The organism is Moryella indoligenes (assembly GCF_030812885.1).
GTDB classification, from domain to species: domain Bacteria; phylum Bacillota; class Clostridia; order Lachnospirales; family Lachnospiraceae; genus Moryella; species Moryella indoligenes.
The window spans coordinates 115,344-173,014 of record NZ_JAUSTO010000005.1 but is presented as its reverse complement, the minus strand read 5'-3'; the positions used below and the strand labels follow the sequence as shown (position 1 = coordinate 173,014).

At 51.5% G+C, this 57,671-nt stretch carries 52 protein-coding genes, 2 tRNA genes and 2 pseudogenes (1 of these 56 only partly in view); 48 read left to right on the top strand and 8 right to left on the bottom strand.

Annotated features, from left to right (window positions below; genetic code table 11):
• Positions 1–11 precede the first annotated feature (11 nt).
• From J2S20_RS05680 to J2S20_RS05660, 5 genes are all read left to right on the top strand, one after another.
• The gene (locus J2S20_RS05680) at positions 12–1,025 is read left to right on the top strand and encodes a radical SAM protein (RefSeq protein ID WP_330692765.1); all 1,014 of its coding nucleotides are present in this window, start codon (positions 12–14) and stop codon (positions 1,023–1,025) included.
• A gap of 72 nt (positions 1,026–1,097) precedes the next feature.
• The gene (locus J2S20_RS05675) at positions 1,098–1,928 is read left to right on the top strand and encodes an inositol monophosphatase family protein (RefSeq protein WP_307254088.1); all 831 of its coding nucleotides are present in this window, start codon (positions 1,098–1,100) and stop codon (positions 1,926–1,928) included.
• Entirely contained in the window at positions 1,925–2,578 is a 654-nt protein-coding gene (gene yedF, locus J2S20_RS05670; RefSeq protein WP_307254086.1) for a sulfurtransferase-like selenium metabolism protein YedF, read from the top strand. Before J2S20_RS05675 ends, yedF begins: the two co-directional genes overlap by 4 nt.
• Before the next feature lie 13 nt (positions 2,579–2,591).
• Complete coding sequence (locus J2S20_RS05665; RefSeq protein ID WP_307254084.1) at positions 2,592–3,752, top strand: aminotransferase class V-fold PLP-dependent enzyme; 1,161 nt, start codon at positions 2,592–2,594, stop codon at positions 3,750–3,752.
• Positions 3,749–3,979, top strand: a complete 231-nt coding sequence (locus J2S20_RS05660) for a putative Se/S carrier protein (protein ID WP_307254082.1) — start codon at positions 3,749–3,751, stop codon at positions 3,977–3,979. Before J2S20_RS05665 ends, J2S20_RS05660 begins: the two co-directional genes overlap by 4 nt.
• Before the next feature lie 10 nt (positions 3,980–3,989).
• Here the strand turns inward: J2S20_RS05660 and J2S20_RS05655 are convergent, their stop codons facing one another.
• Positions 3,990–4,940 (bottom strand): LysR family transcriptional regulator, encoded by a 951-nt coding sequence (locus tag J2S20_RS05655; protein WP_307254080.1) that lies wholly within the window; start codon positions 4,938–4,940, stop codon positions 3,990–3,992.
• 98 nt (positions 4,941–5,038) lie between these two features.
• On the opposite strand from J2S20_RS05655, the gene J2S20_RS05650 reads away from it, so the two are divergent.
• The 7 genes from J2S20_RS05650 (at position 5,039) to J2S20_RS05620 (ending at position 11,760) form a co-directional block, all read left to right on the top strand.
• Positions 5,039–5,118, top strand: a tRNA-Leu gene (locus tag J2S20_RS05650).
• Between the two features lie 209 nt (positions 5,119–5,327).
• Positions 5,328–6,038: a GntR family transcriptional regulator gene (locus J2S20_RS05645; RefSeq protein ID WP_307254078.1), complete on the top strand. Its 711-nt coding sequence runs from the start codon at positions 5,328–5,330 to the stop codon at positions 6,036–6,038.
• Positions 6,039–6,108: 70 nt separating this feature from the next.
• A complete protein-coding gene (ggt, locus tag J2S20_RS05640) occupies positions 6,109–7,824 on the top strand; it encodes a gamma-glutamyltransferase (RefSeq protein ID WP_307254076.1) in 1,716 nt (571 codons plus the stop codon).
• 51 nt (positions 7,825–7,875) lie between these two features.
• On the top strand, positions 7,876–8,925 hold the full coding sequence (locus J2S20_RS05635) for a TRAP transporter substrate-binding protein (protein WP_307254073.1): 1,050 nt from the start codon (positions 7,876–7,878) through the stop codon (positions 8,923–8,925).
• Positions 8,926–9,001: 76 nt separating this feature from the next.
• Positions 9,002–9,529 carry a TRAP transporter small permease gene (locus J2S20_RS05630; RefSeq protein WP_307254070.1) on the top strand — a complete coding sequence of 176 codons (528 nt, stop codon included), beginning with the start codon at positions 9,002–9,004 and terminating at the stop codon, positions 9,527–9,529.
• Complete coding sequence (locus J2S20_RS05625; RefSeq protein ID WP_307254068.1) at positions 9,529–10,818, top strand: TRAP transporter large permease; 1,290 nt, start codon at positions 9,529–9,531, stop codon at positions 10,816–10,818. The genes J2S20_RS05630 and J2S20_RS05625 overlap by 1 nt, the downstream gene beginning before the upstream one ends.
• A 219-nt stretch (positions 10,819–11,037) precedes the next feature.
• A complete protein-coding gene (locus J2S20_RS05620) occupies positions 11,038–11,760 on the top strand; it encodes a hypothetical protein (RefSeq protein WP_307254067.1) in 723 nt (240 codons plus the stop codon).
• On the opposite strand, the gene J2S20_RS05615 is transcribed toward J2S20_RS05620, so the two are convergent.
• Complete coding sequence (locus tag J2S20_RS05615) at positions 11,743–13,158, bottom strand: MATE family efflux transporter (RefSeq protein WP_307254065.1); 1,416 nt, start codon at positions 13,156–13,158, stop codon at positions 11,743–11,745. The genes J2S20_RS05620 and J2S20_RS05615 overlap by 18 nt on opposite strands.
• A 1,114-nt stretch (positions 13,159–14,272) precedes the next feature.
• Between J2S20_RS05615 and ftsH (J2S20_RS05610) the strand changes: the two genes are divergently transcribed.
• Positions 14,273–16,168, top strand: coding sequence for an ATP-dependent zinc metalloprotease FtsH (gene ftsH, locus J2S20_RS05610; protein ID WP_106612515.1), 1,896 nt, complete (start codon positions 14,273–14,275; stop codon positions 16,166–16,168).
• Between the two features lie 73 nt (positions 16,169–16,241).
• On the opposite strand, the gene J2S20_RS05605 is transcribed toward ftsH (J2S20_RS05610), so the two are convergent.
• A complete protein-coding gene (locus tag J2S20_RS05605) occupies positions 16,242–17,714 on the bottom strand; it encodes a DUF1846 domain-containing protein (protein WP_106612514.1) in 1,473 nt (490 codons plus the stop codon).
• A 125-nt stretch (positions 17,715–17,839) separates the two neighbouring features.
• Here J2S20_RS05605 and J2S20_RS05600 point away from each other — a divergent pair, with 125 nt between their 5' ends.
• The 34 genes and pseudogenes from J2S20_RS05600 (at position 17,840) to J2S20_RS05435 (ending at position 50,248) form a co-directional block, all read left to right on the top strand.
• Positions 17,840–18,388, top strand: a complete 549-nt coding sequence (locus J2S20_RS05600; RefSeq protein WP_307254063.1) for a DUF1653 domain-containing protein — start codon at positions 17,840–17,842, stop codon at positions 18,386–18,388.
• Positions 18,389–18,391: 3 nt separating this feature from the next.
• The gene (gene uvrC, locus J2S20_RS05595; RefSeq protein ID WP_307254061.1) at positions 18,392–20,263 is read left to right on the top strand and encodes an excinuclease ABC subunit UvrC; all 1,872 of its coding nucleotides are present in this window, start codon (positions 18,392–18,394) and stop codon (positions 20,261–20,263) included.
• An 85-nt stretch (positions 20,264–20,348) separates the two neighbouring features.
• Positions 20,349–21,269 (top strand): annotated as a pseudogene (hprK, locus tag J2S20_RS05590) (HPr(Ser) kinase/phosphatase); the annotation flags it as partial.
• Between the two features lie 252 nt (positions 21,270–21,521).
• Positions 21,522–22,394, top strand: coding sequence for a UDP-N-acetylmuramate dehydrogenase (murB, locus tag J2S20_RS05585; RefSeq protein WP_106612511.1), 873 nt, complete (start codon positions 21,522–21,524; stop codon positions 22,392–22,394).
• Between the two features lie 54 nt (positions 22,395–22,448).
• Complete coding sequence (gene whiA / locus J2S20_RS05580) at positions 22,449–23,474, top strand: DNA-binding protein WhiA (protein WP_307254059.1); 1,026 nt, start codon at positions 22,449–22,451, stop codon at positions 23,472–23,474.
• Positions 23,440–23,691 (top strand): HPr family phosphocarrier protein, encoded by a 252-nt coding sequence (locus J2S20_RS05575; protein WP_106612509.1) that lies wholly within the window; start codon positions 23,440–23,442, stop codon positions 23,689–23,691. Before whiA ends, J2S20_RS05575 begins: the two co-directional genes overlap by 35 nt.
• A gap of 188 nt (positions 23,692–23,879) precedes the next feature.
• Positions 23,880–27,347, top strand: coding sequence for a DNA polymerase III subunit alpha (locus J2S20_RS05570; RefSeq protein WP_307254056.1), 3,468 nt, complete (start codon positions 23,880–23,882; stop codon positions 27,345–27,347).
• Positions 27,348–27,416: 69 nt separating this feature from the next.
• Entirely contained in the window at positions 27,417–28,391 is a 975-nt protein-coding gene (gene pfkA, locus J2S20_RS05565; RefSeq protein WP_307254054.1) for a 6-phosphofructokinase, read from the top strand.
• A gap of 193 nt (positions 28,392–28,584) precedes the next feature.
• Positions 28,585–28,944 carry a DUF6145 family protein gene (locus J2S20_RS05560; protein WP_307254052.1) on the top strand — a complete coding sequence of 120 codons (360 nt, stop codon included), beginning with the start codon at positions 28,585–28,587 and terminating at the stop codon, positions 28,942–28,944.
• On the top strand, positions 28,941–29,924 hold the full coding sequence (dusB, locus tag J2S20_RS05555) for a tRNA dihydrouridine synthase DusB (RefSeq protein ID WP_307254049.1): 984 nt from the start codon (positions 28,941–28,943) through the stop codon (positions 29,922–29,924). The genes J2S20_RS05560 and dusB overlap by 4 nt, the downstream gene beginning before the upstream one ends.
• A 129-nt stretch (positions 29,925–30,053) precedes the next feature.
• Positions 30,054–30,548, top strand: coding sequence for a transcription elongation factor GreA (greA, locus tag J2S20_RS05550; protein ID WP_307254046.1), 495 nt, complete (start codon positions 30,054–30,056; stop codon positions 30,546–30,548).
• Positions 30,541–32,523 (top strand): lysine--tRNA ligase, encoded by a 1,983-nt coding sequence (gene lysS, locus J2S20_RS05545; protein ID WP_307254044.1) that lies wholly within the window; start codon positions 30,541–30,543, stop codon positions 32,521–32,523. Before greA ends, lysS begins: the two co-directional genes overlap by 8 nt.
• Positions 32,524–32,855: 332 nt before the next feature.
• The gene (locus tag J2S20_RS05540) at positions 32,856–33,149 is read left to right on the top strand and encodes a DUF6462 family protein (RefSeq protein ID WP_106612504.1); all 294 of its coding nucleotides are present in this window, start codon (positions 32,856–32,858) and stop codon (positions 33,147–33,149) included.
• Positions 33,146–33,421, top strand: a complete 276-nt coding sequence (locus tag J2S20_RS05535; protein WP_106612503.1) for a DUF6462 family protein — start codon at positions 33,146–33,148, stop codon at positions 33,419–33,421. The genes J2S20_RS05540 and J2S20_RS05535 overlap by 4 nt, the downstream gene beginning before the upstream one ends.
• A 154-nt stretch (positions 33,422–33,575) precedes the next feature.
• Positions 33,576–33,779 carry a DUF6462 family protein gene (locus tag J2S20_RS12220; protein ID WP_106612541.1) on the top strand — a complete coding sequence of 68 codons (204 nt, stop codon included), beginning with the start codon at positions 33,576–33,578 and terminating at the stop codon, positions 33,777–33,779.
• A complete protein-coding gene (locus tag J2S20_RS05525; RefSeq protein ID WP_307254040.1) occupies positions 33,779–34,756 on the top strand; it encodes a ParB/RepB/Spo0J family partition protein in 978 nt (325 codons plus the stop codon). Before J2S20_RS12220 ends, J2S20_RS05525 begins: the two co-directional genes overlap by 1 nt.
• Before the next feature lie 233 nt (positions 34,757–34,989).
• Positions 34,990–35,304 carry a hypothetical protein gene (locus tag J2S20_RS05520; protein ID WP_106612501.1) on the top strand — a complete coding sequence of 105 codons (315 nt, stop codon included), beginning with the start codon at positions 34,990–34,992 and terminating at the stop codon, positions 35,302–35,304.
• A gap of 255 nt (positions 35,305–35,559) precedes the next feature.
• On the top strand, positions 35,560–36,834 hold the full coding sequence (locus J2S20_RS05515; RefSeq protein WP_307254035.1) for a DUF5688 family protein: 1,275 nt from the start codon (positions 35,560–35,562) through the stop codon (positions 36,832–36,834).
• Positions 36,831–37,010, top strand: a complete 180-nt coding sequence (locus J2S20_RS05510) for a hypothetical protein (RefSeq protein WP_106612499.1) — start codon at positions 36,831–36,833, stop codon at positions 37,008–37,010. Before J2S20_RS05515 ends, J2S20_RS05510 begins: the two co-directional genes overlap by 4 nt.
• A gap of 4 nt (positions 37,011–37,014) precedes the next feature.
• Entirely contained in the window at positions 37,015–37,923 is a 909-nt protein-coding gene (locus J2S20_RS05505) for a DUF6017 domain-containing protein (protein WP_106612498.1), read from the top strand.
• Positions 37,904–38,314 (top strand): hypothetical protein, encoded by a 411-nt coding sequence (locus J2S20_RS05500; protein WP_106612497.1) that lies wholly within the window; start codon positions 37,904–37,906, stop codon positions 38,312–38,314. The genes J2S20_RS05505 and J2S20_RS05500 overlap by 20 nt, the downstream gene beginning before the upstream one ends.
• Positions 38,315–38,325: 11 nt before the next feature.
• On the top strand, positions 38,326–38,658 hold the full coding sequence (locus tag J2S20_RS05495; protein WP_106612496.1) for a hypothetical protein: 333 nt from the start codon (positions 38,326–38,328) through the stop codon (positions 38,656–38,658).
• A 101-nt stretch (positions 38,659–38,759) separates the two neighbouring features.
• Entirely contained in the window at positions 38,760–39,284 is a 525-nt protein-coding gene (locus J2S20_RS05490) for a PcfB family protein (RefSeq protein WP_106612495.1), read from the top strand.
• Between the two features lie 60 nt (positions 39,285–39,344).
• Positions 39,345–39,893 (top strand): annotated as a pseudogene (locus J2S20_RS05485) (type IV secretory system conjugative DNA transfer family protein); the annotation flags it as partial.
• 53 nt (positions 39,894–39,946) lie between these two features.
• The gene (locus tag J2S20_RS05480) at positions 39,947–41,641 is read left to right on the top strand and encodes a recombinase family protein (protein WP_307254028.1); all 1,695 of its coding nucleotides are present in this window, start codon (positions 39,947–39,949) and stop codon (positions 41,639–41,641) included.
• A gap of 29 nt (positions 41,642–41,670) precedes the next feature.
• A complete protein-coding gene (locus tag J2S20_RS05475; RefSeq protein WP_091790903.1) occupies positions 41,671–42,312 on the top strand; it encodes a hypothetical protein in 642 nt (213 codons plus the stop codon).
• A 160-nt stretch (positions 42,313–42,472) separates the two neighbouring features.
• Entirely contained in the window at positions 42,473–42,793 is a 321-nt protein-coding gene (locus J2S20_RS05470; protein ID WP_165623948.1) for a DUF3847 domain-containing protein, read from the top strand.
• A 241-nt stretch (positions 42,794–43,034) separates the two neighbouring features.
• Positions 43,035–44,513 carry a MobQ family relaxase gene (mobQ, locus tag J2S20_RS05465; protein ID WP_307254022.1) on the top strand — a complete coding sequence of 493 codons (1,479 nt, stop codon included), beginning with the start codon at positions 43,035–43,037 and terminating at the stop codon, positions 44,511–44,513.
• A gap of 74 nt (positions 44,514–44,587) precedes the next feature.
• Positions 44,588–44,743, top strand: coding sequence for a hypothetical protein (locus J2S20_RS05460; RefSeq protein ID WP_307254020.1), 156 nt, complete (start codon positions 44,588–44,590; stop codon positions 44,741–44,743).
• The gene (locus J2S20_RS05455) at positions 44,730–45,209 is read left to right on the top strand and encodes a response regulator transcription factor (protein ID WP_307254018.1); all 480 of its coding nucleotides are present in this window, start codon (positions 44,730–44,732) and stop codon (positions 45,207–45,209) included. Before J2S20_RS05460 ends, J2S20_RS05455 begins: the two co-directional genes overlap by 14 nt.
• Before the next feature lie 131 nt (positions 45,210–45,340).
• Positions 45,341–46,552, top strand: a complete 1,212-nt coding sequence (locus J2S20_RS05450) for an ABC transporter substrate-binding protein (RefSeq protein ID WP_307254016.1) — start codon at positions 45,341–45,343, stop codon at positions 46,550–46,552.
• Between the two features lie 69 nt (positions 46,553–46,621).
• The gene (locus J2S20_RS05445; protein ID WP_307254013.1) at positions 46,622–48,421 is read left to right on the top strand and encodes an ABC transporter permease; all 1,800 of its coding nucleotides are present in this window, start codon (positions 46,622–46,624) and stop codon (positions 48,419–48,421) included.
• A gap of 1 nt (position 48,422) precedes the next feature.
• Entirely contained in the window at positions 48,423–49,538 is a 1,116-nt protein-coding gene (locus J2S20_RS05440) for an ABC transporter ATP-binding protein (protein ID WP_106611967.1), read from the top strand.
• Positions 49,535–50,248 (top strand): phosphatase, encoded by a 714-nt coding sequence (locus J2S20_RS05435; RefSeq protein ID WP_106611966.1) that lies wholly within the window; start codon positions 49,535–49,537, stop codon positions 50,246–50,248. The genes J2S20_RS05440 and J2S20_RS05435 overlap by 4 nt, the downstream gene beginning before the upstream one ends.
• 28 nt (positions 50,249–50,276) lie before the next feature.
• Here J2S20_RS05435 and ftsH (J2S20_RS05430) read toward each other — a convergent pair whose 3' ends face one another.
• From ftsH (J2S20_RS05430) to J2S20_RS05415, 4 genes are all read right to left on the bottom strand, one after another.
• Entirely contained in the window at positions 50,277–52,190 is a 1,914-nt protein-coding gene (gene ftsH, locus J2S20_RS05430) for an ATP-dependent zinc metalloprotease FtsH (protein WP_106611965.1), read from the bottom strand.
• A 318-nt stretch (positions 52,191–52,508) separates the two neighbouring features.
• Positions 52,509–52,582, bottom strand: a tRNA-Val gene (locus J2S20_RS05425).
• Between the two features lie 141 nt (positions 52,583–52,723).
• The gene (gene aroA, locus J2S20_RS05420; protein ID WP_307254009.1) at positions 52,724–54,016 is read right to left on the bottom strand and encodes a 3-phosphoshikimate 1-carboxyvinyltransferase; all 1,293 of its coding nucleotides are present in this window, start codon (positions 54,014–54,016) and stop codon (positions 52,724–52,726) included.
• Positions 54,017–54,029: 13 nt separating this feature from the next.
• Positions 54,030–55,124: a prephenate dehydrogenase/arogenate dehydrogenase family protein gene (locus J2S20_RS05415; protein WP_416388995.1), complete on the bottom strand. Its 1,095-nt coding sequence runs from the start codon at positions 55,122–55,124 to the stop codon at positions 54,030–54,032.
• Positions 55,125–55,368: 244 nt separating this feature from the next.
• On the opposite strand from J2S20_RS05415, the gene J2S20_RS05410 reads away from it, so the two are divergent.
• Positions 55,369–57,480, top strand: coding sequence for an elongation factor G (locus J2S20_RS05410; RefSeq protein WP_307254004.1), 2,112 nt, complete (start codon positions 55,369–55,371; stop codon positions 57,478–57,480).
• 115 nt (positions 57,481–57,595) lie between these two features.
• Here the strand turns inward: J2S20_RS05410 and J2S20_RS05405 are convergent, their stop codons facing one another.
• On the bottom strand, positions 57,596–57,671 hold the 3' end of the coding sequence (locus J2S20_RS05405; protein WP_106611961.1) for a PHP domain-containing protein. The gene runs 779 nt beyond the window's last position; 76 of the gene's 855 nt are visible here — the last part of the coding sequence; the start codon falls outside the window, past its right edge — the gene reads right to left on this strand; the stop codon is at positions 57,596–57,598.

The following is a 57,671-nucleotide window of genomic DNA, read 5'->3' as shown; positions in this document are numbered from 1 at the left end:
GAAAAAACAGTATGACTGATGCGTCTTCGGTACTCAGCGAAAAGAGTCTTCTGTCCTTGCAACAGGAGGCTCTTCTGGCCTATAATAGAGCTGTCTGCCGGAGAACGGCGAAGCAATCGGGGAAGGGCTGCAAAGTCAGCAGAGGTATTTTTATGCGATATGAGGGAGATGTTTACCGTCCGCCGAGTGAGGCGCGGAGTCTTATTATCCAGGTGACAATCGGATGTTCTCACAATCAATGCACCTTCTGTCATATGTATGCGGACAAGCAGTTCCGCATACGGAAGAAGGAGGAGATCATGCAGGATCTGGATGAGTGCCGGGAGATGTACGGGCCCTGGGTTCAGCGCGTCTTTTTTGCGGACGGAGATGCACTGATTGTGCCGACAGATACCCTGCTGGAGCTGCTCCAGTATGTACACAGAAACTTTCCGGCTGTCGAGCGCATCACCTCCTATGGCACGGCAAAGGATGTGCTGAGGAAGTCTGAGGAGGAGCTGAGAGCGCTCTCGGAGGCCGGACTTCAGATGATATATTTGGGAGCGGAGTCCGGGGACGATGCAGTGCTCCGGGCGATCTGCAAGGGAGAGACCGCGGCGGAGATCATTGCAGCTGGCCAGAAGCTGAAGCGCTGTGGCCTGAAGACCTCGGTGACACTCATTTCAGGGCTCGGCGGAAGAAAGGGAATAGAGGCACACGCGGTTCGCTCGGCGGAGCTGATCAATGCGATGAATCCGGAGTATGCCTCCATACTGACCCTGCATCTCACGGAGAATTCTCCCATGGCGCAGGAGATTGCACGGGGCGAGCGGGAGCTGCTCGTACCGGATGAGATCGTGCTGGAGACGGAGCTCTTTTTAAAGCATATTGATTCTCCGGGAACAGTGTTCAGGACCAATCACGCCTCCAACTATGTGGTTCTTGCCGGAACCTTCAATGAGGACATTCCGAGACTTTTAAGGCAGCTGGAAGAGGCAAAGGAGAAGCAGCGCTATCGCCTGGAGGCATGGAGAAGAAGACTGTAGCGATTGGAGAAAATGCGGGCTTTGGTCTGCATTTTCCCGCTATAAAAAGAAGAAGACATATAAGGAGGCTGAATGATGAGAGAGGGCAGTGAATTAATAGAGCAGATCGAGGCAGTGGCGCGGAGAGCGGGAGAGATCATGCTCTCCGCGTCGGATATTGAGCGGAAGACATCAGAGAAGGAGGGCCACGGCAATTTCGTGACGGAATATGATCGAAAGGTGCAGGAATTCCTCTTCCAGGCCCTGAAGCCGCTGCTTCCGGAGGCTCACTTTCTGGGGGAAGAGGAGGGAGAGGAGTGCTTTCGCGAGGAATATCGCAGCGGTTATACCTTTGTGATCGATCCGATCGACGGAACGGCCAACTTTCTGGCCGGGATACGCCCCAGCGTCTGCTCAATCGCGCTGCTTGCGGACGGAGAGCCTTGGCTCGCTGTGATCTATAATCCCTATCACGACATGATGCTTCACGCGGAGCGGGGAAAAGGCGCCTTCTGCAACGGGAAGCGAATTGGCTCCTGTCAGCGTGATCTTGCGCACAGCATGGTGCTTTTCGGAACAGCTCCCTACTATGACGGGCTTCAGGACCTGACCTTTGCGCTTGCGCGTCGCTATATGAATCTCAGCATGGATATTCGCCGTCTCGGTGCAGCCGCATGGGATCTCTGCCAGATGGCGCTCGGCGCTGCGGGAGTCTTTTACGAGCTGCGTCTCGGTCTCTGGGATTTTGCGGCGGGGGCTCTGATTGCAGAGGAGGCCGGCTGCATCGTCACAGATATTGAGGGGAGACCGCTTCGCTATGACGGGCCCTCCGGTCTGGTTGCGGCGTCCGCCGGAGTTGCGCGGGAGGGACATTATCTTCCGGAGGAAATACTTGGATTCCAGATGAAGGGAGAGGAAAAATGAAAATTGACGCATATGGAAAGCCCTGTCCCCAGCCAGTTGTGCTGGCGCTGAAGGCGCTCGCAGGACTTCCGCAGGGAGAGATACTGGAAATCAAAGTGGATAATGAGACTGCTGTTGAGAATCTGAAGCGCATGGCGGAGCAGAAGCACTGTGACACGGAGATCGAAAAACGAAGCGACGGATGGAAACTTTCTCTCCGGCCGCGGGAAGCTGCGGAGAGCGATCTGAGGAGCGAGACGGAGGATCAACGCCTCATTAGAGAACTGAACTGCGCACTGCCGCAGAGTGCGGAGACACTGCATGCGCGCATTGCCGCCAACACAGTGATCGCGTTTGGCAGTGCCGTGATGGGGCAGGGGGACGACAGGCTCGGAGCACAGCTCATGAAGGGCTATATCTTTGCGCTCACGCAGTCGGAGCAGCTGCCGAAGCAGCTCCTCTTTTTCAACGGCGGTGCGCGCCTCACGACTGAGGGCAGCGAGTCCCTTGCGGATCTTCAGCAGCTCTCGGAGCGCGGCGTGGAGATTCTGACCTGCGGAACCTGCCTTGACTTCTATGGAATCAAGGAAAAGCTCTGCGTGGGGGGCGTCACAAATATGTATGCGATTTCAGAGAGTCTGCTCTCTGCGGACAAGGTGATACGTCTCTGAAAGGAGCGTCTCGATGATCTATCTCAATCAGGCGGCGACCTCCTTCCATAAGCCGGACTGTGTGCGTAAAGCCGTGCTGGAGGCGCTCTCCGGGATGGGCAGTGCTGCACGCGGGGCCTCAGCGGCAGAGCTCTCTGCCGCAAGGCAGATCTGGGCTGTGCGGCAGTCAGTTGCGGAGCTCTTTGGCTTTGACGCAGCGGAGCGGGTGGTATTTACAGCCAATGCGACGCAGGCGCTGAACACTGCGATTTTTGGCCTGCTGAACCCCGGAGATACAGTGATCGCGACAGATTGGGATCACAATTCTGTGCTGCGTCCTCTGTATCGGCTGCGTCAGCAGGGAATCCGGCTGGAGTTCTGGCGTGCCGATGCGGAGGGGAGACTCTCGCTCTCCTGGCTTCGCCAGCGGCTGAGTGACAGCACCCTGCCCACTCCGAAGCTTGTGATCTGTACCCACGCCTCCAATCTCACCGGGGCGGTTCTTGATGTCTCTCAGATCTCGGCGCTCGCGCATCGCGCCGGTGCGCTGTGTCTCGTCGACGCCGCGCAGAGTGCAGGAAGCATTCCGATCGATATGCGGGAAATAAAGGCGGATCTGCTCTGCTTTACCGGCCACAAGGGGCTCATGGGACCACAGGGTATCGGCGGCCTTCTGGTCGCTCCAGGGGTGGAGCTGCGACCGCTGATCAGCGGCGGGACCGGCATTCGCTCCTATGAGCGGGCGCAGCCGGAGAACTATCCGGAGCATCTGGAGGCGGGGACTCTGAACGGGCCGGGGATCTGTGGTCTCGGCGCCGCGGTGCGTTATCTGCAGACGGTCGGCGTGGAGAGCGTACACAGGAGAGAGCAGGGGATTCTGAAAAGCTTCCGGGCGCAGCTTGGAAAAATTGAAGGAATACGGATTTATGGGGCAGAGGAGGGGGAGCACAGCGCGACGATCGCCTTTAACCTCCGGGATATTCCCTCCGCGGAGCTTGCGGATGCGCTCTCTGAGCGCTACGGCATCACGACGCGGGCGGGCGCACATTGCGCCCCCCGCATGCACGCCGCGCTTGGAACCAAAGAGCAGGGGGCAGTGCGCATATCCTTTGGCTGTTTTAATACGGAGGCAGAGCTCATGCAGGCGGCAGAGGCCGTGCGTGAGCTCGCGGAAGAGAGAGGGGGAGAGACATGAAGGAGGAGCTGGTTGTCAGCTTTTTCTCCACCGCGGATGCGATGCGGGCGGAGGAGCTGTGTCGTGCAGCAGCTGTTCCGGGACGTCTCATCCCGCTGCCGCCGGATATTCATGCGGACTGCGGTCTTGCGTGGCGGCTGCCCATAGAAAAGCGCCCGGAGCTTGACCGGGCGCTGGAAGGGAAGCTGAAGCCGGCCGGTTTCTTTCGGCACAGCTTCCGCTGGTAGCATAAAACATTCAGAGCTTTTTTACTTCATCGGAGAGCGCGCGGTAGCGCTGGCGCACCTCCGCCATAAATTCCAGCTCGATTTCTGTGGCTTTCTTGTGCTCCTTGGTAATGATGCCGAAGCGCAGATGCTCCGAGCAGTTCTTCAGTGGAATATTTACCACGTCGTACAGCGAGCCCTGATAGGGGAATTTGGCGATGCCTATGGTGTAAAAATTGGTGGCGGAGAGCAGGCGTATCTGCTCCATGCGGTCATTGACATAGATGATCTTCGACGAGTCGTTCAGATCTATGATGCCCTGCTCTGTGGAAATGTGGTAAAAAAAGTCCTCGTACTGACCGATATAGCGAACGAAGCCGTAGGAGAGCAGGTCATTGATATCCATCTCGTCGATGGGGCCCGCCTTCAGCAGCTCGTGCTTTGCGGAAAGAAACACATAGGGCTTGAATTTGGCGATGGAGGTGAATTTCAGCCGCTTGTTTTCAAAGTTGCGCATGATGGTATCTGTCTCATGCACGGAGAAGTGCACGACGCCGATCTCAGAGTAGCCGTTCGCCACGTCATCGATCACATCGCTGGTGCTGGTCTCGTGCAGGCGGAGAAAGAGATTCTCCTGATCCTGATGGCGCGCGCAGACCTCATTGAAGCAGACGGCCGTGTGAGAGAAACGGGTCATGGAGACGACCAGGCGGCTGCCCTGGCGATGTGTCTGGCTGATAAAGTGATCGAGACTCTCCATCTCATTCAGTATCACCTTGCAGTGGGCCAGGAAGCTCTCCCCGTTTCTGGTAAGCCGTGAGCCCTGGTTGGTGCGCTGAAACAGATCGAAGCCGACCTCCTCCTCGATGCTCTTGATAATATGGCTCAGCTGTGGCTGCGAGATGTACATGGCCTTAGCGGCCTGGTTGATCGAGCCGTATTGAGCGACACCGACAAAATACTTCAGATTTTTTGTGTCCAAAAGAAAGCTCCCCCTTGTCTGTCGTGTTCTATTATTTTAACATATTTTTTGTGCATTGACAGACATATTGAGGTTTCGTAGAATAAGAAAAGTAATTTGCGCCCATGGCGGAATTGGCAGACGCGCTGGATTTAGGTTCCAGTGGGAGACCGTGCAGGTTCAAATCCTGTTGGGCGCATACAGATTAAAAATCAGGATTCTCCCTCTCACTGGAGAATCCTGATTTTTGCATTGCGCCAGCGGAAGAAGGGTGATTATCCGTACTAATTTGGAGAAAAATGATATTTAAGCGAAAAAAGTACTTGCAAAATAGTTGTAAAGTGCTATATCTAGAGATAGAAATATATTATATGTTATATATGATTTGTCTCGAGAGGGTTTTACCAAATGCTGAGAGATCTGAAGGACGATGGAGTAATCTTCGCCAAGGGCGAAAAGGTCAGAAAAACGACATATAAGGAGCAGGCTTATAAACTGATCCGGGAGGCAATCCTTTATCAGAGACTGAAGGCCGGAAAGATTTATTCTCAGGAAGCATTGTGTGAAGAGCTGGGGGCCTCCAGAACTCCCATCCGAGAGGCTTTATTGGAGTTGCAAAAAGAGGGTTATCTGGTATTTTGCAGAGGAAAGGGAATTAAAATCGTCAGCCTGGATCAGGAGGCAATCCGCGAAATACTGGAGGCTCGATTATATTTGGAGCGGATCACGGCAAAGCTGGCGGCGGAGCGCGCAGACAAAGAGGATATGAGGTACATAGAAGCCTGCCTTCTGTCAGAGCACGAGGATCTGATCATTCACAGAGAAAAAAATGATATTGCGAAGAGCTATCAGCTGGATCACCAGTTTCATCGGGCAGTTGCAAAGGCATCGCATAACAGACAAATCTACAATATGCTTGACAATATTCTGAATATGTATCTGCGCTTTGAGACACAAACGGTCTATCACAATGCCTCTTCTGCAAATTCTATTTTAGAGGAGCATGATGCCATTTTTCACAGTGTTGCAAATCATGAGGCGGAAAAAGCGGAGGAGGCGGCGGAACATCATCTGCTGCGTGCTTATCGGAGGACGCTGAAAGAATACTGGAAGGAGTGAAGATGCGGGAGTGTGATTTTTTAAGATTAGTAATATATTACATATTTCTTATTGGGAATGGAGGAGGAGGATGGAAGAGAAAGATTCGATTTATATGTGGCCTTCACACTGGGGGAGACCGGTTGCACATGGATCGCAGGGGGCTGTCAGCAGCAATAGTGTCTATGCGACACGGGCAGGACTTTCGATTCTGCGAAACGGAGGCAATGCGTTTGACGCGGCGACAGCTGTGGCACTTGCTCTGTCTGTAGTGGAACCGCATCATTCAGGCATCGGAGGCGGATGCTTCAGTCTCCTTTATTCCGCAGGTGAGAAAAAATGCTATGCGATAGATGGCCGTGGTGTGGCTCCGATGCAGGCAACGGAGCATCTGTTCATGAGGGATGGAAAGGTTCAGAGTGAATGGAAGGATCTGGGAGGACAGTCCGTGGCGGTTCCGGGTCTTTTGAAGACCATCGAGACAATCTTAAAAACGCATGGAACAATGGATTTTTCTGAGGTGGCGCAGCCGGCGATCCGGCTGGCAGAGGAGGGATTTGGCGTCAGCTTTACGGGAGCCCTGACTGTGGAGGACGATTCTGTCAGAAGAAAACTGAAGCTGTCGGGGGCAATGAGAAGGCTGTATCTTAAGGAAAATGGATCGTGCTATCAGTTTGGCGAACGCCAGAAAAATCCAGAACTTGCAGAACTTCTGAAAAACATCTCCCGCCAGGGGACGGAGTATTTTTATCAGGGTCCGTGTGCCGGGGAAATCGTAGAATGGATTAACCGGCGAGGAGGATGTTTCACTCTTGCAGACCTCTCAGAGTATAAACCTCGATATCGTGAACCGATGAAGACATCCTATCGTGATTGCGAGGTGGTTGCGTTTGCGCTGCCGAGTGGGGGCTCCACGGTTCTGGAGATGCTGAATATTTTGGAACATACAGATCTCAAGGCATGCGGGCACAATAGTGCGGCGAGTCTTCATGCAATTGCGGAGGCTATGAAAATTTCTTTTGCTGACAGAGGCGCTGCGCTCGGAGATCCGGATTTTGTTGCGGTAGATGCGGACAGGATAATCTCCAAGGAGTTTGCAAAAGAGCGTTTTCAAAGAATTGGAGTGAAAGCAGAAGATTATGCAGCGGGACAGGAACTGGATCTGAAGGAGTATCCGGGAAACACCTCTCATTTTTCGGTGATGGATCGTTGGGGAAACGTAGTCTCTCAGACACAGACCATAAGGGACTGGTTCGGCAGCGGAATCGTGGTGGACGGTCGTGGTTTTGTACTGAATAATGCGATGTCTGATTTTTCAGCCGCGGAGGGAGAGATGACAAGTCAGGGATTGGCGTATGGAAGCGCAAATGGAATTCAAGGAGGCAAAACGCCGCTGTCCAGCATGTCGCCATGTATTCTGTTTCGTGATGACAGTCCATTTCTTGCCATCGGCGCAGCAGGCGGGCCAAGAATTATTAGCGGTATTTTGCAGGGAATTGTCAATGCGGTAGATTATTCCATGACGCCGGAAAGACTGGTAAATCTTCCTTACATCCATGTCATTACAAATAGGCAGGGGCTGGAAGCGGAATATGGGATTTCTGAGGACACCCTGACTCTGCTGGAGAAAAAAAACCACCATATTGTGCGAACTCAGGCGGCGGAAGCCATGAGTGTGATGCTGAATAGTGTGATGTGCCGGGGAACGGAGTTCTACGCAGCCGGAACAGGAAGGGTAGATGGTTGCGGCGGTGCACTGCTGCCGGATGGAAGCTTTATTTTGGAAGGTGTAAGCCAGGAAAAATAATCGGCGGGAGCTGATTAAAATTTGCAAAATGCAAAAATAAAGGAGGGCTTTATGAAAAAGGTAATATCATTTGTATTGGGCATGGCAATGATGTCGGCGCTGGCAGGATGCGGAGCGAAAAAGGCGGAAGCGCCTGCTGCGGGTGGAGCAGCACCGGCAGCAGAGCAGAAGGTATATAAAATTAATTACGCCAATACGGTTGCCGATTCCAATCCGCAGGCAATCAATGCAAAGTGGATGGCAGATCGCATGAAAGAGCTCTCTGGCGGCAGGTTGGAAATGACTGTATTCAACAATAATAAGCTCGGAGCGTTCAGTGACTGTTTCCAGCAGATGCAGCAGCCGGGTGGTACAGTGCAGATGGGAGATGTATCCTCTGCTTCGGTCACACAGTTTTCCGATCTCTACACACCGTACGCACTGCCGTTTCTTTTCAGCAGCAAGGAGCAGTCCTTTCAGTATTTTGATAAGGGGGAGACGATAAAAGCGATAGAAGACAGATTTCTGGAGCAGACCAACGTCCGTGTACTCGGATACTTCTATAACGATGCGCGCGCATTGACAAACAGCAAGAGAGCGGTCTCTTCCCCGGCAGATATGAATGGGTTGAAATTACGCGTGATGACCTCGGATGTGTATATTAAGACCTTTGAGTCTCTTGGGGCAGCGCCGGTTTCCATGCAGTTTTCCGAGCTGTTCAGCGCACTTCAACAGGGGGCGGTCGACGGACAGGATAATGGTTTGATTCTTTCCATGGACTCCAAGTTTAATGAGGTTCAGAAATATTACACGGATCTTGGACATGTGCAGGACACCTCCGTCATCTTTATTTCGGAGCAGTTCTACCGGTCTCTTCCGGAAGATCTTCAGCAGATCGTTGTTCAGGCAGTGCAGGAAGCGGTAGACAAAGAGCGTCAGGATTATGCGGACAAGCTGGACAGTTATCTGGAAGAGATGAAGAAGACGATGGAAGTAACCATTTTGACCGATGCGCAGAGAGGAGTATTTAAGGAGAGCTGCCGGCCGGTTTATGACTGGTATCGTCAGGCTTATCCGGATTACGATCTGGATGCCATTATGGCAGATATTGAGAAATATTGATTGCTTGCTGATTGAGAGGCAGCGGACAGGGGGATATCCCGTCGAGCCGCTGCCTGATAAAATGGGGAGTCTGCATATGAAGATGCTAAAGTTTCTGGATGATTATCTGGAGGAGGTGATTTGTGTTTTTGTCCTTGCGGCAATGACGCTGGTTATCTTTTTGCAGATTGTAATACGGGAAATCAGTGCTTTTGTCCAATTGCCAATGGCCTGGTCGGAAGAAATTGGACGTTACTTGTTTATCTACGCCGTCTATGTGGGAGCGGCATACGCAGCCAAGAAACTGGCGCATCAAAAGGTTGATATCCTGCCGGTTTTGGCAGGGACAAGAGGAAAACTGATCTTTCACCTGATCTCGGATGCAGGCGTGCTCCTCTTTGCCTTGGTGATGGCTGTATACGGATGGCAGGTAGTTCAAAATGTTGCGTTCGTTTTTGTTCAGAGGGCACCAGCGACGAAAATAAACATGGGAATTGCATATGCCGGGCCGGCTCTGGGAATGACACTTTGCATTTTTCGCTCTGCTCAGAATATTTTTTTCCATATAACAGAGTATCGTTGCATCCGAAGCGCTGAAGCAGAAAAGAAAGGAGGCAAAGACTGATGGGCGGACTTACCATTGTTTTGGTGTTTTTGGTCTGTGTATTTGCCACGGTTCCGATCGGTTTTTCCATTGGCCTTTCTGTGGTAGCCTATGCGCTGATGACAGGCTCAATAAATATGGATTACATTGCATCCGGATTGTTTGCATCCTGTGACTCCTTTCCCCTGATGGCAATTCCGTTCTTCATCCTGTCGGGAGCGCTGATGGAGGGCGGCGGTTTGTCGAAGCGGCTGGTTCAGTTTTTTGATGCCGTTGTGGGTCATTTGACAGGAGGTCTCGCCATTGTAACCGTCATTACCTGTATGTTTTTCGGCGCAATTTCCGGATCCGGACCTGCGACAACCGCAGCAGTTGGCGCCATTATGGTGCCGACGATGGTGGAGAAGGGGTATGATAAGCGCTTTGCCATGGCGCTTGTTGCGGCAGCCGGGTGTCTGGGCGTGATCATTCCCCCGAGCATTCCCATGGTGACTTATGGAATCTCAACGAACGCTTCGATCGCCACAATGTTTATGGGCGGTTTTATGCCGGGCATCTTACTTGGTCTGCTCCTGATCCTGACGGCAGTTCATATCTGCAAAAAAAATGGATTTACAGGAAACGGAGAGAACTTTAGCTTTAGAAAAGTGAGAAAGAGCTTTAAGGAGGCGTTCTGGGCCATTCTGTCACCGGTGATTATCCTGGGAGGTATCTACAGTGGCCATTTCACGCCGACAGAGGCGGCGGTTGTGTCTGTTGTGTACGCATTGATGGTGGGAGTCTTTGCCTATAAGGAGCTGAACTTAGAACGGATCGGAAAGAAATTTGCGGAAGCGGCGTCCACGCATGGAACGGTTAATATCATAGTGGGAACCAGCACCATACTCGGACGCGTCCTGACGCTGGAGCAGATTCCCGATCAGATTGCGACCTCTATGATTCGTTTTACAGATAACCGTATTGTCATGCTTCTGATTATCAATCTGCTTCTTCTTGCCTGCGGATGCTTGCTGGAGACGAATTCCTCGATTCTGATTCTGGCTCCGATCCTGTTCCCGGTCGCTGCATCCTACGGCGTGGATATTGTGCATTTCGGCATTATCATGGTGATTAATCTTGCGATTGGCTTTATTACACCTCCAGTCGGTGTTAATCTTTTTGTGGCCTGCGGAATTGGAAATATACCGTTCGCAGATTTGGTGAAGAGAATTATACCTTTCCTGGTGGCGCTGCTCGTTGGCTTAATTCTGATCACCTATGTTCCGGCGATCGCTTTGACCTTACCCGGCTTATTGGGGTATGGCAGATGAAGTTTCATACTCAGATAGCGCAGCAGAGAAGCGGGCGGAGTTTTGTCTCCTCCCGCTTCTCTGCTGCGCAGAACCTCCTTGACCGGAAGACAGGAAGCCGAACGCCTTCAGATATTTTTGGCTTTCGGGCATGCGCAGCGGCACTTCTGTGATAAAATAATTGCGTCCGATATCGGATCAATTTTGAGCCCTTCCGCAGGAGAAGGAGAGGAGATTGGTATGAGAAAGAATATCATGAGGATCGTGATGGCGGCAGCAGCGCTGCTTTTGCTCTCCTGCGGGGAGAGGATGAGCAGGACAGCCGCAGACCCGGCGGATTCGGGCACTGGAGAGGAAGCGGAAAGCTCTGTATCTGAGACGGCAGAAGCTTCCGCCGCCGCGTCCGCACCGGTAGAAGTCGGGAGCGGAGAACCTGCATCAGCCGTGTCGGGACAGGAACTTGTGGTCACGAGGCACAAGCAGGAGGGAAAGCACATGGTAAGCGCAGCGGGACTTACCATCAGTGTGCCGACCACCTTTGACGGACTGGCAGCGGAGGGGGCAGAGTTCAGCGGTGACGGAGACATCGTGAAGGCCGGTGCGACGGGGAGCTGCCGCGTGAAGTATAGGGGCAGCTTCAACAGCATACGCATCAATGTGAAAAACAATCAGGACTACAGCATGGCAGTGCGGGAGTGTACCGTGAAGGGGATTGAGATCGGGAGTCAGCAGCCGGATCCGGAGCTTACGCTCTACGGCATCCCAATGGGCGCAACGCGGCAGCAGATCGCAGATGTCTACGGCGAGCCCTTCAGCAAGACCTTTGATGATGCGGACGGTATGTCCAATATGGTCTACCAGTTTGGCACGGATATCTACAGCAATCAGGTCGTGATGATACTGTTCAGGAATGGACGGGCAGTCGCAGCGAGCTACGACGATTTCTCACTGGTTGTCAACTGAGCTCCGCTCGCGTGCCCGGACGAAGACGGGATGGTAGTGGAGGTACACGAGGAAGGCGAGCGAAGTCACGCACCAGGTCAGCGGATAGGCGAAGACCAGAGTGAGGATATCTCTGTGCAGCGGAACTGCGACGACGATCCAGACAATGCGCAGCACACATACACCGAGGCAGGTCATGAGCATGGGAATCCAGCTGTTGCCTATGCCGCGCAGGGCACCGCTGTAGATCTCGATCACAACATAGCTCACAAAGGTCGGAACCAGAAAGCGCAGCACGCGCATTCCGATGGCCAGCACTGCGGCGTCGGCGGAGAAGAGCGCCAGCATATAGTGGCCGAAGAACCAGAGCAGCGTGGAGAGCAGCACAGTGGTTCCGAAGCTCAGGGCCAGACAGCTGCGTATGCCCTGCTTTACGCGGTCCATCTTCCCGGCGCCGTAGTTCTGGCCCACGAAGGTAGTGATGGAGATGCCGAAGGCGTTGATGATCATCCAGTAGAGCACGTCGACTTTTCCGTAGGCGGTCCAAGCGGCGATGGTATCGGTTCCGAAGGCGTTGACCTTTGCCTGAATGATAATGTTGGAAATGGTGTACATGGTGCTCTGCAGTCCGGCCGGGAAACCGACGTAGACCATCTTCCTGAGCCAGCTACCCTCGATGCGGAGCTGCTTCAGTCGGATCTCAACGCCCTCCTCACTGTGGTGCAGGATGAGTACGACCATGACGGCGCTGACAAGCTGCGACAATATGGTTGCCAGTGCCGCGCCGCGAACGCCGAGCCTGAGCAGGAGCACAAAGATCAGATCGAGGATGATGTTGGTGATGCAGCTCGCGATGAGAAACCAGAGCGGACGCTTTGAATCGCCGATCGCGCGAAGGATCGCGGCGCCCATGTTGTAAATGAGACTCGGGATCATTCCGAGAAAATAGATGCGGAGATAGGCGGAGGCGTCCGGCATGAGCTCGTCCGGAACAGACATCGCGCGCAGAGCCGCATTTGCGCCGAGCAGTCCGACTATCGTGATGATTGTTCCGCTCAGGATGGCGAAGGTAAAGGCCGTGTGAACGCAGCGCTCCACAGCGCGCTGATCTCTCGCGCCGTAGTACTGGGAGATGATGACACCGCAGCCGGAGGAGAGCCCCACAAAGAAGCCGACGAAGAGATTGATCAGTGTTCCAGTGGTGCCGCCGACTGCCGCTAGGGCTGTTTTTCCGACAAATCGTCCCACGACGATAGCGTCGACGGTATTATAGAGCTGCTGAAAAAAAGTGCCGAACAGTATTGGGAAAAAGAACAGGAGCAGCTGTGCCGCAATGGGCCCCTCGGTGATGCCGGGGAGTTGTTTTTTTATGGAAGTATGCTGTGGCTGCTGTGTGCGCCTGACTGCCGGTGAACGCATCTGGAAATCCTCCTGAGTGCAGAGCTTTGCTTTTTGTGCGATGAATCTGAAGAGTGTACTGTGCTCATATGCGCGATCATCATAGCACAAATTTTATAGAACGCATGCAGAAATATAAGAAAAAAGCAGATAAAAGTTAGTAAAAAATAAAGGCAGAATAGTCAGATAATAAAGAATATAAAACGCAATATATTTACTTATATGTCTTTAAATAAAAACAATAAGAATAATATACTGAAAATTAATAAATAACTTGACAAAACAGATCACGCTGAGTATAATGAGCTCAAGAGTTAAGGATAAAACAAACGGGCAGAAAGAAGTAGAAATTCCGTATTACGTTTCAGGTTTTTGGAGAGTTACCGGATCGCGGACCCGTCGATACGGAATATAAAAGGAAGGAGGTACAGTCCAAAGTACAGTTAAGATTTCTGAATTCTGTGTAACAGGGAATGCTTTATGAGAGCAGGATCTCGGAATTCAGACAGGAAAACCGATCATCAGAATCAGAGCTTTTAAAATAAAATTGCAGAGATGAAAGGATATGCGGAGCCCGGGAAAGGTGCAGCGCGACAGTTCCTTTTCAGAAGTGAAGCATGACAGCCGAATAGTAGGACCGGAAATTCAGCTGATGAGGCCCTGCAGACATGGAGTCCTTGAAAGCGACAGGCAACAGTAAGCTGGCAGATTTCAAAGGTCGCGGGAGCAGATCAGAGGAAGACGGAGCCGAATGCGAGCAGTGCATTAGCCGGAAGGATACAGAAGCGAGACGCAAGGAGAGGCAGCAGCATGATCCAAAGCACGTAAATCTGTGACGAGAAAGCAGAGACGTGAGACACTGCAAGGATCAATCAGATCAAAGTAAAATACAGAGATGAATGTATGATCGGGGGAGTAAAACTGAATAGAAATCCAAATCCATAGAAAGAGAGGTTCAGTCCCTTGGATTTAACAACGATTTCCGAATGAAGTGGGTATCGGTTCGCAGTATAAGAATCGGTACCCACTTCTCGTTGTGTCCGGGATATGCTATACTGAAAGCCGCTTTATCAGTCAGGTTCTGCGCTGAAGAGAAAACGGCGCAGGTTGTCAGAGGTTAAATGAAGGAGCTTTCATGAGCAAAAGAGAAAACCCCACTCCAAAGAGCCCGGATGAGGGAGGCGGATTTAAGAACGGACAAACTCTGCTGATCATTGTGATCGCAGCATTGCTGACACTGGCGGCGGTCAGCTTTCTGCGGGGGCAGATGAAGCAGGGGTCAACCAAGGAGATTCCCTACAATCAGTTTCTTCAGATGGTTGACGATGGATCGGTTCAGGCAGTTGTGATCAAGAACGGGCAGATCAGCATTGAGATGAAGCCGGAGGCAAAGGGCTACTCTGCAAAGACCAGCTATTATACCGTGCGCATGGACGAGGACGGTGAACTGGCGGAGCGTCTCTATAAGGCTGGGGTAGAGACCCGGAGAGAACGGCAGGATACAGCTGCAATTATATATTCTGTCGTGAGCTTTGTATTTCCCTTCCTGATGGTGCTCTTCTTTATGAATTTTATGATGCGGCGCATGGGCGGCGGCGGGATTATGGGGGTTGGAAAGTCCAATGCAAAGCTCTTTGTTCAGAAGGAGACAGGCATCACCTTTGCAGATGTCGCGGGAGAGGATGAGGCGAAGGAGAGTCTCACGGAGATTGTAGATTTTCTGCACAATCCGCAGCGCTTTACTAAAATCGGCGCAAAGCTTCCGAAGGGGGCTCTGCTCGTGGGACCGCCCGGAACTGGAAAGACACTGCTGGCGAAGGCTGTCGCGGGGGAGGCAAAGGTTCCCTTCTTCTCACTCAGCGGTTCGGATTTTGTGGAGATGTTCGTCGGTGTCGGGGCCTCCCGTGTGCGCGATTTGTTCCGGCAGGCGCAGGAAAATGCGCCCTGCATTATTTTTATTGATGAGATCGATGCGATCGGCAAGAGCAGAGATTCCCGCTTTGGCGGAAATGATGAGCGGGAGCAGACGCTGAACCAGCTGCTCTCGGAGATGGACGGCTTTGATTCCTCCAAAGGACTGCTGGTGCTCGGTGCGACGAACCGCCCGGAGATACTGGACCCGGCTCTGCTTCGTCCGGGACGCTTTGACAGAAGAGTGATTGTGGAGCGCCCGGATCTGAAGGGGCGCGTCGCGATCCTGAAGGTTCATGCCAAGGATGTCCTGATGGATGACACTGTGGACCTGGAGGCAATTGGTCTTGCAACCAGCGGAGCGGTGGGGTCGGATCTTGCAAACATGATCAATGAGGCGGCGATACTGGCCGTCAAGGGGAACCGAAAGGCAGTCAGCCAGAAGGATCTCTTTGAGGCGGTGGAGGTGGTTCTTGTCGGCAAGGAGAAGAAGGACCGTGTGATGAACCAGAAGGAGAGACGCATTGTCTCCTATCACGAGGTCGGTCATGCGCTGATCAGCGCCCTTCAGAAGAATTCGGAGCCGGTGCAGAAGATCACGATTGTCCCGCGCACTATGGGGGCGCTGGGCTATGTGATGTATGTTCCGGAGGAGGAGACGTATCTTAAGTCGCGGCGGGAGCTCGAGGATATGCTCGTCAGTCTTCTTGGCGGCAGAGCAGCAGAGCAGATCGTATTTGGCAATGTCACGACCGGAGCAGAGAATGATATTGAGAAGGCCACCGGAATTGCGAAGGCCATGGTGACAAAGTACGGAATGAGCAGTAATTTTGGCCTCATGGGGCTCGCGCGGACGGAAGATCAGTATCTCTCCGGCAGAACCGTGATGGACTGCGCGGATGTCACAGCGGCACAGGTCGATGAAGAGGTGAAGAAGATCCTGAAGGACGCCTATGACAAGGCGCTCTCCATGCTCGCGGAAAATCGCGATGTGATGGACAAGATCGCAGATTTTCTGATCAACCGGGAGACGATTACTGGAAGGGAGTTTATGGAAATCCTCCGGAGAACGAAGAAGATGGAACCTCCGTCATCGGAGAAAAAGGTAATACTGGTTTAAAGAAAAGAGCAGAGATCCGTGGATCTCTGCTCTTTTCAGATATTGTATGCTGGACTTTACAGAAACGTTTGCTTCAGTGATAAATCTTCTTGTTTTCATAGCGCGGCTCACAGGTGAGCTGCAGCCCGAGCTTGTACATGATGCGTATATCGACCTCGGAGAGCATGACCGAGCTGTGCACCTGACAGCCGCGGAGCTTCTTCAGCTGATTCAGTGCGAGTTTGGCATTCGGATCTGTGGCGGCACACATGGAGAGGGCAATCAGAATCTCGTCAGTGTGCAGTCTCGGGTTTTTGCTGCCGAGATAGTGGATTTTCAGCGTCTGCACCGGTTCTATGACAGAGGGAGCGATGAGCTTCACTTCGTCCGGGAGTCCGGCCAGTGTCTTTACTGCATTCAGGAGCACTGCGGCGCTTGCACCCAGAAGCTCAGAGGTGCGGCCGGTGATGATGCTGCCGTCCGGCAGCTCCAGGGCAGCTGCGGGGCCGCTGGTCACACTGGCCTTCAGCAGTGCCGCCTGCACGACAGGGCGGTTTGCGGAGCTGATGCCGGCCTGCTTCATGAGGAGCTCTATTTTTGTGACCTCGGATTTTTGGCAGTCGCCCTCGACCAGACGGTTCATGGAGTTGTACCAGCGGCGGATGATCTCCTGGCGTCCGGCCTCGCGGCACACCTCATCGTCGACGATGCAGTTCCCGGCCATATTGACGCCCATATCCGTGGGGGATTTGTAGGGGCATTCTCCATAGATGCCCTCGAACATTGCGGAGAGCACCGGGAATATCTCAACATCGCGGTTGTAATTGACCGTGGTGACGCCGTAGTTCTCCAGATGGAAGGGGTCTATCATATTGAGATCGTTCAGATCGGCGGTAGCGGCCTCGTATGCGAGATTTACCGGGTGGTTCAGCGGGAGATTCCACACAGGGAAGGTCTCAAACTTTGCGTAGCCGGCCTTGATGCCGCGTCGGTTTTCATGGTAGAGTTGGGAGAGACAGGTTGCCATCTTGCCGCTGCCCGGGCCGGGAGCGGTCACGATGATCAGCGGTCTTGAGGTCTCGATATACTCGTTTTTTCCATAGCCGTCCTCACTCACGATCAGCGGGACGTTGGAGGGATAGTCGTCGATTGAGTAGTGGCGGTACACCTTGATCCCCATGGCCTCCAGCTTCGTTTTGAACTGATCCGCCGCATTGGTGTAGCGGGTGATGACGACGCTGCCGACGTAGAGTCCGCGGTCCCGGAAGGACTGGATAAGACGCAGAACATCCACGTCGTAGGTGATGCCGAGATCTCCGCGTATCTTATTTTTTTCGATATCTGCGGCAGAAATGGCGATGACGATCTCCGCCTGATCCGCGAGCTGTAAGAGCATACGGAGCTTGCTGTCCGGCTGAAAGCCCGGCAGCACGCGGGAGGCGTGGTAGTCGTCAAAGAGCTTTCCGCCGAATTCCAGATAGAGCTTGTCACCGAATTTGGAGATGCGCTCCCGGATATGTTCGGACTGCATTTTCAGATATTTGTCGTTGTCGAAACCGATTTTCATATAGGACTCCTTATTTCCGTGCTCCGAAGGGATCGCCTCGGAGAAAACAGTTCTGTCCGGCCCATGCCAAACGCTCACATTGTACCACAGGCGGTTTGAATGTGGTATACTTTCTAATTATGGAAATGAGAAAAGAACCTCAGCCGGGAGAGTTTTACCGGCATTTTAAAAACAGACTTTATCAGGTGCTCTCCGTCGCGTACGATGCAGAGACAGAGGCTGCCTTTGTCGTATATCAGGCGCTCTACGGGGACTACCGTGTCTGGATACGGCCGCTCGACAACTTCATGAGTGAGGTGGACAGAGAGAAGTACCCGGAAGTAACGCAGCACTGGCGTTTTGAACGGGTGTGGCCCGGAAGCGGCAGTATGGGAGCGGAGCCCGGTTCAGAGAGAGCGGGGGAGACAGTCGCTTCTCCGGATGATGCGTCTTTGCAGCAGGAGGCTCCCTCAGCTTTTCTACTTGCCTTTCTCGATGCGAAGACGGCGGAGGAGCAGAGAGAGCTCCTGCTGGCGCAGCTTGGCAGCGTCACGCAGCGGGATCTGGACAGTGTCTGTACGGCCTGTGGTATTTCGGAGAGAACGGGGGATATTGAGTCGCAGGCGAGGAGCATTATCCGCGCCCTTGCTCTGAAGGCCCGCTATGAGAGCGACCGTCACCGCGGACGGAGGTGAGTCATGTTCGATATTGAGGAGGAGCTGAAGAAGCTTCCGAGAAGCCCCGGCGTGTACATTATGCACGATAAGAGGGACGAGATCATCTATGTCGGCAAGGCAATCAGCCTGAAGAACCGCGTGCGACAGTATTTTCAGTCCTCGCGCGGAAAGAGCGCGAAGATCATGCAGATGGTCAGCAGGATTGCCCGCTTTGAGTATATTGTCACAGACTCCGAGCTGGAGGCGCTGGTGCTGGAGAACAATCTCATCAAGGAGAACCGGCCGCGCTATAACACCATGCTTCGGGATGACAAGACCTATCCCTATATTAAGGTCACTGTGCGCGAGAGCTATCCGCGCATCTTTCTGACCCGTCAGATGAAAAAGGACAGGGCGAAGTACTTCGGCCCCTTCTCCAGTGCCGGGGCGGTGCGCGACACGCTGGATCTCATGTACAAGGTCTTTCAGATACGAAACTGCAACCGTGTGCTGCCGCGGGACATCGGAAAGGAGCGTCCCTGTCTGAATTATCATATTCACCAGTGCGGGGCGCCCTGCATGGGCTATATTTCGGAGCAGGAGTATCGGAAAAATGTGGACGCTGCGCTGGAGTTTCTGAACGGGCGCTTTGAGCCGGTGCAGGAGCGCATACAGGAGGAAATGTTCAGGGCCTCCGGGCGCATGGAGTTTGAGCGCGCGGCAGAGCTGAGAGACCTCCTGCGCAGCGTGGAGCACATCGCACAGAAACAGAAGATCACCTCGGAGGGACTGGAGGACAGAGATATCATTGCACTTGGAAGAGATGAGCGGGAGGCTGTGGTGCAGGTCTTTTTTGTCCGGGAGGGGCGCATGGTCGGGCGGGAGCACCACTACCTGCACATCGCAATGGAGGATGAGAGCGCCGCGCTGATCGAGAGCTTTGTGAAGCAGTTTTACGCGGGTACGCCGCTCATTCCGCGGGAGATATGGCTGCAGGAGGAGCTCCCGGACGGCGCGCTCATCACAGACTGGCTGTCCGGGAAGCGCGGGAGCCGTGTGCGCCTTGTAGTGCCGAAGAAGGGACAGAAGGAGCGCATGATGGAGCTCGCGGAGCGGAACGCAGAGATGGTGCTTGCGAAGGACAGAGAGCGCCTCAAAATGGAGGAGGCGCGAAGCGTAGGTGCTGTGCGGGAGCTTGAGGAGCTCACAGGGCTCAGAGGGATACACCGCATGGAGGCCTACGATATCTCAAATATCAGTGGTACGGAGAGTGTCGGCTCCATGGTGGTGTATGAGGATGGAAGACCGAAGCGGAGCGATTACCGAAAGTTCCGTATCCGCACGGTGACGGGGCCGGACGACTATGCGTCCATGCGGGAGGTGCTGACGCGGCGGCTGACACACTCTCTCACGCAGGAGGATGATCACTTTTTAAAGCTGCCGGATCTCATCCTGATGGATGGCGGCAGAGGACAGGTGCATATCGCTCTGGAAGTACTCGCCTCACTGGAGCTTTCCATTCCGGTCTGCGGCATGGTGAAGGATGACCGGCATCGCACGCGGGCGCTCTGGTACAGGGAACAGGAGCTGCCGATCAGCACGCACTCCGAGGGCTTTAAGCTTGTCACAAGAATCCAGGACGAGGCGCATCGCTTTGCGATTGAGTATCACAGAAGCCTACGCGCAAAGACGCAGCTGCGCTCCGTCCTCGATGAGATTCCGGGCATCGGTGCAGTGCGGCGGAAGGCGCTCATCCGTGCGCTGGGCGGACTGCAGGGCATACGGGATGCGAGCGAGGAGACGCTTGCGGGCGTTCCCGGTATGAATGCGCGTGCGGCGCACTCGGTCTATGCGTTTTTTCACGGACAGGAGACGAATGCGGAACAGGCAGCCGGGCGTGCGGAGAAGGGATGATGAACGGACACAGAAGAGGTCGGAGCAGCGGTGCGCTGCTCTGTACACATGGAAATAGCGCCTGCAGAGGCAAAAGGGGGCTCTGATGCTACAGGGAATCACAGTCACGAAGCTGATTAAGAACAATCATTTTATGAATTTGACACCGGAGATCGATACGGACAGCATCATCATATCCACCCCGGACGTGAATCGTCCGGCACTTCCGCTCACGGGTTTTTTTGCGCACTTTGACAACGAGCGACTTCAGGTGATCGGGAATGTGGAGGCGGAATATATCGGTCTCATGGACACGGAGGCGAAGGAGAAGATATTCGATCAGATCTGCCGCTTCCGGGTTCCCGGCTTTATCTTTGCGCGGAATCTTCAGCCGGATCCGATTTTGCTGAAAAAATGCAGGGAGTACGGGATACCCTGCATGGTTACGCCGCAGACCACGGCAGATCTCACCTCAGAGCTGATACGCTGGCTGAAGACGAGACTCGCGCCGACCATCTCAATTCACGGGGTTCTGGTGGATGTCTACGGAGAAGGCGTGCTGATTCTCGGAGATTCCGGTGTGGGCAAGAGTGAGGCGGCTCTGGAGCTCATAAAGCGCGGGCACAGACTGGTCGCGGACGATGTCGTCGAGCTGCGGCGCATCTCCGAGGTCTCGCTGATCGGGCGCGCGCCGAGTATTACAAAGCACTTTATCGAGCTGCGCGGGATAGGCATCATCGATGTAAAGGCCCTCTTTGGCGCTGAGTGCGTGAAGGATGTTCAGACCGTCGATCTCGTGATCAAGCTGGAGGAGTGGGATAAGAACCGGGATTATGACCGCCTCGGCATGGACGATCAGTACACGGAGTTTCTGGGTGTACAGGTGGTATGCAACACGCTTCCCATACGTCCGGGGAGAAATCTTGCCATCATCTGTGAGACTGCGGCAGTGAATCGGCGTCAGAAGAAGATGGGCTATAACGCGGCGAAGGAGCTCTACCGGCGTGTGACTGACAATATGATAAAGAGCGCGGAGCGGCACGAGCGTGAGCGTCATAAGGAGGAGCTGATCGCAGAGCGAAGACGCATCGGCGAGGAGTTGAATCATCAGGTGAAGGAGAAGATACTCGGACATCTCGAGACTATTGATACGACAGATCTGCCAGAGCATTACGGAGAGTTTGAGCGGAATCTGAGTCGAATTGAGACCGACAGCGCAGATATGGATCAGATGAGCTGACGCGCAGCATCAGAAAATAAGAGAACGATGAGGTAGAATATGCGTATCATCAGAAAAAATGAGCCGATGCGTCTGCATACGAGCTTTCATATCGGCGGGCCCGCGGATACCTATGCAGAACCGGAAAATATTGACGAGCTGCGTGAGCTGATTTCTATCTGCGAGGGCAGCGGCACGGCGTATGCGGTGATCGGTCACGGCTCCAATCTCCTGGTGGGAGACGGAGGATTCCGCGGGACCATCATCTGTCTCGGCAGAGCCTTTTCAGAGATTACCGTGTCAGGGGAGTGCATCCGTGCTCAGGCGGGAGCCCTGCTCGGCGCAGTCGCAAATGCCGCGCTGGAGCACGGACTGAGCGGGCTGGAATTTGCCTCGGGCATTCCTGGCTCTGTCGGCGGAACGACAGTGATGAATGCGGGGGCATACGGCGGAGAGATGCGGGATGTTCTGGAGGAAGTGACATTGCTTGAGATGGATGGCTCGCTGTGCCGGGTTCCGGCACAGGAGCTGGAGCTCGGCTACCGGACGAGCAATATACCGGCGCTGGGACGCATTGTGCTGGAGGCGGGTTATCGTCTGAAGTCGGGAAAGCCGGAGGATATTGCGGCCAGAATGCAGGAATTCAACAGTCGACGCAAGGAGAAGCAGCCACTGGAATATCCGAGCGCGGGCTCTACTTTTAAGCGGCCGGAGGGATACTTTGCGGGACAGCTGATCGATGAGGCTGGGTGCAGAGGGCTGCGCATCGGCGGAGCGCAGATTTCTGAGAAGCACGCAGGTTTTTTGATTAATACAGGCGATGCAACAGCTGCGGATGTGCTGGCTCTGATCTGCGAAGTAAAGCGCCGGGTGCTGGAGCACTCCGGTGTGGAGCTGCATCCGGAGGTCAGAATGCTGGGGGAATTTCTCTGAAATTTCAATGCAAAAACACAGATTTGCTGTGCAAAAAGACAGGAGGAAGAGAGAATGTCTTTTTCTTCCCAGGTGAAGGATGAACTGTCCCGGGTTATGCCGGAGTCGCACAAACAACGTATCGCCGAGCTTTCTGCGCTGATATTTCTGGCGGGACGGCGAGGTGTTTCCAATGGATTGCCCTGCCTCACTCTCTCGGGAGAGCACGCGGGAACAGCTAGAAAATACTTTACATTATTAAAAAAAACATATAGAATCAAGGATGATTTGGCGGTAAGCAAGAGAGCAGCCGGCGGTGGAGGGCATTCCTACAGTGTGACGCTGTGCGGGGAGACAGAGATTGCCGGTGTGTTGCGTTACTGTTTGCTTGCAGACGGGCCGGAGGGTCAGGGCTTTGTTCTGACAGAGCGGGCGTGGATGCAGGAGTCCGGGCTGCGCAGAGCATTTCTGCGGGGAGCCTTTCTTGCAGCCGGTTCTATCTCAGATCCGGAGAAGTTTTATCATCTGGAGTTCGTGTGTCAGGGACAGAGACAGGCAGAGTTTTTAAGAGAGCTGTTTATTTCCTTTGATACAGCGGCCGGAATTGTGCCAAGAAAGCATTCCTGGATTGTGTACTTTAAGGGCAGCGACCAGATTGTGGAGCTTCTTGGAATCATGGAGGCCCCGGCTGCGCTCATGGAGCTTGAGAATATCCGGATCATGAAGGAAATGCGAAACAGTGTGAACCGCAGGGTGAACTGTGAGACCGCAAATATCTCAAAAACCGTCAGCGCCGCAGTTAAGCAGCTCAGTGATATTGAGTATATTCGGGATACAGAGGGGCTTGAGCTTCTGCCGAAGAATCTTGCTGAGGTGGCGGAGGTTCGGCTGCGCTATCCGGAGGTTCCGCTGAAGGAGCTCGGACAGTATTTGAATCCCGCCGTCGGAAAGAGCGGCGTGAATCACAGACTCAGGAAACTATCGGAGTATGCGGAGCAGCTCCGGGGAAAAGCAGATGCGGGCGTCGAAGCAGAGGATACAGACGCATTGTCTCAGGGAGGAAAGCATGATCAAGAAATCTATGGTAGTAAAAGTCAATGACAAAACAGATGCGATGCCGATTGCGATGCTGGTGCAGGTTGCCAGTCAGTATGAGAGCAGCATCTATGTTGACGATGATTCCAAGCGGGTCAATGCAAAGAGCATTATGGGAATGATGACTCTGGGGCTGAGCAGCGGACTCAAAATTGTAGTTACTGCAGATGGCCGTGACGAGGAACAGGCGATCGAGGGTATTGAAAAATATCTCTGCCAGTGACGCAGAGCACGAACTGATGCTATAATGGGAACCGGGTGGGCGAAGGCCTGCCCGGTTCTTTCGTGACAGACGGGGGCTGTCACGAACTGCTCCGCAGGGATGCGCAGCTCGTGGAAGGGCAATGGCCCTTCGGGCCCGCTCACAGAGAGAAGGTCTTATCAGATATTTCAAAAGCGAAGGAGGAAGCAGTGGCATTTACACACCTTCATGTACATACAGAATATTCTCTGCTGGATGGCTCCAGCAAGATCAGGGAGATTGTCGCCCGGGCAAAGGAGCTCGGAATGGATTCGCTCGCAATTACGGATCACGGGGCAATGTACGGCGTAATAGATTTCTATAAGGCGGCAAAGGAAGCGGGAATCCGCCCGATTCTGGGCTGCGAGGTCTATGTGACGCCGGGCTCCCGCTTTGACAGGGAAACTGTCAGGGGAGAGGATCGCTACTATCATCTGATTCTGCTTGCGGAAAATGATACCGGCTATGCGAATCTCACAAAGATTGTGTCCCGGGGCTTTGTGGATGGCTTTTATTACAAGCCGCGGGTGGACTATGCGACGCTGGAGGAGTACCACGAGGGCATCATTGCCTGCAGTGCCTGCCTCGCGGGAGAGGTTGCGCGGAATCTCGCGCGGAATCAGTATGAAGAGGCGAAGCAGGCAGCGCTGCGCTATCAGGAGATCTTTGGCAGGGGGAATTTCTTTCTGGAGCTTCAGGATCACGGTATTATGCAGCAGAAGCTTGTAAATCAGCAGCTTCTGCAGCTCTCAGGAGATACCGGCATAGAGCTCATTGCAAGCAATGATTCCCACTATACCTATGCAGAGGATGCGGAGCCGCATGATCTGCTGCTCTGCCTTCAGACCGGGAAAAAGGTGACAGACACTGACCGCATGCGCTACGAGGGCGGGCAGTATTATCTGAAATCTGAGGAGGAGATGCGCGCGCTCTTTCCCTATGCGCCGGAGGCACTGGATAATACGCAGAAAATCGCAGAGCGCTGCGAGGTAAATATACGTTTTCATGAGTTGAAGCTTCCGGCCTATGAGGTTCCGGAGGGATATCAGGACGCCTGGGACTACCTGAAGGCTCTCTGCGAGAAAGGATTTAAAGAGCGCTACCCGGAGGCGGAGCCCTCCGTCCGTGAGCGAATGCAGGAGGAGCTTCAGGTTATTCACCGCATGGGATATGTGGATTACTTCCTGATCGTCTGGGATTATATCAATTATGCGAAATCCCATGGCATCGCCGTGGGACCGGGCAGAGGCTCCGCGGCGGGTTCCGTGGTTTCCTACTGTCTCGGAATTACGGATATCGAGCCCATCCGCTATCAGCTGATCTTTGAGCGCTTTCTGAATCCGGAGCGCGTCTCCATGCCGGATATTGACGTGGATTTTGCATATGAGCGGAGACAGGAGGTCATAGACTACGTCGGACGAAAGTACGGCGCGGATCGCGTGGTACAGATCATCACTTTTGGTACTTTGGCAGCGAAGGGAGTCGTGCGCGATGTGGGACGCGTTCTGGATCTGCCCTATGCGCGCTGTGACGCGATTGCAAAGATGATTCCCATGGAGCTTGGCATGACGCTTGATAAGGCGCTGAAGGTTTCCAGAGAGCTCAGAGCTGCTTATGACACAGATCCGGAGGTGAAACGGCTCATAGATCTCTCGCGCAGACTGGAGGGGCTGCCGCGTCATGCCTCGATGCACGCGGCCGGCGTTGTAATCTCAAAGGAGAGCGCAAACGAGTATGTACCGCTCTCCAGAGCCGCGGACGGCTCCCTGACGACACAGTTCACGATGACGACACTTGAGGAGCTGGGTCTGCTCAAGATGGACTTTCTGGGGCTCAGAACACTCACTGTCATTCAGAACGCTGCAAAGGCCGCAGAGAAGAAGGACGGGCATCCCATAGATATGCTGAAGATTGATTTCAATGACCCCAGAGTCATGGAGATGATAGGAACGGGAAGCACGGAGGGCGTGTTCCAGCTGGAAAGTTCCGGCATGAAGAGCTTCATGAAGGAACTGAAGCCTGCGACGCTGGAGGATATTATCGCAGGTATCTCGCTGTATCGCCCGGGCCCCATGGATTTTATTCCCCGCTATCTGAAGGGGAAGAATGACCAGTCGGCGATACGCTATGAGTGCCCGCAGCTCGAGCCGATACTGAAACCGACCTATGGCTGCATTGTCTATCAGGAGCAGGTGATGCAGATTGTCCGGGATTTGGCGGGCTATACCTGGGGGCGGAGCGATCTGGTGCGTCGCGCCATGTCGAAGAAAAAAGAAGCAGTCATGCAGAAGGAGAGACAGAATTTTGTCTACGGCAATCCGGAGGAGCAGGTGAAGGGCTGTGTCGCAAATGGGATTCCGGAGGAAACTGCGAATCATATCTTTGATGAAATGATTGACTTTGCGAAGTACGCCTTCAATAAGTCACATGCGGCCTGCTATGCCTATGTCTCCTTCCAGACTGCCTGGCTTAAGTACTATTATCCGAAAGAGTTTATGGCGGCGCTTATGACGAGCGTGCTGGACAATTCCGGAAAGGTCGCGGAGTACATACTGAGTTGCCGCCAGATGGGCATAGCAATTCTTCCGCCGGATGTCAATGAGGGAGAAAGCGGGTTTTCCGTCTCCGGAGAAGGAATACGTTTTGGTCTGTCGGCCATCCGGAGCGTCGGAGCTGCTGTGTCGGATGAGATCATCAGAGAGCGGGAGTCCGGCGGAATTTTCCGCTCACTGGAGGATTTTGTGGACCGGCTGAGCAATAAGGAAGTAAACCGAAGAACACTGGAGAGCTTTGTGAAGTCCGGTGCACTGGACAGTATGCCCGGGAACAGAAAACAGAAGCTTCTCATCGTGCCGGAGCTTCTGGAGCGGAAGAGCAAAAAAAAGGACAGCGTGACGGGGCAGCTGACACTCTTCGATTTTGCGAGTGAGGAGGACAAGGACAGTTTTCGAATTTCCTTTCCAGAGACAGAAGAATTTGATAAGGAGGAGCTGCTGCGCTTTGAAAAGGAGACACTCGGTATTTATCTGAGCGGACATCCGCTGGAGTCTTGTCTGGAGCTCTGGGAGAGTACCGTGACGGCAAAGACCACAGATTTTACTGTGGATCAGGAGAATGGCTGTGCCAGAGTGCGGGACGGTGCGCGTGTCACGATCGGCGGACTGATCGCAGACAAGAGCCTGAAGACCACAAAAAACAATCAGACCATGGCATTTGTGACGGTTGAGGATATGGTGGGTTCTGTGGAGGTACTGCTCTTCCCGCGGGATTACGAGAAATACAAGTCACTTCTGATTCCGGAGGGGAAAGTATTTCTGCAGGGACGTGTCACGATCGGGGACGAGGATATCGCCGGAAAGCTGATCTGTGAGAGAATGTATCCCTTTGAGCGGCAGGAGACCACACTATGGATCCAGTATGAGAACCGCAGCGCCTACGATGAGGATATCACCCGGCTGATGATGGATCTCGGAAACAGTGAGGGGGATGCGGAGGTGAAGATTTATCTTCGCGCAGAGAAGCAGATGCGTACCCTCGGAGCAAACTGGAGGGTCAGTGCGGACAAAGCACTGCTTCAACAGCTGGGAGCCCGACTGGGGACAGAGAATGTGAAAACTGTAACAAGGGCATTGAAATAGACTGGGAAAAGACATACAATGGTAGAGGCTTCAGCAGAAAAAAACAGAGGACTTCAAGGAGGTTCCCTTATGGCAAAGACAATCAAGACAATAGGTGTGCTCACGAGCGGCGGCGATGCACCCGGTATGAATGCGGCGATACGCGCCGTGACGAGAACAGCGCTGAGCTACGGCCTGAGGGTCAAGGGCATCATGCGCGGCTACACGGGACTCCTTGAGGAGGAATTCCGGGATATGGATGCCACCAGTGTGGCGGATATCATCAACCGCGGGGGTACTATACTCTACACTGCACGCTGCCAGGAGATGACAACCGAGGATGGGCAGAAAAAGGCAGCCGAGATCTGCAGGAAGCAGGGAATTGACGGCGTTGTTGTGATCGGCGGCGACGGTTCCTTCCGGGGAGCCGGAAAGCTTGCAGAATTCGGCATCAATACGATAGGCGTGCCTGGAACCATAGACCTTGATATTGCCTGCACGGATTACACGATAGGCTTTGATACGGCAGTGAATACAGCAATTGATGCGATCGATAAGGTGCGCGATACTTCCACCTCGCATGAGCGCTGCTCCATCATTGAGGTCATGGGGCGGCACGCGGGTTATATTGCCCTTTGGAGCGGAATTGCAACGGGCTCGGACGCGATACTCGTGCCGGAGCGCTACGATGGAAATGAGCAGGAGGTCATCAATCGCATTATCGAGAGCCGAAAGCGCGGCAAGAAGCATTTCATCATTGTAAATGCGGAGGGTATCGGTCACTCCACTTCCATGGCAAAGCGTATTGAGGCGGCAACCGGAATTGAGACCCGTGCGACGATACTCGGCTACATGCAGCGCGGCGGCTCGCCCTCCTGCAAGGATCGTTTCTATGCATCCATTATGGGGGCGAAGGCTGTGGATCTCCTGATGGAGGGAAAGTCCAACCGGCTTGTGGCATACAAGAACGGGGAGTTCTGCGACTTCGATATTGATGAGGCACTGGGAATGGAGAAGGATATTCCGGATTACCAGATGGCGCTGACTAAGAAGCTGACCCGATGAGAGTATTCTCCGCCGGTCGGAATACAGTGGGATATGTCCATTGTGGTGCATGATGATATGTCCAGACACGCACAGGAGCACTGTGGCCGCGTCTGGACATTTTGTCTCAGGTGCGGAGCCGGAAAAAGAATGCACCGGCGCAGTTTACAGGGCGGGAGATGCTCCGCTCACTCAGATAAGAGGAAGAGAGAGGATGAGAGAAGAGAGGGAACGTAGCAGCAATGGAGAGGAGAGTCTGGTGCTCTGCGGAGCAAATTCCTATCACCGGAAGTATTATCTGAATCCCGAATTTACAAGACTGCCGGAGCAGATACGCCAGGAACTCCAGATACTCTGCGTCACAATTACAGAGGAGGCGGGAGGGATACTCACACTGGAATTTGAGCCGGATGGAAGCCTGCATTTTAAAGTGAGGGCGGAGGAGGGAGATTATCTCTTCGATGATATTGCGAGCGGGATGAAGATTTCCCGGGCACGTTTTGAGCATCAGGAGCTTCTGGAGGAACTGGAGCTCTATTACCGCGTTGTGTTTCTGGGGGAGAGTCCGGAGTGACAGTGAGAATAGGAAATATAGAATTAAAGCATGGGATCATACTTGCTCCGATGGCGGGGGTGTCGGATCTGCCCTTTCGCACCCTTTGCAGAGAGCAGGGCTGTGAGCTTGCTGTGACAGAGATGGTCAGTGCCAAGGCAGTTCACTACAAAAACCGGGGAACCGCAGCGCTGCTTCGCACTGCGGAGAGCGACCGTCCACTTGCGGTGCAGCTCTTTGGCTCGGATCCGGAGATCTGTGCGGAGGTGGCAGAGCAGTTCTCCGAGGGACCGTGGGATATCATTGACTTCAACATGGGCTGTCCGGTGCCGAAGGTGGTGAATAACGGCGAGGGCGCAAGACTTATGACAGAGCCGAAGCTCGCGGCGGAGATCATCGCGGCTATGGTGCGACGCGCAGGCAAGCCTGTGACTGTGAAGATACGGGCGGGTTTTGACCGGGCGAACAGAAATGCACCGGAGCTCGCGAAGCGTCTGGAGCAGGCGGGAGCCGCGGCAATCGCGGTGCACGGACGGACGCGGGAGGAGTATTATATGGGCCGGGCGGACCGGAGCGTGATCCGCGCGGTAAAAGAGGCAGTCTCTATTCCGGTGATTGGAAACGGGGATATTGATTCCGCGGAGGAGGCTGCGAAGATGTTTGAGGAGACCGGCTGCGATGGGATTATGATCGCACGGGGTGCGGAAGGGAATCCGTGGCTTTTCTCAGAGGTACGGAGCTTTCTGGAGTATGGCGTCGTGCCGCCGCGTCCGGGTGAAGCGGAGAAGAAGCATATGATATTGAGGCACATGGAGATGCAGATTGCGCAGGATGGAGAGCACATGGGCATACTCAAGATGCGCAGTCACATTGCCTCCTATCTGCATGGAATACCGGGGGCCGCCAGAATACGAAATGAGGTCAATACGGCAGAAAGCCGGAGTGCGCTCACAGAGATACTGAACAGGGCGTTTCCGGTTGACAGTGTATCTCAATTCTAATATAATTTTGTTCATGTCTGTCCACTTGTCTGTAAATTGTGGGCAGTGTTGTGAGCTGCATGCCATGTGGCAGGCAGAAATTTGCGCGGCCGCAAGGGCGGAGCCGTGGCGTCATCGGAGGGAAGAATCATGGCTGAAGTGAAGAAAAATGTCCTCACCTATGAGGGACTGAAGCGCTACGAGGAGGAATTGCAGGATCTGAAGGTCAACAAGCGAAAGGAAATCGCTGACAAGATCAAGGAGGCCAGAGAGCAGGGAGATCTCTCTGAGAACGCGGAGTACGATGCGGCAAAGGATGAACAGCGCGATATCGAGGCGCGCATTGACGAGCTGGAAAATCTCTTAAAGCACGCCGAGGTCTATGTGGAGGACGAGGCGAGTCTCGATGTGGTGGGCATCGGAAGCATGGTCAAGCTTCTGGATCTGGATCTCGATGAGGAGCTGGACTGCAAGATTGTTGGTTCCACGGAGGCTGATTCTCTGGAGGGAAAGATCTCCAATGAGTCTCCGCTCGGGCAGAAGCTGCTCGGAAAGAAGGTCGGAGAGGTCGTGAGCGTAGAGACACAGGTCGGAGAGCTGCAGTATAAGGTGCTCGGAATTACGAGGAACCAGGACAATGAGTGAAGTAAACGGAAAGAGGACAGAGCAGCAGGCAGCACCGGAGCAGGATATGAATCAGCTGATGCAGGTGCGTCTGGAGAAGCTCCGGGAGCTTCAGGCAGAGGGGCGGGATCCCTTTGAGATCACGACCTATGATGCGACAGAGCATTCCTTGGATATTAAGGAAGCATATGAGAGTTATGAAGGCAAGATGGTCAGCGTGGCCGGGCGCATGATGTCAAAGCGCGTCATGGGCAAGGCCTCCTTCTGCAGTGTCAGAGATCTCAGGGGGGATATTCAGTCCTATGTCGCGCGTGACAGTGTCGGCGAGGACGCCTATAAGGATTTCAAGAAGCTGGATATAGGAGATATCATCGGCGTCCGGGGAACCGTGTTTAAGACAAAGACCGGGGAGATATCCATTCATGCGACAGAGGTAATACTGCTTGCGAAGAGCATGAAGCCGCTGCCGGAGAAGTACCATGGTCTCACAGACACCGATACGCGCTACCGTCAGCGCTACCTGGATCTCGCGATGAATCCGGAGGTGCGAGAGACCTTTGTGAAACGCTCAAAGATCCTTTCCTCCATTCGGCGCTATCTGGACGGACTGGGCTTCATGGAGGTGGAGACGCCGATGCTGGTTCCAAATGCCGGCGGTGCCGCTGCACGTCCCTTTGAGACGCACTACAATGCGTTGAATGAGGATGTGAAGCTTCGCATCTCTCTGGAGCTCTACTTAAAGCGCCTCATTGTCGGCGGGCTGGAGCGCGTCTATGAGATCGGCAGAGTGTTCCGCAACGAGGGCCTCGATACGAGGCATAATCCGGAGTTCACTCTGATGGAGCTCTATCAGGCGTACACAGATTACAATGGGATGATGGATCTCACCGAAAATATGTTCCGTTACGTCGCGCAGGAAGTGAATGGAACGACGATGGTGACCTACCATGATGTAGAGATAGATCTCGGTAAACCCTTCAGGCGTATCACCATGATCGACGCGGTAAAGGAGCACTCCGGGGTGGATTTTGGCACCATCACGACAACTGAGGAAGCAAAGGCCGTCGCGGATCAGCACCATGTACAGTATGAGCCGCATCATAAGCGCGGCGACATCCTGAATCTCTTCTTTGATGAATTCTGTGAGGAGAAGATGATACAGCCGACCTTTGTCATGGATCATCCGATCGAGATCTCTCCGCTGACCAAGAAGAAGCCCGACGATCCGGAGTACGTGCAGCGCTTTGAGCTCTACATCTACGGGCGCGAGATGTGCAACGCCTACTCTGAGCTGAATGATCCGATTGATCAGCGTGAGCGCTTCAAGGCGCAGGATGCACTGGCAGCTGCAGGCGATGAAGAGGCGAATCACACGGATGAGGATTTCCTGAATGCACTGAATATCGGTATGCCGCCGACAGGGGGCATCGGCTACGGCATCGACAGACTGGTGATGCTTTTGACCAATTCTGCGGCAATACGCGATGTGATTCTGTTCCCGACAATGAAGACCCTCAAGTCTGAAAACAATGAAGCACATGCGGACGAAAAGGCCGGCGAAGAGAAGAGTTCGGAGGCTGTTTCTGATCAGTCCGGGTTCTTCACCCCGAACGAAAAGATCGATTTTACCGGTGTGAAGATCGAGCCGCTGTTTGCGGATCAGGTCGATTTCGACACCTTCAGCAAGTCCGATTTCCGGGCGGTGAAGGTAAAGGCGTGCGAAGCTGTTCCGAAGTCCAAGAAGCTCTTAAAGTTCGTTCTGGACGACGGTACGGGCACGGATCGCGTGATTTTAAGCGGTATTCACGCCTATTACGAGCCGGAAGAGCTGGTCGGAAAGACCCTGATTGCCATCACCAATCTCCCGCCGAGAGCGATGATGGGGATCGACTCCTGCGGCATGCTCCTGTCCGCGGTCAACGAGAGAAACGGCGAGGAAGAGCTCCATCTTCTGATGGTGGACAACCACATCCCGGCCGGCGCGAAGCTGTATTGATCCGGGGAAAATCACAGGCGGAAAACCTGCGGATTTTTACAACAAATCCAAGCCGATTTTTTGCAGTGACACCGGATTTACAACATTTGTACAACAAAAAGTCAAATGACGGTACATCGTAACAGATGACAGTATAAAGTAAAGCGTACGTCCCAGTTCCAAAAACATTAAAGGCACTCCTTTTCAGAATCAATCTGAGAGGGGGTGCCTTTTTGCGTGCAGACAGCAGGAAAAGAGGCTGAAAAGCCTTTTATCCCTGTTTGAATAGAAACCAGATGACGCAGATGCTTATTATTCGGGCATCTGCCCACAAATCCACAAGGAGGAAATGTATGGAACAGGAGTATCAGGACATCACAAGGCCAAGAGAAGTCCGGGAAGAGGTGAAGAAGCTGCGTAAAAAGTTTCTTCGCTATCAGGAAGCGGAGGTCGTGTACAGCATCTCGCACCGCAAGCTCATCGAGCTCGCGGATCGGGCTGGAGCGCTTTACAGGATGGAAGGGACGGTGCTGATCAACCGCGATATTTTCGATGCCTATCTCGAGAATTTTCATGAGAAGACCAGGGGAATCGGTAAGCGCGGTTTGAGCAAAGAAGAGAGGCGGCGAAAGGAGGAAAAGGTATGAGCGGGAAACTCTGGATGTTCTCGGATCAGCTGGACGATGAGGATCTGGAATTTGCAAGACACAGCTTCTTCCGCTATGCAGATGGAATCGCGTACTACAGACTGACGGAGAAGACGATTACCCGGCTGGCAAAAGAAGCGGAAGCCATCTATAAGATTGACGGAAAGATGGTTCTTGTTCGGCGTGATCTCTTTGAGTCGTATCTCAGAAAACAGTACAGGAAAACCGGCAGAGGACCGGGATTGGAGGAAAAGGACGAAAGCAGCAGATAAGGAAAAAGCGATGGCTAAAATGGAACGAAGGCTGTCTCCTGGAATGAAACCGGCAGCCTATGCAGCATCAGAGGAAAAACCGATCAGCAGAAAAACCGGGAGAGGCAGAACAGGAAACGGAAAAACGCAAGAGAAGAAAACCGGGAAAGAAGCCGTGAGGGAAACGCTGGCAGCGAGAAAAAAGATTTACGTCAGGTACAAGGAAGGAGCGGCACTATACAGCATGGGGCTGTCCAAGTTTCAACAGATGGCGCATGCTGCCGGAGCGGTTTATAAGGCAGACAAAGCCTGCTTTGTAAATCTGGAAATATTTGATGCATACTTTCAGACCTTCCGGCTTGATGAAGGAGACAGATGATGGACAAGGAGAAAACGATGAACGCACAGGATAAAAGTGCAGCGACGCAGATTTCCATTCGTCAGATTCATCCCTTCCGGAATCATCCCTTCAAAGTGCTCGATGATGACCGGATGAAAGACCTTGTTCAGAGCATCAAGGACAATGGAATCCTGAACCCGGTGCTTGTCCGACCGGATGAACAGGGCGGATTTGAAATGATTTCCGGTCATCGGAGAATGCACGCGGCAAAGCTGGCGGGTCTGACCACCGTTCCGGCGATCATCAAGGAGATGACGGATGATGAAGCCGTCATCGCGATGGTTGACTCCAATATGCAGCGGGAGGAGATCCTTCCGAGTGAGCGGGCATTTTCCCTGAAGATGAAGATGGATGTGATGCGTCATCAGGGATATCGATCAGATCTACACAAGAATGAGACCTTGAATCATAGCAGGTCTTTGGCCACTGAGCGGCCGATGTCAGATGAAGATGAACGTATCAATAGTAGGATTGATAAAAATGGACAGAGAGTCACTTCCGCCACTGAGCGGCCGAAGATAGAAAGTGCCAGAATAGCTGGAGAAGAATTCGGTCTTGGGAAAACGCAAGTCAAAAATTATATCCGTCTCACAGAGCTTACGCCCGATCTTCTGAATCTGGTCGATCAGAAAAAGCTATCTATCGTACTGGCTGTGGAGATTTCCTATTTTGACAAGGACCTGCAAAGAAGCCTTTTTTCCTATATTCAGAAAAATGGAATGATCAAGAAAACCCAGCTTGATGCTTTGAAAAAGTTCAATTACGAGAATCTGACAGAATACAGCGTGACGCAGGTGCTGAATGATGCCGTTTCAACAAAGGAAGACGATGGCAAGGTCATGCTGTCCAGGCGGGAGCTGGACAAATATTTCTCTAAGACAGTGGAAACGGACAAGCGGAAAGAAGTCATCCTTGATCTTCTGGATCGATGGAAGCGGGGACAGAAGAGACCCTGAATAGGTGGATGCTTGTTTGACGTAACACAGGAACCGTGTCAGGAATTCTGACACGGTTCTTGTGGATTTCATAAAAGAGTTCCCTCATAATTTATGTAGAAGCAAAGTCCGGATAACAGTTGTCGCCGGCATAGTCCCCGACGTGCAGATCGAAACGGGCATGAGAAATCATTCCCGATGCTCCGGTATATGCAATGTATTCGGGAAACCGGACGACGGACAGGAGGTTGAAAATGAAGGTGCTCTGCGTTTTGGGGTTTGTGCTGCTACTGATGCTGAAAATCGTCCTGCTTCCAGTTCGGGCGCTGCTTGGCCTTCTCGGTCTGTCTCTGGAGTTTGTAGGAGCTATCGTGTGCAATATTGCAGGCCTGTTTGGCACGATTTTCCTGTTCATTGTCGTCATAAGTCGACTCTGCGGGGATGTGACCAATGCAGTATTTCTGGAGGGATTTATTTTTGCAGTCCTTGTTGCGGTTATTCCGAGGGCACTTTATTACGTTGGGCGCCGTCTGATTTTGGGATTACAGGCATTATTAAGCCGGATCTGAGCAAGATTCTGATGGATAAAGGCGGGAGGTGAGAAATGTTCAAGAATGTTGAGAAAATGTCTATCTGCTGTCTATTGAGGCGGTTCTAAACCGGTGATAGTATTAGGATAGATAAATGGAAACGGCGAATGCCGGCGGCCATTTATTTTTCTTTTGCAAAAGAATAGGGAACGATAGACGTGAGCGTCAACCTGCGGAGTGATCTGCGGGCTGGCGCTTTTTTCATGCCCGGATTTCTGGAAAGGAGGCAGATTCATGCGTTCTATTGGAGAAAGGCTGAAGGAATGGAGGCTGGCGGCGGGCATGAAGCAGGATATCGCCGCCATGCGGATGAACATGTCAAGAACTACGCTGAGCGCGATTGAAGCGGGAAAGCGGGAAGTGCTTGCAAAGGAAATTCCAGGATTTGTTAGCCTCTATGGAAAATCCCCGGAGGAGCTCCTGGAAGGAATCAATGGAAAGGAGAACAGCGGAATAATGACAGAGGATATGGAACAGTTTGCGAACCGTGTGACAGATGAACTGATTGATCGTCTGGATGAGCGGGGTATCAACAACATTTCCATGGCTGTACACGATGTGAGTCATCAGGAAGAAGAGCATACGGAAGTATCGATTCACGAGAGAGCTTCCGGTATTCAGGTGAATGTAAACCTGTCGGACATGCAGGAAGAAGTCAGGAACGGAGGGGATTTTAACGATATCGTTTCCCGCGCAGCGGATCAAATTGCCGACAGAATCGGCATGGCGCAGAAGATTGATCTCTCTGCCCTTGATGATTACGAACAGATTAAGGACAGACTCATCATGGAGATCGTTCCGACAGGCGGAAACAAGGATACCCTGGAGAAGGCTCCCCATACGGAGATGGAGGATCTCTCTGTAGTCTATCGTATCTTCCTCGGAGAGAACGAGCTGGGCAGAAATACCGTACTGTTGACCGATAAGATGCTTGAACATTATGGTGTCTCCCCGGAACAGTTAAGAGCGGATGCCGGTGAGAGTGCGCCTAAGCTTTTTCAGCCTGTAATTAAACCGATCTCCGAAGTGCTGGGGATGCCAATGGAATCGGGAGCAGAGGACACATTGTATGTGGCCACTGTGCAGGGGATGAATTATGGCGCCGGCGTCTTGGCGTATCCCGGATTTCTGGACGATGCAGCAGAAAAGCTTGGAGGCGATTTCTTTATTCTTCCCTCCAGTATTCATGAAGTCCTGCTGATGAGGGATGATGGCGGAATCAAGGCACAGGAACTGCAGGATATCATTTCCAGCGTCAACAAGAGTGAAGTGATGCCGGAGGAACGTCTTTCCGATCATGCTTACCGGTATGACACCAAAGCGCATGCGATTGAACTTGCCGAGCGCTTCGAGGCGCGGAAGAGAGAAAATCCGGAGCATACTGCCGAAGATGGAAGAGAATCCGTGCTGACAAAGCTGCAGGACAAAAAATCTGAAGCTGCAGTAAAGCAGCCAGCAAGAGATACGGCAGTCAAAGTCAGCCGTATGAGGGGAGGAGAGGCGATATGAATGAGGCGATTGCAATTGAAACCCTGCAGAAAACTCCGCCGAAGAAATATCCGCAGCCGGAACCTTATCCGGTCAACTGCGGTCATCCCTGCTGTTACGGACATGGACATCCCTTCTGCTTTCCCTGTATGAAGAAGATTCTGGAGGAACATCGAAAAAACAGGAAGGAGCAGTAAAGCTTTGCCGTACGACTACTTTTATGAGGAGCAGTCGGAACAGTTCTCATTTTATCGGATCCCGAAGGCACTTATGACGGAGAAAACATTTGACGGACTCTCCGGGGACGCCAAGATCCTCTATGGACTCTGCCTGGATCGCGTATCTTTGTCGAGAAAGAACCGATGGGTGGACGCGACAGGCAGAATTTATATCTATTACACGCTGAACAGCATCATGGGGGATGTCGGATGCGCGGTGCAAAAGGCGGTAAAACTTCTCGGAGAACTGGAAAAATACGGACTTATTGAACGCGTCAGACAGGGACAGGGCCGCCCGTCCCGGATCTATGTGAAGAACTTTCTTCCGCCGCTTCGAAAATCAAAGCACAAGGACTTTGATAATCATAGTTCCGAAACTTCCAAAACCAAAGTTCAGGGACTTCGAATATCAAAGGCAAATAATACTGAGAAGAACTATACAGATATGAATGAGACGAATCGAATCTTATCAGGGATGGGATGCGATGACGATGCGAGAGAGCAGTATCGGGAGTACTTTCGGGAAAAGCTGGCTATTGAAGATCTGAAAGAGCGCTATCCCTATGACCGGGAGACATTGGACGGGATCGAGGAGCTGATCCTCGACGTGGTCTGCAGCGGGAAAAAGACCATCCGAGTGCAGGGAGAAAATTTCCCGGCAGGCGTTGTGAAGAGTCGTTTTATGAAGCTTCGTTTTGACCATATCGAATATGTCATGGAGCAGCTGCAAAAGACAACGACAGACATCCGAAATATCCGCCAGTATATCATTGCCGCTCTCTATAATGCGCCCTGCACCATTGACAGCTATTACAGACAGGCGGTCAGGCACGATTTCGCCTACCCAGAGGATAAAAAGGAGGCAATACAAGATGAAGGACATACACTTTGAAACCAATTTGGATCCACTGAAGGATGGCATGGTTTCTACCAGAGAAGATCTGGACAGACTGAGCCGCCATGCCGTTATTATTGGAACGAATGGCCGGTATCGTAAGGTTTCCATGAAGGAAGCCGGGAGCATTATGGAATCCATGCAGGGTTGCTCGGCGACAATGCTGGTTGGCGAGGAGAATTTTGCTGTCGTCTACAATGTGGAAAAGACATTCCGGATGGACGGAAATATCTTTCTTGTGGGCAGCTTTTTGGTTATGAAAATGGAAGGGCAGCGCATGTTCCCGCTTTCTGACCGGGATCTTGGACGGCTGTTCTTGATCCTGGCTGGAAAAATGGAGGAATTCCGGAACGGGGATGAAGTGTTCGATGCACTGCGGATCGAGTAGGAGGCGAAAAAGTGAGCAGAACCATACCTAGAGCTTATGTCACAGCAGCGTGGAATGATAATCCGGTGGTTGCGAAGGATGATGCGGTGAAATACTGCACCGCGCTGGTCAAGGAAGGATATCTTCCCCTGTGTCCGATTCTGGTTTTTGACGGGATTTTTCCGGCGGATGTGGAGGATGCACACAAGAGAAAGCGCGAGATGTCGGAGGATATGCTTCGGCGCTCGCGTTTTCTTGTGATCTGCGGGGATGCGCGGAATGAGGAAGTAAGAGACGACATCGCCATCGCAAGAAAGGCAAAGGTCATCGTCACAACGCTAAATGGCGTGATCGGCTATGTGTAAGCGGCTGCCGCTGATTCCTGAAAGTGGCACCAGTGGGTCATCGGATATGGAGACTTTGAAGAGAAGCAAAGGAAGCTGCCGGGAAGGAGGTGATCGCATTGATGAATGAAGAGGTTGCAAGAGAAACAGTTGAAATTGCGGCAAGACCGTTGAAACAGGCAGGTCAGTATTTTATCCGGAGGGCCGTGCAGATGGACGAGAAGGCCCTGCTGAAACTGATTGAACTTATGAAAACAGCGCCGGGGAAAGTAGTGGAGACGCTGAATGGACCGGGCAAAGAGATGTCCGTCAAGGAGCTCCTGAAAAAAGACGAGGGAGCAAAAAACATCGACATCGCGGAGCTTGGCATCGGCGATTTCAAGCCAATCGCAAGGCGCTACGGCATGGACTTTGCCGTTGTAAAGAGCAAATATCTGGACCCGCCGAAATACACGGTTTTCTTCAAGGCAAGAGATGCTGACACGATTGAAAAAGTTATGAATGAGTATTCCGCGAAGTGCATGAAGCGGAAGAATGAGATCGGCAGAGAAAAGCCGAGCCTTCTTGCGGCTCTGAAGAAGTTGAAATCAATGGTCCTGTCAGCTCCGAGAAAAGAGGTCGAGAAGAGGAAGGAGGAAGTGCGATGAATTTTTCTGAAGCACCTCTGCCAGGTGAACATCCGGCATTACAGGAAGGGAGGATTTTGATTGAATGGCAGCAAGTGGAAGAAAACGCTGATTCTCTGCCTTCCTTACATTATCGTTGGCCTGCTCTGCACAAACCTTGGCGAGGCATGGAGACTGGCAGAGGGTATCAATGCATCGGAGAAACTACAGGATGTTTTTCAGAGCGGAACACTGCATACGGCATTTCAAAATCTGCTTCCCAGCCTCTATCCGTCAGATCTGATCGTTGGTATTGTCTGTGGAGCGGCACTGCGGCTGGCAGTTTTTATGAAAGGCAAGAATGCGAAGAAGTTCCGGCAGAACGAAGAATATGGCAGTGCCCGCTGGGGAACTCATGCCGACATCGAGCCATTCGAGGATCCGGATTTTGAAAACAACGTGATTCTGTCTCAGTCAGAGCGGCTCACGATGAGCAGCCGCCCTCCGGTCCCGAAGTACTCGAGAAACAAGAATATTCTTGTCGTCGGTGGCTCGGGATCAGGTAAAACAAGGTTCGTCCTGAAACCGAACCTTCTTCAGTGCTGCTCAAAAAAATATCCTGTCTCTTTTGTGGTGACGGATCCGAAAGGATTAACCTCATAGGGACAGAGAAAATAATAAGACTTGGAAAGGAGGTAATTCTCATGTCAAATACGAAAAGAACAGGACAAACAGCCCTTTATGAGCGTTTAAGTCGTGATGATGAAATGCAAGGAGAAAGTAATTCCATCACCAATCAAAAGCAGCTACTTGAAAGCTATGCCAAAAAAAACGGCTTTATAAATATTTATCACTATACTGATGATGGAGTAAGCGGAACAACCTTTGATAGAGAGGGATTTCAAAAGATGATAAAAGCAGTAGAAGAAAACAAAGTATCTACTGTGATAGTAAAAGATATGAGTAGGTTTGGTAGAGATTATCTCAAAGTAGGTTTTTATACCGAAATACTTTTCAAAGAAAAGGGTGTAAGATTTATTGCCATCAATAACGGAATAGATAGCGAAAAACAAGCAGAAAGCGACTTTACCCCATTTCTAAATATTATGAATGAATGGTATGCAAGAGATACCTCAAGAAAAATACAGTCTATCTTCAGAGCAAGAATGGAAGAAGGTAAAAGAGTATCTCCAAGCGTTCCATACGGCTATTATAGAAACCCTAAGAACAAACAGCAGTTACTTGTCGATAAAGAGAGTGCAAAGGTCGTAAAACGCATTTACCATCTTGTTATAGAGGGATATGGAGTAACACAGATAGCAGATATACTAACCAAAGATAAAGTCCTTATTCCATCAGCCTATGCAGAAATACATTATCCTGAAAATAACCATAGTTCTAAGAAAAGAGGAATAGAAGACCCGTATTTTTGGACACCGACCACAATAGGCTATATCTTAGAAAAAAGAGAATATATGGGTCATACTGTTCTTGGTAAAACAATATGCGTTGATTACAAAACTAAGAAACGCAGAAAGGCGAAAGAAGATGAACTCATTATCTTCAAAAATACCCATGAAGCCATCATTGATGAAGAAACATGGAATAACGCCCAAAGGCTAAGAAAAACAGTAAGAAGAAGTCCGAAGTACGGGACAACCTCACACCCATTTACAGGGCTTTTAATCTGTTCAGATTGTGGAGGTAAATTAAGCTACAGAGAGCCGGCAGAACATAAAGAAAAGAAATACGATAGTGATTACTCTTTTGTATGTCAACATTACAGACACAGAAAAGGCACTTGCAGTATGCACTACATCAAAGTAAAAACAGTGAATGAAATTCTCTTAAAATCAATCAAAGAAATAACCGATTTCGCAAAAGAAGAAAAGCAAGAATTTCTAAAAGTGATGAATAAGTTATCTGATGAAAAAAGAGAAGAAAAGTATCAAGGAGATAAAGAAAAATTAGAAAAGTTGTCATCAAGAAATGCAGAACTAACCACCCTTATTACAAAACTATATGAAGACCACGCACTTGGAAAAATTCCCGTAAAACATTTTGACAGATTATTTAATACCTATGATACAGAGCAACAAGACTTAGAAAAGCAAATACAGTATTTTGAAGAGGAAATAGAAAGCTATCATCAGAGAAAAGTTGACACCGATAAATTCCTAAAAATGATAGAGAAATATACCGATATTGAAGAACTGACAGTACCAATGATAAATGAGTATATAGAAAAAGTTGTAGTTCATGAAGCGACAGGGGGAAGAAAAGGGAAAGATAGAAAACAGCAAGTTGATGTGTATTTTAACTTTATAGGCAACTGTCAAGTACCACAAAAAGCCAATATAGAAAAAATGGCTTTAAAATGGTATAATATAGTTGGATAAATTTGAATTTATGATGGAGATAGAATGTAATGATAAGGGAGTTAAAAGATGATGGAAAATCATATATAAAAATATTTTTAATTGGAATATTGGTGGGATGTATTACTCGATTGTTAGATTACTGTTCATTAGATACTTTATGGAGTTGGTCTTCTATTCAAACGCTATTAGGATTTTGGATGATTTCAAATACTATAATAGTGGTAAAGAGTTCATCGAATAAGTGTGCAGGAATTAGCTCATTCTTATATATGTTTGGAATGACATTGAGTTTTTATGGATTGCAGGTTATTCTTGGTATGTTTATTCCAATGTTTTCGGATAGATTTCGTTTTTCTTTATTTATAATGTTTACGATTTTATCCATACCATGTGCGATCGCAGCGTTTATCCTTTATTATTGGAATAAAAATGAATTTTATAACTCTGTTTTATATTCATTGCCGGTAGGAGCATTATTTTCAGAGACGGTAGCTATAGCAATAAAATTTCACATGACACATACTTTTTTGTTTCAGTTACTAATGGATGGAATTGGAACTATTGCTTTTGGAGTATTGTTTTTCAATAAAGTGAAAAATCGCTATGTGTACTTGTTTTCTATCATCATAAGTTTCTTAGTATTTTACTTTATTCTATATCACAGGGAAGTTCTTACTTGGTTGGAGTGAAATTATCCTATATAGATTATAAAGGAACGAGACATTATTTTAACTAAATCCCAGTTTGTCGAGCTGAATAAAACTGAACATTAAAGATATAGGGCGATAGAAAGTAAAACATCTATCGTCTTTTCTTATGCTCAAAATTTGAAAGAGAGGAAAACAGAAAATGAAAAATATAGATGAAAAAATTTTAATGGCAGAAGAAGAGATTAAGCAGTTACAAAACAAAAGAAAAAAGCTCATCAGTCAGCAGAAACAGGAAGAAAGAAAAAAGAGAGATAAAAGGATATATGAAAAAGGAGCAGTTTTTGAAAGTATCTTTAACGAGAGTAGGGATTTTACCAAAGACGAATTTTATCAGCTAATCACATTTCCGAATATAAAAGAAATAGTCAATCAAAAAATCTTAAAAATAGTAGAAGAACGAGGACAAAGCGAAAATAAAATTACAGAAACACAAGAGGGAGTAATGGAAACAGAGGAATAGTCCCTTGTTTACAAGGGCGCACTTATACACCCTAAAGGGTGTGTGCGTTCTCCGAAGGCTCTTAGCAGAGGGCATATCAGCTAACGCTGATACAGGGGAGCTACACTCCCCTACGGAAATAAATTTCCTACCCCTTGTGTACTTTCCAAAAGAAATCGGATAAAAAGCTATCCGATTTTTTTTGGAAGTCTTATCCATCGCCACATCAAAGTATCAGAAAAACGAAAGGAGGTTTTCTCTTATGGCGATATATCATCTCAGTATCAAAATTATCTCAAGAGGCAAAGGCAAAAGTGCAGTTGCAGCCTCCGCCTATAGAAGTGGCGAAAAGATAAAAAACGAATATGATGGTATAATCCATGACTTTACAAGAAAAGGAGGAATCGCCCATGCCGAAATTCTATTACCACAAAACGCACCACAGGAGTTTTCGGACAGGGGAACATTATGGAATAGCGTGGAGAAAATCGAAAAAAGTCAAAACTCACAACTTGCAAGAGAAATAGAAATTGCCCTACCCAAAGAATTAGACCGAGAAAAACAGATAGAACTTGTTAGGGAGTATGTAAAAGAAAATTTTGTAAATGTCGGTATGTGTGCCGATATTGCCTTACACGATAAAAATGACGGAAATCCACACGCTCATATTTTACTTACTATGCGACCGTTCAACGAAGATACAACATGGGGAGCAAAATCAAAAAAGGAATATATCCTTGATGAAAACGGAGAAAAAGTAAAACTCAAAAACGGAAGTTACAAAACAAGAAAAATCAATACAATCGATTGGAATGAGCAAGAAAAAGCAGAGGAGTGGAGAAAGTCGTGGGCAGACATTACAAACAGATATCTTGAAGAAAACAGCATACAGGAAAAAGTAGATCACCGCTCTTATCAAAGACAGGGCATAGAGCAAATACCGACCATTCATTTAGGAGTATCAGCAACCCAAATGGAGAAGAAAGGTATAGCCACCGACAGAGGAAATGTCAATCGAGAAATCAAACATCAAAATATGATTTTAAGAGAAATCTCAAGACGAATAAAGGCATTACTAAATTGGATAAGGGGAATTGGAAAAGAAGAAAAGATAGAAATACAAAATACAAAGTCCACCCTCCTACCAAAAGAAAATCTGCTATCTGTTTTTGAAAATCTTATCAATCAAAACGCAGATAGTAATAATGCAGACTTGGAAAAATACATTGAAGTTTATCAGTTTCTAAAAGAGAAAAACATCACATCCCTATCGGAACTGGAAGAAAGCATATCGGCATTACGAGATAAGAACTACAAGACTACAAGAGCCTTAAAAGATACCGAGAAGAAAATAAACGACAGAGTACAACTTATCGACCAATCCGATGAATATTTGAAACATAAAGACATCTACAAAGCTTATACCGAGTTAAAGAAAAGCAAACAGGAAGATTTTTATAACGAACATACGGCAGAGATTATTTTATTTGAGAGTGCAAGAAAATATCTGAAAGAGCATTTAGGAGAAAGCAAGACCTTAAACATTTCCCAATGGAAAACAGAAATTACATCATTGAAGAAAGAGAAAAAGAGCCTATATAGTCAAATATTAGAAATACGAGAAGAAGTTGAAAAGGCAGAAAGAGTTAAAACATGTATAGGGCAGTTACAGGAACAAGAAAAGCGACTATCACAAGTAAAGCGACTATCACAAGTAAAGCGAAACGAGTTAGAAGTATAAAACTGGTCGAAAATGTATGGTACAATATTATAAATATAGAGTGAAACGAATTTGAATTTGTGGAGGTGTTAGCTATGGGGCTATTTGAAAAATTAAAAAAGAATAAAAATGCTAAAATTGTAGAGCAGAAATTTCCTTTTTATGATGAGCCAAATACAGCAGCTATTGTATGTAGTCATGTAATAAATAGAGAAGAACCAATTTTATTTGTATCACATGATGAAGCTTGATGTGATTGATTATCTCTTAAAGCCGTTTCACAGAGAGGATCTTGAGATGAGCATACAGAAGGCACGCCTGAAGCTGCATTTTCTGAACAGAGAGGAGGAGAAGCAGCTGCTCCTCTCAGAGCGGGAGCTCGGTGTGAAGAACAGCCTGGTGCGGGAGGCTGTGAGCTATGTGAGAGAACACTATGCGGAAGAGATATCCAGTGTACGGATGGCAGAGCATCTGAATATCAGTGCTGCCTACTTTTGCCGCATCTTTAAGAAAGAAACCGGATACACCTTCAGTCAGTATCTGGTGAATTACAGGATACACATTGCAGCGGGAATGCTCGCGAATTTTGATCTGAGAATCAGTGAGGTCGCTGCACAGGTTGGCATCGTCGACAGCAATTATTTTTCACAGCTCTTTAAGCGCATTATGGGAGTTACACCCACTGAATATCAGAATGAAAAAGGACATTTGTTCTGAAATGTCAAAGGATTTAAGAAAGAGGTCAATGCCGTCGAGGCGGAACAGGGCCTCTTTCTTTTATAATTTAGACAGAACAGCAGGTTCACAGGTCATGAAAGTCATTGAAGTAAAAAAACAGGGAGGAAAAAATGAAGAGAAAGCTTTGGCTCAGTCTGACACTGACAGGAATGATGGCGATATCGCTCTCCGCATGCGGGAGCTCCGGCACGGCAGAGATGGCGAAAACAGAGGAGAGCACTGCTGCTGTGCAGGACACTGAGGAGGAGATGACGCTGGAAGAGCTGGTTGCTGCCGCTCAGGCAGAGGCAACCGCGCAGGGAGCCGGAAGATTCACGGTCTATGCGTCGACGAGCCGAGTCGAAAAAATGCTGGATGCTTTTACCAAGACATATGGTATAGAGGGCGATTTTTATCATGAGAGCGGACAGGATATGTACACCAAGCTCACTACCGAGCTGGAAGCAAAGGTCACGGATTCCGCAGATGTCGCATTTTTACAGGACGCCTACCTCATGCAAACTCAGCTGCGCAATTATGATTATCTCACAAACTATGTGCCGCCATTCCTGAAGGAGGATATTCATCAGGAAGAGCAGGATCCGCTGGTTTGCTACTACTATAATAAGCTCTTTATCTATAACCATACGGACGGAGCTGCACCGGTCACCAATGTGTGGGAGCTCACGGAGGATAGCTATAAGGGCAAAATCTTCATGAAGGATCTCAGCAAGGAGTCGATTAATAAGAACTTTTTTGCAATGTTGACGAGAGACGACTGGGCCGAAAAGCTGGCGGCTGCCTATCAGGAGCACTATGGAACAGAGTTGAAGCTGGACGAGGATTGTCCGAATGCGGGCTATCAGTTCATCAAGAGCTTTCTCCCCAATGTAAGCTATGGAACCGGAGACGGTGACATTGCCACCAATATCTCCAACGGAAACGGTGGAAATATGGCGCTGATTGTCTACTCTAAGCTGAGAGATGACAGTGTATTGCAGGAAAATCTGACCGTATCTGCGTATGAGGATACACAGCCGTTGCCCTTCAGCGGTTTCATGTATCCCGTATATTTGCAGATGATACGTAGCACGGACCGGCCCTACACAGCGAAGCTGTTCATTTATTTCATGATGTCTGAGGAGGGCTTTCAATCAGCCTTCCAGACAAAGGCCACGGATATCGGAACGTATTCGGGCAACAGTAAAGTGATGTCGCTCGAGGGAGACCGTGAGCTGGAGTTCTGGAAGAAGTGCCTGGTGATTGAGGATCCGCAGCATTTACAGAAGGCCTACGCAGAGGGAGTGCTTGATTTCATCACCTTTGCAGCAGCCAATCATTAATCAGAGCTTTTACGGACAAGCTGCGGTGAACCAGACCTGTCAGCTTGTCCGTTTTTATAAGGAGAGAGAATGAAGAACAAGTCTCATCGCATCAGCGCCTTTTTTTCAAAACCGGCCAATATTATTCTGGTTTTCTTTGCGTTCGCCCTGACTCTGCTCACATTGTATCCGCTGATTGAGCTGATCAGGCACAGCTTTATCGCACATGCGACAGATGTTGCGATATTTCCGGATCTGAAGCGGGGCATGCTGAATATAAGGAGCTGGCAGAAGCTACTTTTTACATCAGAAAATAAGTACAGCCTGATAAACTTCTACCGCCCCATGTACAATTCTCTTTTATATTCGCTGCTCTCATCTGTGTTCGCACTTGCCTTTGGCGGCAGTGTGGCGTGGCTCATCACGAGAAGCAATATGAAGGGAAAGCCCTTCATCTCGAGTGCCTTTGTATTTCCGTACATTCTCCCTTCATGGACGCTCGCACTGTTCTGGATCAATATGTTCCAGAATCCGAATGTCGGAACGGGCGTAAAAGGGTTTGTCTACTCCCTGACAGGCTGGTGCGCGCCGGAGTGGTTTGTTTATGGATTGTTTCCGCTTGTGATTGTGAGCGGACTGCACTACGCGCCCTTCGCCTACATTTTCATTGGTGGAATTCTCCGCAATATGGATGCCAATCTGGAGGAGGCGGCGACGGTGCTGAAGACGCCGAGAAACCGCATCTTCCGCTGCATCACCCTGCCCATTGTAAAGCCAGCGATTCTTTCCACCTTTCTATTGGTGTTCGCGAGTGTCATGGGCTCCTATGCGGTACCAGTCTATCTCGGTTCTCCGGTCAATTTTTTTGTGCTGACAACAAAGATGAAGATGATGCAGACCAGCGCGATCGGACAGGCATATATCATCGCAATGTTCATGGTGGCGAGCGGCTCTCTGGTGCTGCTCATCAATAACCTGATGACAGGAAAACGCCAGTCCTACACAACTGTCACCGGAAAGTCCTCTCAGATATCTCTGGTAGATCTGAAATCAGGGCGCTATGTGATTGCGGCGGTGTTAGAAATTCTCATGGTGTTTGTCTGTATTGCACCGCTGATTTCCTTTGCCCTGGAGTCGCTTATTATCAGGGCGGGAGATTATTCTCTCTCCAATATGACGCTCAACTACTGGATTGGGGCGGAGGGGAGCGTCTCCACTCTCGCGGCAGGAACCGCCGGAATCCTGAGGGAAAAGCTTGTGTGGAAGGCGGCGCAGAATTCTCTGCTGCTCTCGACAATCTGTGCACTGCTTGCCGGGGGCTGCGGTATCATCATCGGCTATGCGGTTGTGCGCAGAAGGGGGAGCAGACTTGCGAATTATGTCAGCGGACTGTCCTTTTTTCCATATCTGATTCCTTCCATGGCGTTCAGCGCCATCTATCTTGCGATTTCAACCAACGTCTCATTTTTGGCAAACTCCCTGCTGATTCTCATTATTGTGGGCACGGTGAAGTATCTTCCCTTTGCCTCCAGGGCGGGAATTAATTCCATGCTGCAGCTGTCCCCTGAGATCGAAGAGGCAGCAATGGTGTACGGGGTGCCGTGGTCAAAGCGCATGCTGAAAATCATTATCCCGATTCAGAAGGCAAGTATTATCTCCGGTTTTCTCCTCCCATTTGTCTCCTGCATGAGAGAGCTCTCGCTCTTTGTAATGCTGGCCAGCGCGAAGACACAGACACTCACCACCATCCTGATGGCGTACAGCGAGAAAGGGGCGAGTCAGTATGGAAATGCGATCAATCTTCTGATCATCATATTGGTGCTGATCATCAACTTTACAGTTAATAAAATCACCGGCGCTTCGATAGACAAAGGAATAGGGGGCAACTGATATGTCAGAGATCATCTTAAAAAACGTTACAAAAAAATTCGGAGACGGATTTGTCGCAGTGAAGGAACTCAATATGGAGATTGAGGACAGAGCATTTATTACGCTGCTGGGTCCATCGGGCTGCGGAAAGACGACGACGCTCCGCATGATCGCCGGCCTGGAGACGCCGAGCTCCGGAACCATCACGATAGACGGTGTTCCGGTGTTTGATGCGGAGCGAGGCATCAACCTTCCTCCGGATAAGCGCGATATCGGTTTTTTATTTCAGAACTATGCCCTGTGGCCGCATATGACAGTCTATAAGAATATCGCCTTTGGACTGGAGAACCTGAAGTGGAGCAGAGACAGAATAGACGAGCGCATCAGGGAGCTTCTGGTCATGCTGAAAATAGAGGAGTTTGCTTCCCGTTATCCGGCAGAGCTCTCGGGCGGACAGCAGCAGAGAGTAGCGATCGCCCGAACGTTGGCGCCGAAACCCCGTGTGCTCTTCATGGATGAGCCGCTGTCCAATCTGGATGCAAAGCTTCGCGGTGACATGCGGACAGAGCTGAAGCGTCTGCATATCGACACCAATTCCACTTTTATTTATGTTACGCACGATCAGCTGGAGGCCATGACGCTGTCGACAAAGGTTTGTTTGATCGAGGGCGGCGTGCTGCAGCAGTACGCACCACCCTTTGAGATCTATAATCGTCCTCAAAATATTTTTGTCGCGGATTTCATGGGGAATCCTTCGATCAATCTCATTCAGCTCCCGATTCGGAGGGAGAGTGCAGACTGCGGCATCATGGAATGCTGCGGGAAGCAGCTGCGCTTTCATGCGGAGACAGAGCTGCAGCCCTGCGGCGAGCAGGTGATACTGGGGGTGCGTCCGGAACACATAGAAATTTCCGATCAGGGAGCGCTGAGAGCAAAGGTCTACACGACCCTGCCCACGGGCATGGAGACAACGGTGAAGCTCAGGCTTGGAGAGAAGCTGATCTCTGTCGTCGCGTTCGGAAGCGTGGATTACAGCGTGGATCAGGAGGTGGCGCTTTCGTTTACCGGAGATAAGATTCTGCTCTTTGACGCGGAAAGCAGGAGAAATATCGGAATCGGGACGCTGGAGGTGCTATGAAGCCGCTCTTTGATCTGCACACGCATACCATTGCCAGTGGCCACGCATACAGCACCATTCAGGAGAATATTCAGTATGCGTATGAATTGGGGCTCAGGGCCTATGGATTTTCTGACCACGGCCCGGCAATCGAGGGCGGACCATCGGAGCTGTATTTCCAGCACTTCCGCGTACTGCCGAGAGAGTACCGGGGGATGAAGGTATGCTGTGGAATCGAGGCAAATATCTGTGACTTTGAGGGCAGACTGGATATCGGTGAAAAGACGATGTCCAGAGTGGATTACATCATTGCAAGCCTGCACAGCTGGTGCCTGAAGCCGGGAGATGTCGGACAGAATATGCGCGCCTATCTGGGGGCGATGAAGAATCCCTGTGTGAAGATTATCGGGCATCCGGATGATTCTGCCTATCCTCTGGATTATGAGGAGCTGGTGAAGCAGGCGTTGCGTCACGGTGTGGCGCTGGAACTGAACGAGTCCTCATTGGATCCGGCTTCTGTGCGAACGGGAGTCCGTGAAAACCTGCTCACCATGCTGTCTTTCTGTGAGCGCTTCGGCTGCCCGGTTCTCTGCGGAACAGATGCGCATCACTGCAGCTATATAGGAAACTTTGCGCGAAGCATCGAGCTCATGGAGACTGCACGATTTCCGGAGGAGCTGGTGCTGAACCTGAGGATGGAAGGGCTGGAACAGGTTCTCAATCAAAAATAGAGGGTACGCGCGTATAGCTGGATGATGCTTATATCCCCTGTATGCCGTCACTCTCGACCTCCAGCGGAGCGGAGGCGGGAGCGCCTGCGAGTGTCTCGCCCTCTGCGAGGTTTGCGTAGGCGGAGGGACGATTCAGAATTTCCATAAACTGCTCGCCGGTGATGGTCTCCTTTTCGTAGAGGAACTGAGAGAGCTCATTCAGCTTGTCTCTGTTTTTCTCAAGGAGTGAGATTGCATGGTCGTGCTGTTTCTTAATGAGGGCGATGACGCGGCGGTCAATGTCCTCGAGCGTCTTGGATGCGCAGGTGGTGCTGGCCTCATCGCCCAGGTAGCGGCTGTTTCGCTGAGACAGCTGCACCATGCCGAAATCATCGTCCATGCCGTACTGGGTGATCATGGCGCGGGCCAGCTTGGTTGCCTGCTCAATATCGTTGGAGGCCCCGGTGGTGATGACGCCGAAGGCGACCTCCTCCGCTGCGCGGCCGGCTGTGAGGGTACAGATCTTGTTCAGTATCTCTTCCTTAGAGAGCAGGTATTTGTCCTGTTCCTCAACCTGAAGCGTGTAGCCGAGTGCGCCGGAGGTGCGGGGGATGATGGTGATCTTCTGAACCGGTGCGGAATTGGACTGCATCGCAGCGACCAGCGCATGACCGATCTCGTGGTAGGCGACTGTGCATTTTTCCTTGTCGGTCAGTACCGCATTTTTCTTCTGATACCCGGCGATGACAGTCTCAACGCTCTCCTCTAAGTCGGATTGATTTGCAACCTTTCTTCCGGCGCGAACCGCACGAAGCGCAGCTTCATTGATAATATTTGCCAGCTCGGCGCCGGAGGCGCCGCTTGCCATACGGGCGATGGTGTGAAGGTTCACATTGTCGCTCAGGCGGATTTTCTTTGCGTGAACCTTGAGGATCTCCTCGCGGCCCTTCAGATCCGGAAGCTCCACAGGGATGCGGCGGTCGAAGCGGCCGGGACGCAGCAGTGCGGGATCCAGAGATTCCGGCCGGTTGGTCGCGGCGAGAATGATGACGCCTGTATTTCCTTCAAAGCCATCCATTTCGGTGAGCAGCTGGTTCAGCGTCTGCTCGCGCTCATCATTTCCTCCGAAGGAGCCGGAGCTTCGTTTCTGACCGATCGCATCGATCTCATCAATAAAGACTATGCAGGGAGCCTTCTCCTTCGCCTGTGTGAAGAGATCCCGCACCTTTGAGGCGCCCATGCCGACAAACATCTCCACAAACTCGGAGCCGGAGATAGAGAAGAATGGGACATTGCTCTCACCGGCGACGGCCTTTGCCAGCATGGTCTTTCCGGTTCCGGGAGGGCCGACCAGCAGTATGCCCTTCGGCATCTGAGCGCCAATCGCAGTGTACTGCGCGGGGTCTTTCAGGTACTGGATAATCTCCTGAAGGCTTTCCTTTGCCTCGTCCTCACCTGCCACATCATCAAAGCGTATGCCCTCTGTGGAGTGAACATAAATCTTGGCATTGGATTTCCCCATGCCAAACATCATGGAATTACTTCCGCCGCCCATGCGGCTCATCAGCTTGCGGCTCATCCACTGACCGAGCGCGTAGAAGATGAGGATGGGGAACACCCAGCTCCAGAGAAAGCGCTCCAGCGGCGTGCTGACCTTCTGAATATCGGTGCGGAAATCAACTCCTGCGTCGTAGAGACGCTGTGTCAGATCCGGATCGTTGACGAGGCCGGTCTTGTAGACACTGTCGCTTCCTGACTCCGTAAAGAGGATCTGGTTGCTGTCAATCTGTACCTGATTGATTTTTTTCTGCTCGGTCAGATCCATAAAAACATTGTAGGAGACCTCTTTGATCGAGGCGGACTGAATATGAGGTACGACGATTGCGTTTACCACCAGCATAATCAGCATGACGATGAGATAGTAGTACAGCCAGTTCTTTTTGGGGTCTTTGATTTCTTTCATCTTGCTCCTCCTTGACGTTAAGGAAGCGTGTGGCTGTGAATCTGCTCCATAACGGTGAATGATATATATGTTATAGCACAGCAAGGATCCTAATACCATGAGTTCACAAAGATTTCAGATTTGAAGAAAAGAGTGCAGGGCGATATAGGCTGAACGATGAAAAAAGAGTGCGGACCATCAAAGCTTGTCCGCACTCCTGTCTTTACTCCCTTTTAATCAGATAAGGCCGTGTTTTAGGGTCTTAGCGGCTGTCTGAAGGCACACAGCTGTCTGGAAATACACAAAAAAACCGAACCTGTTTTCAGGTTCGGTTAAAAGTGGAACCGACGAGGATCGAACTCGTGACCTTTCGCGTGTGAGGCGAACGCTCATCCCGGCTGAGCTACGGTTCCGAAAAGGAATACTTGTTTATTATAGCGCAAATTTGCCGCAGTGCAAGGACTTTCTGTACTTTACAGGAAATTTCCCGACAAAAGGCGAGGGTGCGCCGCAGAACAGCGCGCAGGCAGAGGGCACATTTCCTGGAGCTGCAGTCAGCGGCATACGCTCCGCAGCCGCTCATAAAAATCCGGCATGGAGATATTGACGCAGTCCGGATCGGAGATATGGACCGGACCGTCCGCGATGAGCGAGAGCACAGCAAAGCTCATTGCGATGCGGTGGTCCTTATGGGAAGCGATCGACGCTCCGTGCAGTGGGTGTCCCCCCTCTATGATCATGCCGTCTGTGGTCTCCGTGACCGCGGCGCCCAGCTTTTGAAGCTCCTCTGTCATGACGCGGATGCGGTTGGATTCCTTTAGCTTCAGCTCTGCTGCGTCCCGGATCACGGTACGCCCCTCGGCTTGGCAGGCCATGGCCGCGATGACTGGCAGCTCGTCAATGAGGCGGGGGATGAGTGCGCCTCCGATCTCAGTGCCGTGCAGGCGGGAGGCGCGGATCAGGAGATCTGCTGTGGGCTCGGCGTCATGATCTGTGTGTGACAGCACTTCAATGGAGCCGCCCATCGCCTCTGCGACCTCCAGAATTCCACTTCGCGTGGGGTTCACGCCGACCTTGTTGATGCGGAGCTCGCTGCCGGGGAGGAGGAGCGCCGCGGCGATGAAGTAAGCTGCGGAGGAGAGATCTCCGGGGACAGATATCTGCGCCGCATGGAGCGCCTCTGCGGGCTCAATGGTGGTGACAGGGCGCCCCTCGCTGTCTGTGCTGCTGTGAAGTTTGGCCCCGAAGTGCCGCAGCATACGCTCGCTGTGGTCCCTCGAGAGGCTTGGCTCAGTGACGGAGCTCGGACTGTCTGCGTAGAGTCCCGCAAGCAGCACGGCGGATTTCAGCTGCGCGGAGGCGACGGGGGAGAGGTAATGGATGCCGGAGAGTCTGCCGCCGGAGATGCGGAGGGGCGCGGTGTCTGAACCCGCGAGGCTCTGAATCTCTGCGCCCATCTCACGGAGCGGACGCATGATTCTGCCCATGGGGCGCGTCCTTAAAGAGCTGTCGCCGGTCAGCACAGAGGAGAAGCTCTGAGCTGCGAGTATGCCGCTCAAAAGGCGCATGGTTGTCCCGCTGTTTCCGCAGTCGAGCGGGGCGGAGGGAGCCTTAAGACCATGCAGCCCCATTCCCTGTACGGTGACGCGCGTGCCCTCCTGTGTGATCTTCGTGCCCATCGCGCGGAAGCAGCGTATCGTGGAGAGGCAGTCCTCCCCCGGAAGAAAGCCCTGAATCTCGGTGCGCCCCCCGGCGATGGAGCCGAGCATCACGGCCCTGTGCGATATGGACTTGTCGCCGGGCAGCTCCATGGCCCCGCGGAGCATTACCCTCGTGTGATTCTGCATGATAACTGTCTCCTTACTTTCTTGCCTCAATGACAAAGTTATATTTCTGCACCAGATGCTCTGCCTTCAGACAGCTGTCCGCGTCGTAAAACTCGATCCGCAGTGCGCCGTCGCCGCTCTCTCTGTTGTGGTTGATGCCGATATTTTTTATGCTCACTCCTCCCGCGGCGAGGATGGCGGAGATAATGGAGATCGCACCGGGGCGGTCTGCGACGTGTACGGAGAAGGAATACTGGGCATTCATCAGACCGTGCTCGTCCGCGAGCTGACTCCGGAAGCTCCCCGAGCGGGTGAAGAGCTCGTGGATGGCGCTCATATCGTCCGTGAGGAGCGCCTGTTCGATCGCTTCCATGGCGCTGATATACTGGCGCAGCACCGCGGATACGGCCGCGCGGTTTGAGCTGAAGATCTGCTGCCACATGACGGGAGAGGAGCTTGCAATACGGGTGATGTCCTTGAAACCGCCCGCGGCAAGCTGCTTCATGGTGTGCCTTTCGCTGTCTGTATCCTGTACCAGATTGACGAGCGCCGCTGCGACGAGGTGCGGGAGGTGGCTGATGGTGGCGACTGCCTGGTCGTGCTCTGCGGCGGTGATGACATAGGGATTGGCGCGGAGCGAGCGGACGAGCGCCTCCATGCGCGCGGTGAAGGCGGGAGGTGTCTTGGCTGTGGGACAGAGCAGATAAAAAATATTTTCCAGAAGCAGGGGATCGGAGTACTCATAGCCGCTTTTTTCGGAGCCTGCCATGGGATGTCCGCCGATGAAGAGCTGCTCCATGGAGAGCTGCTCCACAGTGCGCTGAATGGAGCTCTTTGTGCTGCCCACATCAGTGATGAAGGCGCCGGGCTTCAGGAGCGGCTTCAGGCGGCTTAAGTAGCTCTCATTGTATTCCACCGGAGTGCAGAGGAAGATGATGTCGCATTCCGCGAGGGCGTCGTCGATGCCGCTCAGCGCGAGGTCCACTATGCCTTCGCTTCTTGCGAGCTCGAGGCGCGCGCGCGTCCGCATATAGGCCAGAATGCGGCAGTCAGGCTCTGCGCTCCGGAGTCCTTTTGCGATAGATCCTCCGATCAGCCCCAGCCCTATGAATCCGTAGGTAGACGCCATGCTTCTCTCCCTTCTGAGTTCCGTTGCGGCTCCTGTAATTTCATTTATTTTAGAAGGCGGAGCGGGCGCTGTCAATTCTTTCATGCGCAGGTCCGCGGCAGAGGAAAAAAGAGCGCTTTATTTGTTAAAAATGTCCGATTGGCTTGTATTATTTGGCGTTTTTTAGTAAAATATTGTCTAGTTGCTCATGAAAGGGACAGATCCCGGAAATGGACACACTTTATGACAGGAGGAACCATTAATTATGAAAGTTTACGAAACCTCACAAATTCGAAACGTTGTTCTTCTGGGCCACGGAGGTGCCGGCAAGACGACGGTAGCTGAAGCTATGGCATATGTCAGCGGTGCAGTCTCCAAGATGGGAACTGTTGCAGCGGGGAATACAATCAGTGATTTCGATAAGGAGGAGCAGAAGCGGGGCTTTTCCATCAGTGCGAGCATGCTTCCTCTTGAGTACACGGATGCGGAGAACGGGCCGATCAAGATCAATCTTCTGGATACGCCCGGTTATTTTGACTTTGTGGGCGAGGTTGAGGAGGCGGTCAGCGCCGCAGATGCCGCGATCATTGTCGTGAACTGCAAGGCAGGCATAGAGCCCGGAACCGTGAAGGCGTGGGAGCTCTGCGAGCAGTACCGCCTGCCGCGTATTATCTTTGTCACCAATATGGACGATGACAAGGCGAGCTACCGCGAGCTGATCTTAAAGCTTGAGAGCCGCTTCGGCAAGAAGGTGGCCCCGCTTCAGCTGCCGATCCGGGAGAACGAGGAATTCGTCGGCTTTGTAAACATCGTGAAGATGAAGGGACGCCGCTTCAAGGAGAACAGCGCGGAATATGTCGATGCAGAGATTCCGGACTACTCCGAGCACAACTTAAAGATTGCGAGAGAGGCGCTCATGGAGGCGGTGGCCGAGTCGAGCGAGGAGTTCATGGAGCGTTACTTCTCCGGCGACAGCTTCACCGAGCAGGAGGTCGCCTCTGCGCTGCGTGAGCAGGTTGCGACCGGCGACATGGTTCCGGTGATGATGGGCTCCGGGATCTGCGGACAGGGCGCAAACGCGCTGATGAATGCGATCGTCCGCTATCTGCCGTCCCCGGACCGCGCGAAGCAGGACGAGGGCGTCGATGTCACGAGCGGGGAGCGCTTTGTGGCAAATTACAGGTCGGATGTGAACCTCTCCGCAAAGGTCTTCAAGACCATTGTGGATCCCTTTATCGGCAAGTACTCTCTGGTGAAGGTCTGCACAGGTGTGCTGAAGCCGGATATCAATATCTATAACGTCGCAAAGGAGACGGAGGAGAAGTCGGGCAAGATCTATGTGATGCGCGGCAAGGAGGCAATCGAGGTCCCGGAGCTGAAGGCCGGAGATATCGGCGCCATGGCGAAGCTGAATGTCACACAGACCGGAGATACGATCGCGCTGAAGAATGCGCCCATTCTCTACCACAGACCGCAGATCTCTACCCCGTATACCTACAAGGCCTATATTGCAAAGAACAAGGGCGAGGAGGATAAGATCGCTTCCGGTCTCGCAAAGCTGATGGATGAAGATCTCACTCTGAAGGCCACGGTAGATGCGGAGAATCATCAGTCCCTGCTTTATGGCATCGGAGATCAGCAGCTGGATATCGTAGTCAGCAAGCTTCAGTCCCGCTACAAGGCGGAGATTGAGCTTGAAAAGCCGAAATTTGCCTTCCGCGAGACCATACGCAGAAAGGTGGAGGCACCCGGACGCTACAAGAAGCAGTCGGGCGGTCACGGTCAGTTCGGAGATGTCAAGATGAGCTTTGAGCCCGCAGACGATCTGACAGTACCTTATGTCTTTGAGGAGAAGGTGTTCGGCGGCGCGGTTCCGAAGAACTACTTCCCGGCAGTTGAGAAGGGCGTGGCGGAGTGCTGTGTGAAGGGACCGCTGGCGGCATACCCTGTGGTCGGCGTCAAGGCGACTCTGCTGGACGGCTCCTATCATCCGGTGGATTCCTCTGAGATGGCTTTCAAGATGGCGGCAACGCTGGCATTTAAGAAAGGCTTTATGGAGGCAAATCCCGTTCTGCTTGAGCCTATCGTCTCTCTGAAGGTCCGGGTTCCGGACAACTGCACCGGCGATGTCATGGGCGATCTGAACAGGAGAAGGGGACGCGTTCTCGGCATGGAGTCCGATCACCATGGCAAGCAGGTCATTCAGGCGGACATTCCGGTGTCTGAGCTCTATGGCTATGGGACGGATCTGCGCTCTATGAGTGGCGGACTGGGAGAGTTCTCCTATGTCTTCTCCCGCTACGAGCAGTGCCCGGGCGATGTGCAGAAGAAGGAAGTTGAGGCGAGAGCTGCTCTGCTCAAGGGCGAGGAGGACTGAATCCTGCCCTGAACATGCAGTTTTGAAACAGTATAAAATACAGCAGACCGCGGGAGCTTATCCTGTGGTCTGCTTGTGCTGTGATGATGTTTTTGGCTGTACGCTGCCCTGAACACTACATCCCCTGCCTCATTGCGGCGAGATCTGTCTTCATATTTTCCAGCACATGCTCCTGTATGCGGAGAGAGCCA

Coding starts and splice junctions, on each gene's coding strand:
- J2S20_RS05475 (WP_091790903.1), top strand. CDS start 41,671: ATGATAAGGGAGTTAAAAGATGATGGAAAATCATATATAAAAATATTT.
- ftsH (WP_106611965.1), bottom strand. CDS start 52,190: ATGAAAGAAATCAAAGACCCCAAAAAGAACTGGCTGTACTACTATCTC.
- J2S20_RS05535 (WP_106612503.1), top strand. CDS start 33,146: ATGAGCGGGAAACTCTGGATGTTCTCGGATCAGCTGGACGATGAGGAT.
- J2S20_RS05490 (WP_106612495.1), top strand. CDS start 38,760: ATGAATGAAGAGGTTGCAAGAGAAACAGTTGAAATTGCGGCAAGACCG.
- J2S20_RS05500 (WP_106612497.1), top strand. CDS start 37,904: ATGAAGGACATACACTTTGAAACCAATTTGGATCCACTGAAGGATGGC.
- ftsH (WP_106612515.1), top strand. CDS start 14,273: ATGAGCAAAAGAGAAAACCCCACTCCAAAGAGCCCGGATGAGGGAGGC.
- J2S20_RS05625 (WP_307254068.1), top strand. CDS start 9,529: ATGGGCGGACTTACCATTGTTTTGGTGTTTTTGGTCTGTGTATTTGCC.
- J2S20_RS05635 (WP_307254073.1), top strand. CDS start 7,876: ATGAAAAAGGTAATATCATTTGTATTGGGCATGGCAATGATGTCGGCG.
- pfkA (WP_307254054.1), top strand. CDS start 27,417: ATGGCAAAGACAATCAAGACAATAGGTGTGCTCACGAGCGGCGGCGAT.
- J2S20_RS05540 (WP_106612504.1), top strand. CDS start 32,856: ATGGAACAGGAGTATCAGGACATCACAAGGCCAAGAGAAGTCCGGGAA.
- mobQ (WP_307254022.1), top strand. CDS start 43,035: ATGGCGATATATCATCTCAGTATCAAAATTATCTCAAGAGGCAAAGGC.
- yedF (WP_307254086.1), top strand. CDS start 1,925: ATGAAAATTGACGCATATGGAAAGCCCTGTCCCCAGCCAGTTGTGCTG.
- J2S20_RS05660 (WP_307254082.1), top strand. CDS start 3,749: ATGAAGGAGGAGCTGGTTGTCAGCTTTTTCTCCACCGCGGATGCGATG.
- J2S20_RS05525 (WP_307254040.1), top strand. CDS start 33,779: ATGGACAAGGAGAAAACGATGAACGCACAGGATAAAAGTGCAGCGACG.
- J2S20_RS05665 (WP_307254084.1), top strand. CDS start 2,592: ATGATCTATCTCAATCAGGCGGCGACCTCCTTCCATAAGCCGGACTGT.
- murB (WP_106612511.1), top strand. CDS start 21,522: ATGCGTATCATCAGAAAAAATGAGCCGATGCGTCTGCATACGAGCTTT.
- J2S20_RS05510 (WP_106612499.1), top strand. CDS start 36,831: ATGAATGAGGCGATTGCAATTGAAACCCTGCAGAAAACTCCGCCGAAG.
- J2S20_RS05515 (WP_307254035.1), top strand. CDS start 35,560: ATGCGTTCTATTGGAGAAAGGCTGAAGGAATGGAGGCTGGCGGCGGGC.
- J2S20_RS05560 (WP_307254052.1), top strand. CDS start 28,585: ATGAGAGAAGAGAGGGAACGTAGCAGCAATGGAGAGGAGAGTCTGGTG.
- J2S20_RS05455 (WP_307254018.1), top strand. CDS start 44,730: ATGATGAAGCTTGATGTGATTGATTATCTCTTAAAGCCGTTTCACAGA.
- J2S20_RS05645 (WP_307254078.1), top strand. CDS start 5,328: ATGCTGAGAGATCTGAAGGACGATGGAGTAATCTTCGCCAAGGGCGAA.
- J2S20_RS05445 (WP_307254013.1), top strand. CDS start 46,622: ATGAAGAACAAGTCTCATCGCATCAGCGCCTTTTTTTCAAAACCGGCC.
- J2S20_RS05605 (WP_106612514.1), bottom strand. CDS start 17,714: ATGAAAATCGGTTTCGACAACGACAAATATCTGAAAATGCAGTCCGAA.
- lysS (WP_307254044.1), top strand. CDS start 30,541: ATGAGTGAAGTAAACGGAAAGAGGACAGAGCAGCAGGCAGCACCGGAG.
- J2S20_RS05600 (WP_307254063.1), top strand. CDS start 17,840: ATGAGAAAAGAACCTCAGCCGGGAGAGTTTTACCGGCATTTTAAAAAC.
- J2S20_RS05630 (WP_307254070.1), top strand. CDS start 9,002: ATGAAGATGCTAAAGTTTCTGGATGATTATCTGGAGGAGGTGATTTGT.
- J2S20_RS05440 (WP_106611967.1), top strand. CDS start 48,423: ATGTCAGAGATCATCTTAAAAAACGTTACAAAAAAATTCGGAGACGGA.
- J2S20_RS05470 (WP_165623948.1), top strand. CDS start 42,473: ATGAAAAATATAGATGAAAAAATTTTAATGGCAGAAGAAGAGATTAAG.
- J2S20_RS05415 (WP_416388995.1), bottom strand. CDS start 55,124: ATGGCGTCTACCTACGGATTCATAGGGCTGGGGCTGATCGGAGGATCT.
- J2S20_RS05575 (WP_106612509.1), top strand. CDS start 23,440: ATGATCAAGAAATCTATGGTAGTAAAAGTCAATGACAAAACAGATGCG.
- J2S20_RS05435 (WP_106611966.1), top strand. CDS start 49,535: ATGAAGCCGCTCTTTGATCTGCACACGCATACCATTGCCAGTGGCCAC.
- J2S20_RS05615 (WP_307254065.1), bottom strand. CDS start 13,158: ATGCGTTCACCGGCAGTCAGGCGCACACAGCAGCCACAGCATACTTCC.
- J2S20_RS05450 (WP_307254016.1), top strand. CDS start 45,341: ATGAAGAGAAAGCTTTGGCTCAGTCTGACACTGACAGGAATGATGGCG.
- J2S20_RS05675 (WP_307254088.1), top strand. CDS start 1,098: ATGATGAGAGAGGGCAGTGAATTAATAGAGCAGATCGAGGCAGTGGCG.
- uvrC (WP_307254061.1), top strand. CDS start 18,392: ATGTTCGATATTGAGGAGGAGCTGAAGAAGCTTCCGAGAAGCCCCGGC.
- aroA (WP_307254009.1), bottom strand. CDS start 54,016: ATGCAGAATCACACGAGGGTAATGCTCCGCGGGGCCATGGAGCTGCCC.
- ggt (WP_307254076.1), top strand. CDS start 6,109: ATGGAAGAGAAAGATTCGATTTATATGTGGCCTTCACACTGGGGGAGA.
- J2S20_RS05480 (WP_307254028.1), top strand. CDS start 39,947: ATGTCAAATACGAAAAGAACAGGACAAACAGCCCTTTATGAGCGTTTA.
- J2S20_RS05680 (WP_330692765.1), top strand. CDS start 12: ATGACTGATGCGTCTTCGGTACTCAGCGAAAAGAGTCTTCTGTCCTTG.
- J2S20_RS05520 (WP_106612501.1), top strand. CDS start 34,990: ATGAAGGTGCTCTGCGTTTTGGGGTTTGTGCTGCTACTGATGCTGAAA.
- J2S20_RS05410 (WP_307254004.1), top strand. CDS start 55,369: ATGAAAGTTTACGAAACCTCACAAATTCGAAACGTTGTTCTTCTGGGC.
- whiA (WP_307254059.1), top strand. CDS start 22,449: ATGTCTTTTTCTTCCCAGGTGAAGGATGAACTGTCCCGGGTTATGCCG.
- J2S20_RS05460 (WP_307254020.1), top strand. CDS start 44,588: ATGGGGCTATTTGAAAAATTAAAAAAGAATAAAAATGCTAAAATTGTA.
- J2S20_RS05620 (WP_307254067.1), top strand. CDS start 11,038: ATGAGAAAGAATATCATGAGGATCGTGATGGCGGCAGCAGCGCTGCTT.
- greA (WP_307254046.1), top strand. CDS start 30,054: ATGGCTGAAGTGAAGAAAAATGTCCTCACCTATGAGGGACTGAAGCGC.